The sequence below is a fragment of the Burkholderia sp. FW306-1C-G01B genome (assembly GCF_058781685.1).
Genome location: NZ_JBYSWZ010000008.1, coordinates 121,515 through 167,841, shown reverse-complemented (window position 1 = coordinate 167,841; position 46,327 = coordinate 121,515). Strand labels below are relative to the sequence as shown.

Sequence of the window (46,327 nt, the reverse complement as noted above, 5' to 3'; positions counted from 1 at the left end):
TGGCTCCCCGACCTGGGCTCGAACCAGGGACCTACGGATTAACAGTCCGGCGCTCTACCGACTGAGCTATCGGGGAATAAATCGATACATCTGCGTGTTCGGTTACCAGCAAAAAGCCCGTCCACTTTCAACGGGCCTATGCATTTTTGGCTCCCCGACCTGGGCTCGAACCAGGGACCTACGGATTAACAGTCCGGCGCTCTACCGACTGAGCTATCGGGGAACAAACAGCAGAGAAACGAGATTGTATGGAGTGTTGGCTAACCTGTCAATACTTTTGGGCCGCAGCGCACAAAAAATTTCTGCGGCCGCCGCGCGATCAGCGCTCGAGCAGGTGCAGCTTGTCCTGCACGTCCTTCCACTCGTCCGCGTCGGCCGGTGCCGGCTTGGTCTTTGTGATCGACGGCCAGCCCTTTGCCAGCTCGGCATTCAGTTCGGTGAACTGCTGCTGGTCGCCCGGAACGTCTTCTTCGGCATAGATCGCATTGGTCGGGCACTCGGCAACGCACACGGCGCAGTCGATGCACTCGTCCGGATCGATGGCGAGAAAGTTGGGACCTTCACGGAAGCAATCCACCGGGCACACATCCACGCAATCCGTGTATTTGCACTTGATGCAGCCTTCGGTCACAACGTGAGTCATTAAAACGCTCCTGCTTGGCGGTATATATGGGGTGGCGTTGGCGCCAAAAGCGGCATTGTAACTGAAGCGCAAAACCCGCATGGCGTGGTCGCCTTTCTAGCTTATATCGTTTCGTGATTAGTTTATGGGGGGCGCTCAGGGGGGGCCGCCGCGGGGCGCGCAACGGGGAAGCCGTATACGGCGCGACGGGGCAGCGCGGCAGGCGGTTTCGCGATGGTCGGGCCCGCATTCGAGTAACATGGCCGACAGACCGGGCGGCGCGCGGTGCGCCGGGACCCTGTCACGATATTGGCGGTGCCGCAATCATGATCATCACTTCGCTGCTCGACACGGATCTCTACAAGTTCACGATGATGCAGGTCGTCCTGCATCACTTCCCGGCCGCAAACGTCGAATACCGTTTCAAGTGCCGCACGCAAGGCGTCGATCTCGTGCCGTACATCGACGAGATCCGCGACGAGGTGCGCGGCCTGTGCTCGCTGCGTTTTTCCGATGTCGAACTCGACTACCTGCGACGGATGCGCTTCATCAAGAGCGATTTCGTCGACTTCCTCGCGCTGTTCCACCTGAACGAAAAGTACATCTCGATCACGCCTTCGCCGAAGGGCAACGGCGAGATCGACATCGTGATCGAGGGGCCGTGGCTGCATACGATCCTGTTCGAGATCCCGGTGCTCGCGATCGTCAACGAAGTCTATTTCCGCAACACGCAGCGCGAGCCCGACTATCGCGAAGGCCGCGAGCGGCTGCGCGAGAAGATCAAGCTGCTCGGCGCGAAGCCCGAGTTCGCCGACTGCAAGATCGCCGACTACGGCACGCGCCGGCGCTTCTCGAAGGTCTGGCACGAGGAAGTCGCGCTCACGCTGCGCGACGGCCTCGGCCCGCAGTTCGCGGGCACGAGCAACGTGCTGTACGCGATGAAGCACGACATCACGCCGCTCGGCACGATGGCTCACGAGTACCTGCAGGCGTGCCAGGCGCTCGGCCCGAGGCTGCGCGACTCGCAGATCTACGGCTTCGAGATGTGGGCGAAGGAATACCGCGGCGACCTCGGGATCGCGCTGTCGGACGTCTACGGGATGGATGCGTTCCTGAACGACTTCGATATGTACTTCTGCAAGCTGTTCGACGGCGCGCGCCACGATTCGGGCGATCCGTTCGACTGGGGCGAGCGGATGCTGCGCCATTACGAGGCGAACCGGTGCGACCCGCGCACGAAGGTGCTCGTGTTCTCGGACGCGCTCGACATCCCGAAGGTCATGCAGTTGTACGAACGGTTCCGCGGCCGCTGCAAGCTCGCGTTCGGCGTCGGCACGAACCTCACCAACGACCTCGGCTACGTGCCGCTGCAGATCGTGATCAAGATGGTGCGCTGCAATGGCCAGCCGGTCGCGAAGCTGTCGGATTCGCCGGGCAAGAGCATGTGCGACGACAAAGCCTATCTCGCCTACCTGCGCCAGGTGTTCGGCATCGCGCAGCCGGTCGAGGAAGACGCGTCGAAGTGAGCGTCGGCCGTTCGGTCGAAGGTGCGTGGCGGCAGAGGCGGCCGGTATAATCCGACGTATTGCACGCCAACGTCACGAGGACCGTTCATGGACACTTCTGCTGCCCGTCGCCAGATCCTCGCGCGCATTCGCGCGGCGCAGGGGCGCGCGGCCGAGCCGGATGCAGCGGAGCGCGACGGCGTCGCCGATTATCTCGCCCGCCATCCGCAGGGCCCGCGCCCGCCGATGCCGGCCGATCTCGTTGCCGCATTCGTCGACGAAGCGGCACGCCTGTCGACGACGGTCGACGAAGTCGCGGCGCTCGCCGACGCACCGGCCGCCGCTGCCCGCTATCTTTCCGCTCACGGCCTGCCGACGCAGGCCGTCGCATGGCGCACGCTGGCCGATCTCGACTGGGCCGGCGCAGGCCTGTCGGTCGAGTGCCGCAAGCCGCGCGACGGCGATCTCGTCGGCCTCACGGGCTGCTTTTGCGCGACCGCCGAAACGGGTTCGCTGGTGCTGCTGTCCGGTCCCGATACCTATGCATCGGCCGGCCTGCTGCCGGAGACGCACATTGCGATCGTGCCCGCGTCGCGGATCGTCGCTGGTCATGAAGACGCGTTCGCGCTGATCCGTGCGGAGCGCGGCGAGTTGCCGCGCGCGGTCAATTTCGTGTCGGGCCCGTCGCGCACGGGCGACATCGAGCAGACCATCGTACTGGGCGCGCACGGCCCGTACCGCGTGCATGCGATCGTCGTCCGGGGCGCATGACGCGCCCGCCGCATCCACTGCCACTCGAACAAGGAAGTTCTGAATGAAACGACATGCCGCCTGGGCGGGCATGGCGTCGGGAGTCGCGCTTGGCGCCGTTCCCGCGCTTGCATCGGCCGCAACGCTCGACGGTGCCACACTGTCCGCGCTCTGGGGCATCCCGTTTGCCGGGATCCTGCTGTCCATCGCACTGTTCCCGCTCGTTGCCCCGGTATTCTGGCATCACCACTTCGGCAAGATTGCGGCGGGGTGGGCGGTCGTGTTCCTGATCCCGTTCGCGTTCGCGTTCGGCGCGGGCACCGCGTTCGGCACGCTCGTGCATGCGCTGCTCGAGGAATACATTCCGTTCATCGTGCTGCTCACCGCGCTCTATACGGTGGCAGGCGGCATCTGCGTGAACGGCAACCTGCACGGATCGCCGAAGCTGAACACCGCGATCCTCGCGCTCGGGACGCTGCTCGCGAGCGTGATGGGTACGACCGGCGCCGCGATGCTGCTGATCCGGCCGCTGCTGCGCGCGAACGACAACCGCAAGCATGTCGTGCACGTCGTGATTTTCTTCATCTTCCTCGTCGCGAACGCGGGCGGCTCGCTGTCGCCGCTCGGCGATCCGCCGTTGTTCCTCGGTTTCCTGAACGGCGTGAGCTTCTTCTGGACGACGACCCATCTCGCGCTGCCGATGCTGTTCATCTGCGTCGTGCTGCTGGCGCTGTTCTTCGTGCTCGACACGTATTTCTACCGGAAGGGCGGCGAGGAGCGGCCGGCCGCGCTCGACCCGACGCCCGACGGCGCGGCGCTGTCGATCGACGGCAAGATCAACTTCGTGCTGCTCGCGGCCGTGGTCGCGCTCGTGCTGATGAGCGGCATCTGGAAGCCGGACATCGCGTTCGACGTGTGGGGCACGCACGTCGCGTTGCAGAACCTCGCGCGCGACGTCGCGCTCGTGGTCGTGACGCTCGCGTCGCTCGCGCTGACGCCGCGTTCCGCACGTGAAGGCAACGCGTTCAACTGGGCGCCGATCGAGGAGGTCGCGAAGCTGTTCGCGGGAATCTTCGTGACGATCGCGCCGGTGATCGTGATCCTGCGCGCGGGCGCGGACGGCGCGTTCGCACAGATCGTCCATCTCGTCACGGGGCCGGACGGCAAGCCGATCGACGCGATGTATTTCTGGGCGACGGGCCTGCTTTCGTCGTTCCTCGACAATGCGCCGACCTATCTGGTGTTCTTCAACCTCGCGGGCGGCGATGCGCAGACGCTGATGACGACGGGCGCGTCGACGCTCGCCGCGATCTCCGCGGGCGCGGTGTTCATGGGCGCGAACAGCTATATCGGCAACGCGCCGAATTTCATGGTGAAGGCGATCGCGGAGTCGCGCGGCGTGAAGATGCCGAGCTTCTTCGCGTACCTCGGCTGGGCGCTCGTTATCCTGGTGCCCGTGTTCCTGCTGACGTCGCTGATTTTCTTCCCGGCGTAACCTGACGACTTTCAACCAAGCGCGGGCAGTCCCGGCGGCGCGATGCGCGCCGCGATCGGCCCGCGGCATACGGAGATGGCGATGCAGAAGATTCTGGTCGCGCGTCCGATCTTTCCGGACGTGATCGAACGCCTCAAGCAGTATTTCGAAGTCGACTGGAACGACGGCGACGTGCTCGCACCCGATGCGCTCACCGCGCGTCTGGCCGACAAGGACGGCGCGCTGACGGCCGGCGATCCAGTCGGCGCGGCGGCGCTCGCGGCGGCGCCGCGCCTGCGCGTCGTGTCGAACATGGCGGTCGGCTACAACAACTTCGACATGGCCGCGTTCAACGCGGCGAACGTGCTCGGCACCAACACGCCGGACGTGCTGAACGAGTCGACCGCCGATTTCGGCTGGGCGCTGATGATGGCCGCCGCGCGCCGGATCGCCGAATCCGAACACTGGCTGCGCGCCGGTCACTGGCAGAAGTGGGCGTACGACGGTTTTCTCGGCACCGACATTTACGGCTCGACGCTCGGCGTCATCGGGATGGGCCGAATCGGCCAGGCGCTCGCGCGCCGCGCGCGCGGTTTCGGGATGCAGGTGATCTATCACAACCGGTCGCGGGTCGCCCCCGAGATCGAGGCCGAGCTGAACGCCGAATACGTGTCGAAGGATGCGCTGCTCGCGCGCGCCGATCACGTCGTGCTCGTGCTGCCGTACACGAAGGAAAACCATCATACGATCGGCGCGGCCGAACTCGCGAAGATGAAGCCCACCGCGACGCTGACCAACATCGCGCGCGGCGGGATCGTCGACGACGCGGCGCTGGCCGCCGCGCTGCGCGACGGGACGATCGCCGCGGCCGGCCTCGACGTGTACGAAGGCGAACCGGCCGTGCATCCGGCGCTGCTCGAGGTGCCGAACGTCGTGCTGACGCCGCATATCGCGAGCGCGACCGAAAAGACGCGCCGTGCGATGGCGAACCTTGCCGCCGACAACCTGATCGCCGCACTGGGCGAGGGGCCGCGCGCGGGGCAGCCGCCGAATCCGATCAACCCTGACGTGATCGGGAAGCCGCGCGCATGACGATGACGTTGTTGCTTGCGGCGGTCGTCGTGCTGGCCGTCGCGCTCGCGGTGGCGATCGTCGCGATCGTGCGCGGCGGCGGCCGCCACGACGATGCGGCGGTGCTCGGCGACCAGATCGAGGATGCCGCGCATGCGCAGGCGCGCGCGGTCGAGCGGCTCGAACGCGAATTGCGCGGCGAGATCGTCGAGAACGCGCGCGGTTCGCGCACCGAGCTGGCCGGCAGTTTCTCGCAGCTTCAGCAGACGCTCGCCGCGCAATTGACGAGCGTGGCGACCGTGCAGAACAACCAGATCGAGGGTTTCGCTCAGCAGCTCGGCAAGCTCGTCGCCGGCAATGCGCAGCAGTTCGACGCGATGCGCGAGAGCGTGCAGCGTCAGGCGCAGCAGGCGCGCGAGGAGCAGACGGCCGCGCTCAGGCTGTTCGGCGATACGTTGAACCGGCAGCTCACGCAACTGACCGAAGCGAACGATCGCCGGATCGGCGAAGTGCGCGCGACGCTCGAACAGCGGCTGAAGGAAATCGAGACGAACAACGCGGCGAAGCTCGAGGAGATGCGCCGCACCGTTGACGAGAAACTGCACGCGACGCTCGAACAGCGGCTCGGCGAATCGTTCAAGCTCGTGTCGGACCGGCTCGAGCAGGTCCATCGCGGGCTCGGCGAGATGCAGACGCTCGCGGCGGGCGTCGGCGATCTGAAAAAGGTGCTGACCAACGTGAAGACGCGCGGCACCTGGGGCGAGGTGCAGCTCGAGGCGCTGCTCGAACAGATGCTGACGCCCGATCAGTACGCGAAGAACGTCGCGACGGTGCCGAAAAGTACCGAGCGCGTCGAATTCGCGATCCGGCTGCCGGGCCGCGATGCGGGCACGCGCGATGCACCGCCGGTATGGCTGCCGATCGACGCGAAATTTCCGCGCGAAGACTACGAGCGGCTGATCGACGCGCAGGAGCGCGCCGATGCGACTGCGGTCGAGGAAGCCGCACGTGCGCTCGAAGCGCGCGTGCGGCTGGAGGCGCGCACGATCGCCGAGAAGTACGTCGCGCCGCCGCACACGACCGATTTCGCGCTGCTGTTCCTGCCGACCGAAGGGCTTTATGCGGAGATCCTGCGCCGCCCGGGGCTGACCGACCTGCTGCAGCGCGACTACCGCGTGACGGTCGCGGGGCCGACGACGCTCACCGCGTTGCTGAACAGCCTGCAGATGGGGTTCCGTACGCTCGCGATCGAGCAGCGCTCGAGCGAGGTCTGGCAGGTGCTCGGCGCGGTGAAGACGGAGTTCGGCAAGTTCGGCGACGTGCTCGCGCGCACGAAGGCGCAGCTCGAAACGGTCACGCGCTCGATCGAGTCCGCCGAGCAGCGTACGCGCGTGATGAGCCGCAAGCTGAAGCAGGTCGAGGCATTGCCGGGCGATACGGCGGCTGGCTTGCTCGGTTCGGACGGCGCGGACGGCGGCGCCGATGCCGACGACGCTTGACGGGTTCAGCCGCTCGAGTGCGGGTGGATCGCGATGAAAACGGGCGCCGTCGGCGCCCGTTTCCTTTTGTAGCAGGGTAGTTCGGCCGCGGCTCGCGCGGGCCGACGCTCAGCGGCCTGCGAGCGTATCCAGCGCGTCGCCCGTTACGCGAACGATGCGCCATTCGGGCAGCACGGTCGCGCCCATCTTTTCGTAGAAATCGATCGCGGGCTGGTTCCAGTCGAGGACCGACCATTCGAAACGCCCGCAACGACGCTCGACGGCCAGTGCCGCGAGGTGGCGCAGCATCGCGGTGCCGAGGCCGGTGCCGCGCTGCGACGGCTGCACGTACAGATCCTCGAGATAGAGGCCGCGACGACCGAGGAACGTCGAATAGTTGTGAAAGAACAGCGCATACGCGACGATCGCGCCGTTGCGCTCGGCCACGAGCGCTTCGGCGGCAGGCCGCTCGCCGAACAGCGCTTCGGCGAGATCCGCTTCGGTCGCGACGAACAGGTGCGTGAGCTTCTCGAATTCGGCCAGCTCGCGCATCAGCGCGAGGATCGCGCCGGCGTCGCGCGCTTCGGCCGCGCGGATCAGCGGCGCGTCGCTCACGCTTCCTCCGGCGGATCGGACAACACGATCTCGATGCCGCCGAAGCGCGATGCGACCCAGTTGTATGCGTGGCATGCGATCCACAGCAGCACGAAGCCGAGGATGGCGTTCAGCAGCAGCGCGCTCAGGATCGTGCTCAACTCGACCATCCCGTAACGGATGTACGCGACGAGAATGCCGAGCAGCACGATCGGCACGCTGAACGTCAGGTAGACGAGGATCAGCGCCTTCGCGGTCTGCCCCGCGGCGATCGACGAAATTTGTTTCTTCATGTGCGGATTGCCCCCGTAGAGATATATCGATAGTGGAATTCAGATCAGGCCGTCGAGCGGCAGGATGTCGACCGGAGTGCCCGCGTCGACTGCCGCGGTATCGTGGCCCAGGACGATGAAACAGTTGGCGGCCGCGAGGCCGCTCAGCGACGCGGAACTCTGCGAACCGGCCGGCGCGACGTGCCAGCGGCCGTCGGCGGCGCGCGTCGCGATGCCGCGCAGGTATTCGGTTCGGCCTGGACGCGTCTTCAGCGCATGCATGCTGAGCGCCGTATACATCGCCGGCGGCGGCGTCTGCGCGCCGGCCAGCGTCAGCAGCGCGGGGCGCACGATCGCGTAGAACGTCACGGCGGACGCGACCGGATTGCCGGGCAGCCCGAAGAACAGCGCGTGACCGGCGCCACCGGGCGCACGTGCGAGCGTGCCGCACGCGAGCGGCCGGCCGGGCCGCAGCGCGAGGCTCGCGAACGTGACGTCGCCGAGCCGTGCCATCACGTCGCGCGTGAAGTCGGCTTCACCGACCGATACGCCGCCCGACGTGATCACCGCATCGGCCTGCGCGGCGACGGCGTCGCGCAACGCGGCTTCGAGCGCGGCCGGGTCGTCGCGGACAATCCCGAGATCGATCGCGTCGACGTGCAGCCTTTCGAGCATCGCGATCAGCATCCCGCGATTGCTGTCATACAGCGCGCCGCGACCGAGCGGTTCGCCGGGCTCGCGCAGTTCGTCGCCGGTCGAGAACACGGCGACGCGCACGCGCCGGCGCACCGTGACGTCGGTGAAGCCGAATGACGCGAGCAGGCCGAGATCGGACGGCCGCAGGATGCGGCCCGCGGCGAGCGCGCAGGCGCCGCGCGCGAGATCCTCGCCGGCCTTGCGGCAGTTCGCGCTGCGCGCGACGTCGTGCGCGGCGAAGCGGATCGTGTCGCCGTCGACACGCACGCGTTCCTGCGGAATCACCGTATCGCATCCGGCCGGCATCGGCGCGCCCGTCATGATGCGCACGCATGAACCGGCCGCCACGGCGCCGTCGAACGGATGGCCCGCGAACGCGGTGCCGGCGACCGTCAGCGCGACGTCCCCCTGCGGCGCCGCGTGCGCGCCGGCGCTGCCGTCGAACGCATAACCGTCCATCGCCGAGTTGTCGTACGCGGGAATGTCGAACGGTGCGTTCACGTCGGCCGCAAGCACGCGGTCGAGCGCGTCGCGCAGCGTCACCGTGTCGCACGCGTCGACAGGCACCGCGAAGCGGCACGCGAGCGCCTGCGCGTCGGCAAGCGACAGCGGGGCATCGGAATCGGGTGCGGTTCGGGAGGCGGGCGAGGAGTGCGTGATCATCAGTCGGACTGCGCCGCGAGGCGTATCGGGTTCGTGGCCGGTGGCGCGAGGAGGGTGCCTGGGCGCGGGTTTCGCGTGCGGTGGACGCCGGGCGGGAACGGCGCGGGCGCCGTCAGCGACGAGCCAGCGCGGCGAGTTCCTGCCAGGAGTTGGCATTGTAAAACGCACGCTCGTCGCGAAACTCGACTTCGACCGTCTTGTGGCGTGCGTACCACGCACGCACCTTGCGGTCGCCGGCTGCAAGCCGCGCGGCGAGATCGTCGGCCAGCGCCGTGCGCAGCAGCGCGAACGTCGGCTGTGGCGAGCGCGCCTGCTGCGCATCGACAGTGACCGCCATCGCGATGTCGGCCTGCTGCGCGTCGAGCGCCGCATGCAGCCGCGCGACCAGGTCGGCGGGCAGAAACGGCGTATCGCACGGCGAACACGCGACGAGCGGCGCGCGCGCGGCCCGCATGCCGGCGAGCAGGCCCGCGAGCGGGCCGGGGAAATCGGGTGTTTCGTCCGCGACGACGCGCGCGTCGAACGGCGTACCGAGCTCCGCATAACGATCGGCGTGGCGATTCGCGCTGATCAGCGTCTCGTCGACCTGCGGCGAGAGCCGGCGCAGCACGTGCAGCGCGAGCGGCGTACCGTCGAGCAGTTGCAGGCCCTTGTCGACGCCGTCCATGCGCGTGGCGCGCCCGCCTGCGAGCAGCAGGCCGGCGATCGAGGGAGAGGCGGAAACGGGCATCGTGCGAAGGCGGAAAGGGCGGCGTGCGTCAGCCGCCGATATACGACATTTCGACGCGCTTGCCGGCGCCGTCGGGCGCGGGTTCGGCCGACGCGCTGCCGCGCAGTTGCGAATAGCGGTCGGTGCGCGCCTGCCAGATGCGGGCGATCGCGGTCGCGATCTCGGCATCGCTTGCGCCGCCGCGCACGAGCGCGCGCAGGTCGTGGCCCGTCGACGCGAACAGGCACAGGTACAGCTTGCCTTCAGTCGACAGCCGCGCGCGCGTACAGTCGCCACAGAAGGCCTGCGTGACGCTCGAGATCACGCCGATCTCGCCGCTGCCGTCCGCATAACCCCAGCGTTGCGCGGTTTCGGCCGCCGTGTGCGCGTCGAGCGGCACGAGCGGGAAATGTTCGGCGATCCGCGCAACGACGTCCGCCGACGGCAGTACCTCGGTCATGTTCCAGCCGTTCGACGTGCCGACGTCCATGTATTCGATGAAGCGCAGGATCACGCCGGTGCCGCGGAAACGCTCGGCCATCGGCAGGATCTCGCCGTCGTTGGTACCGCGCTTCACGACCATGTTGACCTTGACCGGCGCGAGGCCGACGGCCTGGGCCGCGAAAATGCCGTCGAGCACGTCGGCGCTCGCGAACTCGGCGTCGTTCATGCGCTTGAACAGCGTATCGTCGAGCGCGTCGAGGCTGACCGTCACGCGTGTGAGCCCGGCGTCCTTCAGCGCGCGCGCCTTGCGCGCGAGCAGCGAGCCGTTGGTCGTCAGCGTCAGGTCGAGCGGGCGGCCGTCATGCGTTGTCAGGCGCGCGAGGCGCTCGATCAGGAATTCGAGATTCTTGCGCAGCAGCGGCTCGCCGCCCGTGATGCGGATTTTCTCGACGCCGTGTGCGACAAAGAGTCGCGCCACGCGTTCGATTTCCTCGTGCGTGAGCAGCGCGCTGTGCGGCAGGAACGGGTAGTCCTTGTCGAAGACCGCGCGCGGCATGCAGTACACGCAGCGGAAATTGCAGCGGTCCGTCACCGAAATGCGCAGGTCGCGCAGCGGCCTGGCGAACGTGTCGGCCAGCGTGCCGTCGGGGGCATGCGCGACGCCGGAGACGTCCGGCACCCCGCTGACGTCGGCGAGAGGAATGATGCGTCGGGACATGTTGAAAGAAGTGCGAGCCAGACTTGTATTTTAGCCGCAAGCGGCCGCCCGGTCCGGTGGGCGGAAACCCGCAGCATGGACGTGAAAAAGCCCGCCGGAGGCGGGCTTTTCCTGGTCGGGCGATGCGCCGGTCAGTGGTGCGTCGTTTCGACCTGCTGCATCGGGGCCGTATCGACCGGCGGCAGCGCCTTGCGTTCGCGCGGCACGCGCGCCGGACGCGGGAGGCGCGATGCGGCTTCCTGGGCAGCGGCGAACTTGTCGGCGTCCGTGTTCACCCAGACGAGACCGGCCTGCTCCAGCACGACATCCAGGCTCGCCGAAGCGGGCGCGGCTGCCGGTTGCGCGGGGGCAGGAGTCGGTGCAGGTGCTGCAACGGCCTCGACCGGTGCCGCTTCGACATGCGCCGGCTCGACAGCCACCGGAGCGGCTTCGGTCGTCACGACCGGTGCGGCCGGCTCGACGGGCGCGGACTGCGGCGCCTCGACAGCGGCCGGCGCCGCTGCCGGTACCGCAGGCACTTCGAACGCGTCGGTCGGCGAAACCGCGACCGGAGCCGGACCGGCTTCCATGTCGAGCGCCGGTGCGACCGGTGCCGGTTCTGCTGCTGCCTCGACGGCGACCGCGGGCTCGACCGGAGCGGCCGGAGCCGCTTCGACGTGTGCCGGTGCCGGCTGAGCTTCGACAGCGGCCGGCGCAGCATGCTGCTCGACCGCTGCTTCGACGACGACGGCGCCTGCCACGGCCGCGACGACTGCCGGTGCGGCCGTGTGGGCCGGTTCGGCAGCGGCCGGTGCTTCCGGCGTCACGGTTTGCGCTGAGGCTTCGCCATTCGGGCCTTGCTCGGCCTGGTCGACGACTGCGCCGTCTTCGTCGCGCTCGCGACGACCGCCGCGACGGCCGCGACGGCGGCGGCGACGTTCCTCGCCGTCACGCGCGCCGGCTTCCGCATCGGCTGCCAGCTCGGCGCCGGGCAGGGCTTCTGCAACGGCCTTGTCGGTTTCCGGTTCCGGATGGTTTTCGCCACGGGTGACGGTCTCGAGCGTGGCCGCATGCTGGGTCGGCTTGCGGCGTTCGCCGCGCTCGCGACGCTCGCCGCGTTCCTGGCGCTCGCCACGACCTGCTGCGTCGACGCCTTCCGGCTGCTCGGCACGCTCGCGCGGTTCGCGGTTCTCGCGCGGTTCACGCGGCTCACGGCTTTCACGCGGCTCGCGCGGTTCGCGACCTTCGCGCTGGCCACGGCCCTCGCGACCTTCGCGGCCCTCACGACCTTCACGGATTTCGCGACCTTCACGCGGCTCGCGACCCTCGCGCGGCTCACGGCCTTCACGCGGTTCGCGCGCTTCCTTGCCTTCGCGCTCCAGGCGTTGCGGCTGACCACGGCCTGCTGCTGCCTGGTCGCGCCCGCCTTGCGCCTGCTGGGCGCCGCCGCGACGGTTGCGGTTGCGATCGCCGCCGCGCTGCTCGGTCTTCTCGGTACGCTCGCGAGCCGGGCGGGCCGCCGGTTCCTTCGCCGGTGCCGGAGCAACCGGTGCGGGCGCCGGAGTCGGCGACATGCCGAACAGGCCCTTCAGCCAGCCGATGAAACCGCCGCTTGCCGCGGCGACAGGTGCTGGGGCCGGAACGGGCTCGACCGGGCGCTGCGGCGCCGGGCTCGGGGCCGGGCGCTCGGGCGTGATGCCTTTGACCGCGGCTTCCTGCTTCGGCTTCACTTCTGCCGTGCGCTTGCTGTAGCCGGTTTCCGACTCGAGTTCGCGGGCAGCTTCCTCGGCCATCTTCCAGGACGCGCGCGGATCGTCGAGGCGCGCGTCGTCGTGGCGCAGGCGCTCGAGCTTGTAGTGCGGCGTATCGAGGTGCTTGTTCGGGATCAGCACGATGCCGACCTTGAAGCGCGACTCGATCTTGTTGATTTCCTGACGCTTTTCATTGAGCAGGAAGGCGGTCACCTCGACCGGCACCTGGCAGTGGATCGCCGCGGTGTTCTCCTTCATCGCTTCTTCCTGAATGATCCGCAGGACCTGCAGCGCGGACGATTCGGTATCGCGGATGTGGCCGGTGCCGTTACAGCGCGGGCAGGTCACGTGGCTGCCTTCCGACAGGGCCGGACGCAGGCGCTGGCGCGACAGCTCCATCAGGCCGAAGCGGGAGATCTTGCCCATCTGCACGCGTGCACGGTCATGCTTGAGCGCGTCTTTCAGGCGCTGCTCGACTTCGCGCTGGCTCTTCGCCGATTCCATGTCGATGAAATCGATCACGATCAGGCCGCCGAGGTCGCGCAGGCGGAGCTGGCGGGCGACTTCGTCGGCCGCTTCGAGGTTCGTGCGGGTCGCCGTTTCCTCGATGTCCGCGCCCTTGGTCGCGCGCGCCGAGTTCACGTCGATCGCGACGAGCGCTTCGGTATGGTCGATCACGATCGCGCCGCCGGACGGCAGCGGCACCGTGCGCGAGTAGGCCGTTTCGATCTGGTGCTCGATCTGGAAGCGGGAGAACAGCGGCACGTCGTCGTGGTAGCGCTTCACCTTCGACACGTTGTCCGGCATCACGATATCCATGAACGCACGGGCCTGATCGTGGATCTCGGTCGTGTCGATCAGGATTTCGCCGATATCGGGCTGGAAGTAGTCCCGGATCGCGCGGATCACGAGGCTCGATTCCAGGTAGATCAGCATCGGCTGGCCGGAGTTGCCGCTTTGCGACGCCGCTTCGATCGCGCGCCACAGTTGCAGCAGGTAGTTCAGGTCCCACTGCAGTTCCTCGGCGCTGCGGCCGATGCCCGCGGTGCGGGCGATCATGCTCATGCCGTCCGGAATCTGCAGTTGCGACATCGTTTCGCGCAGTTCCTGGCGCTCGTCGCCCTCGATCCGGCGCGATACACCGCCGCCGCGCGGATTGTTCGGCATCAGCACCAGGTAGCGGCCGGCGAGCGAGATGAAGGTCGTGAGGGCGGCGCCCTTGTTGCCACGCTCTTCCTTCTCGACCTGGACGATCAGCTCCTGGCCTTCGCGCAGGGCATCCTGGATGCGCGCGGAGCGCATGTCGATGCCTTCCTTGAAGTACTGGCGGGCGACTTCCTTGAACGGCAGGAAGCCGTGGCGATCTTCGCCGTAGTTGACGAAGCACGCTTCGAGCGACGGCTCGATGCGGGTGACGACACCTTTGTAGATATTGCCTTTGCGCTGTTCGCGCCCGGCTGTCTCGATGTCGATGTCGATGAGCTTTTGCCCATCGACGATGGCGACGCGCAGCTCCTCCTGCTGCGTCGCATTGAACAGCATGCGTTTCATGAACGACTCCAGGCGGCTCCGCAGCCGACGCCTCGCGGTTGTCAGTCGCGAGGGCGGGAACGACGGCAGGCCGCACCTTGTTGTGTTGTCACAAGCACGCTGGAGCGGGAACGATGGCGGGGAGAATTGCCTGAAGAGGCGCTTGGGCCCGAAAGACGGGGCCGGCGGCCGTAGGGCACCTGCGAATACGGCTTCAAAGCACGGCGTTCACACACCGCACGCTGCACAAAAGCGCGCTAAGCCTGAGTCCGGGCATTGCCACGGGCGCGCGCAATGCGTCGCGCGCGCCGACGGGCGGCAGATGCTGCGGCTTGGGCCGCAGCGGGGAGTATCGAATCCAGCCCGACTTTCCCGCTTGGGGTGTACTTCCCTGGTTTGACGTCGCCAAGCCCCGCACGCTTCGCGGGGCCAAATCGGGCGCAACGCCGTAATTTTCGCAACCGGCAGCCTGCGGACGCACTTCGCGCCGTCGGGCTGCCGATCAAATTCTTTTCAACCAACTTTCCGTTACCGCGGCGCCTTGCCGACCGAATCCGCCTGTGGGCGCGATCCTTGCCGACGGGCGGCGCCGTGCGTGCAACTTGCTGCATCTCTTTGATTAGGGGCGAGCAGCGGACCCCCGGCGCAAGTAAAATAATGGTTTCCGCTTGCACCTTGCCCGACTCGGTCGGGGCCGGCCGGTCAGGCCACCCTCAACGTCAGGCTGGGCAAAATTATATTCAGTATGAATGAGTTAGGCAAAATATCCCAGAATTCGGTCGCAAGCGGCCAGGTATCGATGATCGAGATCGATGAAAACTCGGCCGGTCAGCGGATCGACAACTTCCTGTTGCGCGTCTGTAAAGGCGTGCCGAAAAGCCATATTTACCGGATCCTCCGCAGCGGCGAAGTGCGCGTGAACAAGGGCCGGATCGATGCGCAGTACCGTCTCGCTCTCGGCGACGTCGTCCGCGTGCCGCCCGTGCGCGTGGCGGCGGCGGACCTCGCGCGCGCCGACACGCCCATCGTGCCGCCCGCGAATTTCGACGTGCTGTACGAGGATGACGCGATGCTCGTCATCGACAAGCCGGCCGGGGTCGCCGTGCACGGCGGCAGCGGCGTCGCGTTCGGCGTGATCGAGCAGATGCGCCAGGCGCACCCGCGCGCGAAATTCCTCGAACTCGTGCACCGGCTCGACCGCGAGACGTCCGGGATCCTGATGCTCGCGAAGAAACGCACGGCGCTCGTGGGCCTGCACGAACAGATCCGCGAGAACCGGATGGACAAACGTTACTTCGCATGCGTCCACGGCGAATGGCAGCCCGACTGGGGGCGCCGCCGCGCGGTAAAGGTGCCGCTGTTCAAGTATTCGACCCCGGAAGGGGAGCGCCGCGTGCGCGTGCAGGACGACGGGCTGCCGTCGCATACGGTGTTCAACCTCGTCGACCGCTGGCCCGACTACGCGCTCGTCGAAGCGGAACTCAAAACGGGTCGGACCCATCAGATCCGTGTGCACCTCGCGCATCTCGGCCTGCCGATCGCCGGCGACGCCAAGTATGGCGATTTCACACTGAACAAGGCGCTGGCGCGCGCGAATGCGCAGCCGTCGTTGAAACGGATGTTCCTGCACGCGCACCGGCTGCGGCTCAACCATCCGCTGACCGGCGAGGCGCTGCAGTTCGATGCGCCGCTGCCGGACGAATGCCGGCGCTTCCTCGACCAACTCAGCGCACTGCGCGATACCGCCTGAACCGCATGGCTCGACAGCAATTTGACCTGATCGTCTTCGACTGGGACGGCACGCTGATGGATTCGACTGCGCACATCGCGCACAGCATCCAGGCCGCATGCCGCGACCTCGGCCTGCCCACGCCATCCGACGAGGCGTCGCGCTACGTGATCGGCCTCGGCCTGCGCGATGCGCTGCAGGTTACCGCTCCAACCCTCGATCCGTCCGACTATCCGCGGCTGGCCGAGCGCTACCGTTATCACTATCTGCTCGACGACCAGCGCATCGAGCTGTTCGCCGGCGTGCGCGAGCTGCTCGCCGAGTTGCGCGATACGGGCTACCTGCTCGCCGTGGCGACCGGCAAGGGGCGGGTCGGGCTGAACCGCGTGCTTGATCAGTCGAAGCTGACGAGCCTGTTCGACGCGACGCGCTGCGCGGACGAGACGTTCTCGAAACCGCATCCGGCGATGCTGCACGAACTCTGCCGGGAATTGGGGCAGGATCTTGCGCGCACCGTGATGATCGGCGACACGACGCACGACCTGCAGATGGCCGCGAGCGCCGGAGCGGCCGGCGTCGGTGTCGCATACGGCGCGCACACGGCCGACGCGCTGGCTGCGCTCGCGCCGCGCTTCGTCGCGCCGGACGTCGACGCGCTGGCTGCGTGGCTGCGGGAGCACGCATGAGCGCGGCGCCGGACGCCGTGCGCGTGTGCGCATCGGACACGCTGGCCGACGGCGGCGCCGGCGTGCGCGTCGACGCGACGCTGCGCGGCGAGCAGGCCGTCGTGTTCTTCGTGCGCTACGACGGTCGCGCATACGGTTACCTGAATCGCTGCGCACACGTGCCGATGGAGCTCGACTGGTCCGAAGGGCAGTTCTTCGAGTCGTCGGGCCTGTACCTGATGTGCGCGACGCACGGCGCGATCTACGCGCCGGATACCGGCAAGTGCGTCGGCGGCCCGTGCCGCGGCGCCCGCCTGCGGCCGGTCGAGGTCGACGAACGCGACACGCCCGACGGGCGTGCGGTATTCTGGGTGCCCGACGCCGACCTGCGTCCCGCCGCTCCCGCCGCTCCCGCCACGACCGACTGACGACAACACCGCATGGCCGACCAACCGAATTCCCCCGATTCCTCCTCCCGTCCCGACAGCCGTGAACCGAACTGGGAGCGCGCGGCGCTCGAGCGGATCGCGCTCGCAGCCGTGAGGGAACAGCGCGCGGCGCGGCGCTGGAAGATTTTCTTCCGCTTCGCGTTCCTGGGCGTGTTCGTGCTGCTCGCGTTCGCGCTGATCGATTTCTCGAGCGATTCGAAATTATCGTCGAGCGGGCGGCATACGGCGCTCGTGACGATCGACGGCGAGATCGCGGCCGGCGTCAATGCGAATGCCGAAGACATCAATACGGCGCTCGGCTCCGCGTTCGACGACGACGGCACGGTCGGCGTCGTGCTGCGGATCAACAGCCCGGGCGGCAGCCCCGTGCAGGCCGGCATGGTCTACGACGAGATCCGGAGGCTGCGCGCGAAGCATCCGGGCAAGCCGCTGTACGTCGTCGTGACCGACATGTGCGCATCGGGCGGCTATTACATCGCGGCCGCGGCCGACAAGATCTTCGTCGACAAGGCGAGCATCGTCGGGTCGATCGGCGTGCTGATGGACGGTTTCGGCTTCACCGGGCTGATGGGCAAGCTCGGTGTCGATCGGCGCCTGCACACGTCGGGCGAAAACAAGGGCTTCTACGATCCGTTCTCGCCGGAGACGCCGAAGATGGACGCGCATGCGCAGGCGCTGCTCGACCAGGTGCACGCGCAGTTCATCAAGGCCGTGAAGGAGGGCCGAGGCAAGCGTCTGCATGAGACGCCCGACATGTTCTCCGGCCTGTTCTGGACCGGCGAGAAGAGCGTCGAACTCGGGCTTGCCGACGGCTACGGCACGACCGACACGGTCGCGCGCGACGTGCTGAAGGCGCCCGATCTCGTCGACTATACGGTGAAGGAAAGTCTGACGAACCGCGTCGCACGCAAGTTCGGCGCCGCCGTCGGCGGCGCCGCGATGAAGGCTCTGACGGCCGGCGGCGCGTCGTTCAGCCTGCGCTGACCGGCGTCCGGCGGGCCATGATGGCCCGCTGGCCGGCCGCGGCTTCAGTTCGCGAGCAGCAGGAAGATCGCAGGACGCTTGTGCAGATTCGGCGCAGGCGCCTTTTTCCAGTCCGCCACGGTGCGGCTCGCGATCGTCTCGGTCGCGAGGGTCAGGTCGGCCGCGACGCAGATCTGCGTCGACGGCGCGCAGGTCGCAATCAGCGTGTCGAGCATCGCGTGATTCCGGTACGGCGTCTCGATGAAGATCTGCGTCTGGCGCGCCTTGCGCGACAGCTGCTCGAGTTCGCGCAGGCGTTTCGCGCGCGCGGCCGCGTCGACCGGCAGGTAGCCGTTGAACGCGAAGCTCTGGCCGTTCAGGCCCGACGCCATCAGCGCGAGCAGGATCGAACTCGGTCCGACGAGCGGCACGACCTTCACGCCGCGCTCGTGCGCGCGGCGTACCAGCAATGCGCCGGGATCGGCGACGGCCGGGCAGCCGGCCTCGGACACGAGGCCGGCGTCCGCGCCAGCCAGCACGGGCGCGAGCAGCCGGTCGATTTCGCCGGCCGGCGTATTGACGTTCAGCTCGCGGATCTCGATTTCCTGGATCGGGCGCGTCGTGCCGATCTTCTTCAGAAAGACGCGCGTCGTTTTCGCGTTCTCGCCGATGTAATAGCCGAGCGTGCCGGCGCGTGCCTGCACGGCCGCGGGCAGCACGGCGGCGAGCATCGATTCGTCGCCCTCGCCAAGCGTGTTCGGGACGAGATAAAGCGTGCCGGCCGTCATGCGCGGTCTCCACGGGTGGTTGCAAACAGCGGATATTCGACGGCGCGCAGCATCCGCGTGAGCGCGATCAGCGGCAGGCCGACGAGCGCGGTCGGGTCGTCCGAGTCGATCGCGTCGAGCAGCGCGATGCCGAGCCCTTCGGATTTCGCGCTGCCGGCGACGTCGTACGGCGTTTCCGCGCGCAGGTACGCGTCGAGTTCGGCCTCGGGCAGCGAGCGGAAGCGCACGCGCGTGATGATGTCCTCGACCTGCGCCTCGCCCGTGCGGCTGTCGTACAGGCAGAGTGCGCTGTGGAATTCGACTTCGCGGCCCTGCATCGACACGAGCTGCGCGAGCGCGCGCTCGTGCGTGCCGGGCTTGCCGATCTGGAGCCCGTCGAAGGTCGCGACCTGGTCCGACCCGATCACGAGCACGCCGTCCGGCGCGTCGATCGTCGCGGCGACGGCACGCGCTTTCGCGCCGGCGAGGCGCAAGGCGGTCGCGGCCGGAGTTTCGTCGTCGAGCGGGGTTTCGTCGAGGTCGGGCGACACGACGTCGAACGGCACGCCGAGGCGCTCGAGGAGCGTGCGGCGGTAGCGGGAACTGGAGGCAAGAATCAGCCGCGGCGGGCGGCAAACGGTATCCGGCATGGTCGGTTGGATCGGTGAGTCGTCGGGTGTTGTGCGGACGCAAGCTTAAGTGATTGACCGCAAAAGGTAAAACAGGTATGCTTTCCCGCTTTTCGTCGGCAGGCTTTCCGTGGTGGCGCCTGCCGGGTCTTCGGAAGTAAAGTACGTACCCGTACGTGAGTGAGCGGCGCCAAGCCGGATCCCGCAAGTCAGCCTGTAGGCAGGAGCGCACATGAACACTTCTTCTGGCAAACCTGCGGCGCCGCTTGATCCGCACGCGGTCGACCTGTTCGAGTTCGCCCGCAGCGGGCGACAGGCAGCAGGGGCGGTGCGCCTCTCGCAACTGCCGCGCATGTTAAACGAAGTGCCGGCGGACGCGCCAGATCGCGACACGGTCTTCACGTGGCAGGCGGAAGGGTTCACGCAGAAGGAATTGCAGGACGACGGCGCCGATGGGCAGCAGCCGTATCTGCGCCTCGCGGTGCATGGCCAGGCATGGCTCACGTGCCAGCGCTGCATGACCCCGTACGACCAGACGTTCGGCGTCGACATGGTGTACCGCGTTGTCGCGACCGAAGAAGAGGCTGAAGAATTTCCGCTCGACGACGATGAAGCCGATGTGATCGTGGGCTCACGCCAGTTCGATCTCGTCGACTTGATCGAAGAGGAGTTGCTGCTTTCGTTGCCGCTCGTGCCCAGGCACGAGGTTTGCCCGGCAGTTCACGAAAGCCTCGTGTCGGGTGCGAGCGGTCCTGAGGAAGAGGCGGGCGAAGAGTCCGACGAAGCCGCGGACGAAGGCAAACGGCCGAATCCGTTCGCAGCGCTGCAAGCGCTGAAGAAGGACGGTGACGGCACCAAGAAACACTAAGCAGTTGTGGCGCGGGAAGGCGTAAGGGCTTTGGGCCAGGGTAGTTAAGCGCCGGATCGGGCTGTGTTAGAATCCGGAAAATTATTTAGGAGTTAGTCATGGCAGTCCAGCAAAACAAGAAGTCGCCGTCGAAGCGCGGCATGCATCGTTCGCACGATTTCCTGACGGCAACGCCGCTGGCAGTCGAGCCGAGCACGGGTGAAGTGCACCTGCGTCACCACGTCAGCCCGAACGGCTACTATCGCGGCAAGAAAGTCGTCAAGACGAAGAACGACTAAGCGTCAAGTCACGCGTTGCGCGCTACGTTCGCCGTTCGCGTGACAACTGGTTCGCTTGACACTTTCCTGGCGCAACAAAAAGGCGGCATTCAACTGCCGCTTTTTTGTGCCTGAAATTCGTCGCATTCCATGACCGTAAAGCTCACAATCGATTGCATGGGAGGCGACCACGGCCCGTCCGTGACCGTTCCCGCGGCAGTCAAGTTCGTCCGCGCGCATCCCGATGCGCACCTGATGCTCGTCGGCATCGAAAGCGCGATCCGCGCTCAGCTCAAGAAGCTGAAAGCCCTCGACGATCCCGCGCTGACCATCGTGCCCGCCACCGAAGTCGTGGCGATGGACGACCCTGTCGAAGTGGCGCTGCGCAAGAAGAAGGATTCTTCGATGCGCGTCGCGCTCAACCACGTCAAGGAAGGCGCGGCGCAGGCCTGCATCTCCGCCGGCAATACCGGCGCGCTGATGGCCGTTTCCCGTTACGTACTCAAGACGCTGCCCGGCATCGAGCGGCCCGCGATCGCGTCCGCGCTGCCGAACCCGACCGGCTACACGATGATGCTGGACCTCGGCGCGAACGTCGACTGCGAGCCGCAGCACCTGCTGCAGTTCGCGGAGATGGGGCACGCACTGGTGGCCGCGCTCGAAGGCAAGGAGCGGCCGACGATCGGCCTGCTGAACATCGGCGAAGAGGTCATCAAGGGCAACGACACGATCAAGCGCGCAGGCGAGCTGCTGCGCGCCAGCACGCTGAATTTCCGCGGCAACGTGGAAGGCAACGACATCTACAAGGGCACCGTCGACGTGATCGTGTGCGACGGCTTCGTCGGCAACGTCGCGCTGAAGACGTCCGAGGGGCTCGCGCAGATGCTGTCCAACATCATCCGCGAGGAGTTCGGCCGTTCGCTGATGTCGAGGGTGATGGCGCTGCTCGCGCTGCCTGTCCTGATGCGTTTCAAGAAGCGCGTCGACCACCGCCAGTACAACGGCGCGGCGCTGCTGGGGCTGAAGAGCCTCGTGATCAAGAGCCACGGTTCGGCCGATGCCTACGCGTTTGAGTGGGCGATCAAACGCGGGTATGATGCGGTCAAAAACGGCGTGCTGGAGCGCCTCGCGCGCGCGATGGCGGACAATTCGGCGTCGCTCGGCGACGGCGAGCACGACGCGGGCGGCGCGGGCCATGCAAGCCCGGCCGCAGGCCCTCACGCCGAACCTTCCGCTGCGCAATCCTCTAAAGCATAAATGGCCCAATCGACTCTCTATTCCCGCGTGCTTGGCACGGGCAGCTATCTGCCGCCCGACCGCGTCACGAACCAGCAGTTGGCCGATCGTCTCGCGAAGGAAGGCATCGAGACGAGCGATGAATGGATCGTTGCGCGCACGGGTATCCATGCGCGCCATTTCGCCGCACCGGACGTCACGACGAGCGATCTCGCGCTCGAGGCGTCGCGTCGTGCGATCGAAATGGCCGGTATCGATCCGCAGTCGATCGACCTGATCATCGTCGCGACTTCGACCCCCGATTTCGTGTTCCCGAGCACCGCGTGCCTGCTGCAGAACAAGCTCGGCATCAAGAACGGCGGCGCGGCATTCGACGTGCAGGCCGTGTGTTCGGGCTTTGCGTACGCGATGGCGACGGCCGACAGCTTCATCCGCAGCGGCCAGCATCGCACGGCGCTCGTGGTCGGCGCCGAGACGTTCTCGCGCATCCTCGACTTCAAGGACCGCACGACCTGCGTGCTGTTCGGCGACGGCGCGGGCGCGGTGATCCTGTCCGCGTCGGAAGAGCCGGGCGTGCTCGGCAGCGCGCTGCACGCTGACGGCAGCTATTCGCATATCCTCTGCACGCCGGGCAACGTGAATCGTGGCGTGATCGAGGGCAGCGCGTTCCTGTACATGGACGGGCAGGCCGTATTCAAGCTCGCGGTCAACGTACTCGAGAAGGTTGCGATCGAGGCGCTTGCAAAGGCGAATCTCGCGCCTGAACAAATCGACTGGCTGATTCCGCACCAGGCCAACATCCGCATCATGACCAGCACCTGCCGCAAGCTCGGCCTGCCGCAGGAACGCATGGTCGTGACGGTCGACCAGCACGGCAACACGTCGGCCGCGTCGATCCCGCTGGCGTTCGACACCGCGGTGCGCGACGGCCGCATCCAGCGTGGCCAGCACGTGCTGATCGAAGGTGTCGGCGGCGGCTTTACCTGGGGCGCGTCGGTCTTCCGCTTCTGATCCGCGGCGCGCGACTGCTGCGCGCGGATCTCATCGGCGCGCCGTTCGTGCGCGCCGTCCGAATCGATTCAATTGGGGACGATATGAAATTTGCATTCGTTTTTCCGGGGCAGGGCTCGCAGGCAGTCGGCATGCTCAACGCATTCGCCGATCTGGCCGTCGTGCGCGAGACGCTCCAGGAGGCGTCTGACGCACTCAATCAGGACCTCGGCAAGCTGATCGCCGAAGGCCCGGCCGAAGAGCTGAATCTGACCGCCAACACGCAGCCCGTGATGCTGACCGCCGCTTACGCGTGCTACCGCGCGTGGCAGCAGGCAGGCGGCCACGCGCCGTCGATCGTCGCCGGTCACAGCCTCGGTGAATACACGGCGCTCGTCGCGGCGGGCGCGCTCGCGTTCAAGGACGCGGTGCCGCTCGTGCGCTTCCGCGCGCAGGCGATGCAGGCGGCCGTGCCGGTCGGTCAGGGCGGCATGGCCGCGATCCTGGGCCTCGACGACGACACGGTGCGCGCGGTGTGCGCCGAAGCCGCGGAAGCGGGCGTCGTCGAAGCGGTGAACTTCAATGCGCCCGCGCAGGTCGTGATCGCAGGCAACAAGGCCGCCGTCGAGAAGGCGTGCGAGATCGCGAAGGCGAAGGGCGCGAAGCGCGCGCTACCGCTGCCCGTGTCGGCACCGTTCCATTCGTCGCTGCTCAAGCCGGCATCGGACCAGTTGCGCGACTATCTCGCGAACGTCGACGTGAAGGCGCCGCAGATTCCGGTCGTCAACAATATCGACGTCGCCGTGGTCAGCGATCCGGCCGCGATCAAGGCCGCGCTGGTGCGTCAGGCGGCAGGCCCGGTGCGCTGGGTCGAGTGCGTGCGGCACATCGCCGGCACGGGCGTCACGCACGTGATCGAATGCGGTCCGGGCAAGGTGCTCGCCGGCCTGACGAAGCGCATCGACGGCAACCTGACGGGTGCGTCGGTGTTCGATCCGGCGTCGCTCGACGAAGCGCTCAAGCTGGTGACCGCCTGACGCGGCGCCTTTTCTCAAGAGACGGATATTCGATTCATGGAAAAGACTCTCGATAAACAGGTTGCGATCGTGACCGGCGCGTCGCGCGGCATCGGCCGGTCGATCGCGCTCGAACTCGCGCGCCTGGGCGCGACGGTGATCGGCACCGCAACGAGCGAATCGGGCGCTGCCGCGATCACCGCGGCGTTCGCGGAAGCGGGCGTCACGGGCCGCGGCGCGGTGCTGAACGTCAACGACGCGGCGGCCGCCGAGACGCTGATCGACGCGACCGTGAAGGAATTCGGCGCGCTGAACGTGCTCGTCAACAACGCGGGCATCACGCAGGACCAGCTCGCGATGCGGATGAAGGACGAGGACTGGGACGCGGTGATCGACACCAACCTGAAGTCGGTGTTCCGCCTGTCGCGCGCGGTGCTGCGCCCGATGATGAAGGCGCGCGGCGGCCGTATCATCAACATCACGTCGGTGGTCGGTTCGGCCGGCAACCCGGGGCAGGTCAACTATGCTGCCGCGAAGGCCGGCGTCGCGGGCATGACGCGTGCGCTCGCGCGCGAAATCGGCAGCCGCGGCATCACCGTGAACTGCGTCGCGCCGGGCTTCATCGACACCGACATGACGAAGACGCTGCCGGAAGAACAGCAGGCCGCGCTCAAGACCCAGATTCCGCTCGGCCGCCTCGGCAGCCCGGAGGACATCGCCCATGCCGTCGCGTTCCTCGCATCGCCGCAGGCCGGTTACATCACCGGCACGACGCTGCACGTGAACGGCGGCATGTACATGTCGTAACGATTTTCGTTTACTATCCGCGCCGTATCCCGTTTTTCAGGCGGATCGGCGCTTGATCGGCCATCAAGCCAACGCGCGTTTTGGCGTCAGCAAACCTGATAAAATGCGCGCACTTGTAAATCTGAACTTTCCCTCGGAGGGGTAATGGACAACATCGAACAACGTGTCAAGAAGATCGTCGCTGAACAACTGGGCGTCGCGGAAGCCGAGATCAAGAACGAAGCTTCGTTCGTGAACGATCTGGGCGCCGACTCGCTCGACACGGTCGAACTGGTGATGGCTCTCGAAGACGAGTTCGGCATGGAAATCCCGGACGAAGAAGCAGAGAAGATCACGACCGTTCAGCAAGCGATCGACTACGCTCGCGCAAACGTCAAGGCGTAAGCGCCTTTCGCGCTTGTTCGCAACGTCGCCGCGATCTTCGCGATTGACGCGCCATCCTGCCGGCTTCGCGCCGGACGGACTAACAGCCACAGGGCTCGCAGGGCTGGTTCCTGTGGCCACTGTGGCTTTTGTTTTTGTCATCCAATAATGGAAAAGAGGTTACCGTGAGCCGCCGTCGTGTTGTTGTTACAGGCCTGGGGCTGATTTCGCCTGTTGGCAATAATGTTGCCGACGGTTGGGCCAATCTCGTCGCCGGCAAGTCCGGTATCGCCACCGTCACGAAGTTCGATCCGTCGAACCTCGCCGTGCATTTCGCGGGCGAGGTGAAGGGTTTCAGCGCCGATGAGTACATCCCGGCGAAGGAAGCCCGCAGCATGGATACCTTCATCCATTACGGCATCGCCGCCGGCGTGCAGGCGCTCAAGGACAGTGGTCTGGAAGTGACCGACGCCAATGCGGAACGTATCGGCGTGCTGGTCGGTTCCGGCATCGGCGGCCTGCCGATGATCGAAGATACGCACCAGACCTACGTCGATCGCGGCCCGCGCCGGATTTCGCCGTTCTTCGTGCCGGGTTCGATCATCAACATGATCTCGGGCCACCTGAGCATCATGTTCGGCCTGAAGGGCCCGAACCTCGCGACCGTGACGGCCTGCACGACCGGCCTGCACAGCATCGGTCTCGCCGCGCGCCTGATCCAGGCCGGCGACGCGGACGTGATGGTCGCGGGCGGCGCCGAATCGACGGTGTCGCCGCTCGGCATCGGCGGCTTCGCGGCCGCGCGCGCGCTGTCGACCCGCAACGATGATCCGGCGACCGCGTCCCGTCCGTGGGACAAGGATCGCGACGGCTTCGTGCTGGGCGAGGGCGCAGGCGTGATGGTGCTGGAAGAGTACGAGTCGGCGAAGGCGCGTGGCGCGAAGATCTACGCGGAAGTCGCGGGCTTCGGCATGACGGGCGACGCGTACCACATGACCGCGCCGAACATGGACGGTCCGCGCCGCTGCATGGTCGCGGCGCTGCGCGACGCCGGCGTGAACCCGGACGAGGCCCAGTACCTGAACGCGCACGGCACGTCGACCCAGCTGGGCGACAAGAACGAGTCCGACGCGGTAAAGGCGGCCTTCGGCGAGCATGCGTACAAGCTCGTCGTGAACTCGACGAAGTCGATGACAGGCCACCTGCTGGGCGGCGCGGGCGGCCTCGAGTCGGTGTTCACGGTGCTGGCGCTGCACAACAACGTGTCGCCGCCGACCATCAACATCTTCAACCAGGACCCCGAATGCGATCTCGATTACTGCGCGAACACCGCGCGTGACATGAAGATCGACGTGGCCGTGAAGAACAATTTCGGCTTCGGCGGTACCAACGGCACGCTGGTGTTCAAGCGCGTCTGACGCTGAAATCGCTTGACGAGTCCATTCGATGCTCCGGCCGGGCGTCCGCAGCGCTTTGCGTTGCGGGCCTCGGCCGTGTCGTATGTCGTGCTGGCCGCGTTCGTTGCGTCGGCTGCCGCGTCGGCATACCTGTTCTGGACGCCGCGCGCGGGCGCTGCCGCCGGCGCATGCGTGTCGGCCGCGACGGCCGTGCTGCTGGCCGTATGCGCCGCGCGGGCCTGCGCCCGCCGGCTGCCGGCCGAGTTGCGGATCGACGCATTCGGGGAAGTTGCGGCGTTTGGCCGCACCGGGCGGCTGCTGGCCCGCGGCCGTGTGACGGGCCATGCGCACTGGAGCAGCCTGCTGCTCGTGCTGTCGGTCGGGCAGGGCGCCCGGCGGGCCCGGCCGCTGCTGATTCCGGCCGATGCGCTCGACGCCGCGTCGTTCAGCGCGCTGTCCGTGCTGGCGAGAACCGCGGGTGCGGCGGGGCGGGCATGACGGCGGCGCGGTTACCGACCGTAACCAGCGGCCGGTGCGGGAACGCTACAATAGCGCTCCACGTTGCATCCCTAGTTAATGGATTTGTCAGGTGAGTGAAAAAGAAATTGATCAGGTTCTGGTCGAGCGCGTACAGAAGGGCGACAAGGCAGCGTTCGAACTCCTGGTCTCCAAATACCACCGCAAGATCATTCGGCTGATCTCGCGCCTCGTGCGGGATCCCGCCGAGGTCGAGGATGTAGCCCAGGACGCGTTCATCAAGGCGTACCGTGCGTTGCCGCAATTTCGCGGCGAATCTGCGTTCTACACGTGGTTGTACCGGATTGCCGTCAATACGGCGAAGAACTACCTTGCGACGCAAGGTCGCCGCGCACCGACCTCGACCGAGGCCGATGCGGAGGAAGCGGAAACTTTCTCCGACGCAGACCAACTAAGGGATATCAACACGCCTGAGTCGATGTTGATGAGCAAGCAGATTGCCGAGACGGTCAACGCTGCAATGGCCGCCTTGCCCGAAGAATTGCGCCAGGCGATTACGCTGCGCGAGATCGAGGGCCTGAGCTACGAAGAGATCGCGGAAATGATGGGCTGTCCGATCGGGACGGTCCGGTCGCGGATTTTCCGTGCTCGCGAGGCAATCGCTGCCAAATTGCGTCCGCTGCTCGATACGCCCGAAGGCAAGCGCTGGTAAGCGCGATGGGCGGAACGACGCGGGTCGGGGTCTAGTAACGGATAGAGTCGTGAAGTCACGACGGGGTGTGCAAGATGGGGAGCATCATGGGGTCGGTCAATACGCAGTCGCAGGCGTGCTCACGCGGCGAGCGCCTTTCCGCGCTGGTCGACGGCGAAATGTTCGATGGCCCGGATCACGGGCAGTTTCTGGCTGAGCTCGACCGCGCGGATCGCGCTGCGTGGGCCCATTACCACCTGATCGGCGATGCGCTGCGCTCGGACGAACTCGCGTTGTCGCCCGCGCTGAGCGTCGCGTTCACCGCGCGCATGTCGGCCGCGCTCGAGAGCGAGCCGCACCTGCTCGCGCCGGCGGCTGCGCCGGTCGCGCGCAAGCTGCTGTCGCTGCGCCGGCGCGTCGTGCCCGCGTTCGCGGTGGCCGCCGCGGCGGCCACGCTGACGTGGATCGTCGTTCCGCAACTGCAGACGGCCGGCACGTCGGGCGCCGTCCAGGTCGCGTCGGTCGGTGCGCCGCAAAGCGGCAACCTGCAGCGCGTGACGGTCGCGCAGGCGTCGGCCCAGCCGGGGCTGCAGGACGTCAACATCATTCGCGACGCCAGTCTCGACCAATACCTTGAAGCGCACCAGCAATTCGCGCAGCAGCCCGTCGTCACGGGTTCGATGCCGCTGATCCGCGCTGCCGTGACCACCACGCCAGGCCAATAAACCCGATGCGGACATTGCAGTTGAATCACGCCATCTCCGGATGGAAGCGGCTGCCGGCCCTCCTGCTTTGCGCAGCCGCCCTGTTGTCCGTTCAATCCCTTCCTGCCAGCGCCCAGCAACCGGACGATCCCGTCGCGACCCGCAAGGGTGCCGCCGACTGGCTCGACCGCGTCCAGCAGGCGGCGCAGCAGCAGAGCTACGAGGGCACGTTCGTCTACCAGCGCGGCGGGTATGTCCAGTCGTCGCGCATCGCGCACGTCGCGTCCCGCGACGGCGAGTTCGAGCGGATCGAGACGCTCGACGGCAAGCCGCGCAAGCTGCTGCGGCATAACGACGAGCTGTACACGTTCGTGCCGGAGCGCAAGCTGTGCGTGGTCGAGCGCCGTCAGACGCGCGATTCGTTCCCCGCGCTGCTCGGCGCGAGCGGCGAACACGTGATGTCCGTCTACGATGCGAAGTTGCTCGGCAAGGACCGCGTGGCCGGGATCGATGCGCAGGTCGTCGGGCTCGTACCGAAGGATGCCTACCGCTTCACGTACAAGCTTTGGGCCGATGCGCGCACGGGGCTGCTGCTGCGTTCGCAGACGCTGGATGCGAACGATCACGTGCTCGAACAGATTGCGTTCTCGCAATTGCAGACGGGCGGTGCGAGCGGCGACAAGGCCGCGATCGCGGCCGGCATGCGCAACCTGAGCGGCTGGACCGTCGTGCGCCCGCCGGTCGCGACGGTCGACATGGAAGCGCAGGGCTGGCAGCTTGCGCCGAGCGTCGCCGGTTTCAAGAAGATCCGCGAAGTGCGCCGGCCGATGGCTGCGCGCGATGCGGGCGATCCGCCGATTCCGGTCGATCAGGCCGTCTTCACCGACGGTCTGGCGACGATCTCCGTTTTCATCGAGCCGGCCGAAAAGAATACGCGCAAGGAAGGCGCGGGCAGCACCGGTGCGACGCACGTTCTCGTGAAGCGTCGCGGCGACTACTGGATCACCGTGCTCGGCGAAGTGCCGCCGGCTACGTTGCAGCAGTTCGCGTCTGCCATAGAATACAAGGCTTCCAAGTAACGCTACGGCTTCCGACATGATGAAACACACGTTGCGCAAATGGCTCGCGGCGGCGGCGTTGTCTGCCTGCCTGCCGCTCGTGCCGCATACCGCGATCGCGGTGACGGCTCCCGCTGCCAGCCTGCCCGACTTCGCCGATCTGGTCGAAAGGGTCGGGCCGGCCGTCGTGAACATCAGGACCACCGCCAACGTGCCGACGAGCAGCGGCCCGCGCGGGATGCTCCCGCCGGGCTTCGACAACGGCGACATGTCGGAATTCTTCCGACGCTTCTTCGGCATTCCGCTGCCGCAGGCGCCCGGCAACGGCAACCCGAAGAATGCGCCGGCACCGGACAATCCGCCCGACACCGAGCAGAATCGCGGCGTCGGCTCGGGCTTCATCGTGTCGGCCGACGGTTACGTGATGACCAATGCGCACGTCGTCGACGACGCGGACACCATTTACGTGACGCTGACCGACAAGCGCGAATTCAAGGCGAAGCTGATCGGCGTCGACGATCGCACGGACGTCGCGGTCGTCAAGATCCAGGCGTCGAACCTGCCTGTCGTCGCGATCGGCGACTCGAACAAGGTGCGCGTCGGCGAGTGGGTCGTCGCGATCGGTTCGCCGTTCGGTCTCGACAACACGGTGACGGCCGGCATCGTCAGCTCGAAGAGCCGCAACACGGGCGACTATCTGCCGTTCATCCAGACCGACGTCGCCGTGAACCCCGGCAACTCGGGCGGCCCGCTGATCAACATGCAGGGTGAGGTGATCGGCATCAACTCGCAGATCTACAGCCGTACCGGCGGCTTCATGGGCATCTCGTTCGCGATTCCGATCGACGAGGCGATGCGCGTGGCCGATCAGCTGAAGGCGACGGGCAAGGTCACGCGCGGCCGGATCGCGGTGGCGATCGGCGAGGTGACGAAGGACGTGGCCGACTCGATCGGGTTGCCGAAGGCCGAAGGCGCGCTCGTCAGCAGCGTCGAGCCGGGCGGCCCGGCCGACAAGGCAGGCATCCAGCCGGGCGACATTATCCTGAAGTTCAACGGCCGTCCGGTCGAGGCGGCGTCGGACCTGCCGCGCATGGTCGGCGACACGAAGCCCGGCACGAAGGCGACCGTCAGCGTGTGGCGCAAGGGTCAGGCGCGCGATTTGCCGATCACGATCGCGGAGACGCCGGTCGAGTCGACGGCCAAGGCCGAACAGCGCAAGAACGCGCCGCAGAAGCCGCGCCAGACCAATTCGCTCGGTCTGACGGTCAGCGACCTGACGGCGGATCAGTTGAAGACGCTGAAGTTGAAGAACGGCGTGCAGATCGACGGCGTCGACGGCCCGGCTGCCCGTGCGGGCCTGCAGCGCGGCGACATCGTGCTGCGCGTCGGCGATACCGACATCACGAGCGCGAAGCAGTTCGCCGAAGTGACCGCGCAGCTCGATCCGCAAAAGGCGGTCGCGGTGCTGGTGCGGCGCGGCGACAATACGCAGTTCGTGCCGGTGCGGCCGCGCCAGAAGTAACGCGCCGATGTTCACGCTCTACGGCCGCGGCTGGTGCCACCTGTGCGACGACATGCGCGACGCACTGGCGCCGGTGGCGGCCGAATTCGGCGTCGCGGTCGACTATGTCGACATCGACACCGATGCGGCGCTCGTCGCCCGCTACGACGAGGACGTGCCGGTGCTGCTGCTGGACGGCGCGGAAGTGTGCCGCCACCGGTTCGACGACGCGAGGGTGCGCGACGCGCTCATGGCCCGGCGCTGAGCCTGGCCGGTCGCCGGCCGGCGTCGCTTCGCACGGGACTTGGCCCGGCAGGCGCTTCCGGCCGGGCGCCGCGCGGCCCGGCGTCCGAAATACCGCCCGGCGAAGGCCTTTTCGGCTAAAATAAGCCGTTTTTTCACCGACTTACACAAGGCGTGCTCCGCAGTCGTCGAGCGCGCCTTTTTCGCTTGATCGGCACTGAATGGATCATATTCGCAATTTCTCGATCATCGCGCACATCGACCATGGCAAGTCGACGCTCGCGGATCGCATCATCCAGGTCTGCGGCGGCCTCGCCGACCGTGAAATGGAAGCGCAGGTGCTCGACTCGATGGATATCGAGCGCGAGCGCGGCATCACGATCAAGGCGCAGACGGCCGCGCTGTCCTATCGCGCGCGCGACGGCAAGGTCTACAACCTGAACCTGATCGACACGCCGGGACACGTCGACTTCTCGTACGAAGTCAGCCGTTCGCTGTCCGCGTGCGAAGGCGCGCTGCTGGTCGTCGACGCGAGCCAGGGCGTCGAGGCGCAGACGGTCGCGAACTGCTACACGGCGATCGAGCTCGGCGTCGAGGTCGTGCCGGTGCTGAACAAGATCGACCTGCCGGCCGCGAACCCCGAGAACGCAATCGAGGAGATCGAGGACGTGATCGGCATCGACGCGACCGACGCGACGCGCTGCAGCGCGAAGACGGGCCTCGGCGTCGAGGATGTGCTCGAAGCGCTGATCGCGAAGGTGCCGCCGCCGAAGGGCGATCCGGACGCGCCGCTGCAGGCGCTCATCATCGATTCGTGGTTCGACAACTACGTCGGCGTCGTGATGCTGGTGCGCATCGTCAACGGCACGCTGCGCCCGAAGGACAAGATCAAGATGATGGCGACCGGCGCGCAGTATCCGGTCGAGCACATCGGCGTGTTCACGCCGAAGTCGCGCAATCTCGATTCGCTGTCGGCGGGGCAGGTGGGCTTCATCATCGCCGGTATCAAGGAACTGACGGCCGCGAAGGTCGGCGATACCGTCACGCATGCGGCCAAGCAGGCGGCGCAAGCGCTGCCGGGCTTCAAGGAAGTGAAGCCGCAGGTGTTCGCCGGCCTCTATCCGGTGGAAGCGAACCAGTACGACGCGCTGCGCGAATCGCTCGAGAAGCTGAAGCTCAACGACGCGTCGCTGCAGTACGAGCCGGAAGTGTCGCAGGCGCTCGGCTTCGGGTTCCGGTGCGGCTTTCTGGGTCTCCTGCATATGGAGATCGTGCAGGAGCGGCTGGAGCGCGAATTCGACATGGACCTCATCACCACGGCGCCGACCGTGGTCTACGAGGTCCTGATGAGCGACGGCTCGATCGTGATGGTCGAGAATCCCGCGAAGATGCCGGAGCCGCCGAAGATCGAGGAGATCCGCGAGCCGATCGTCACGGTGAATCTCTACATGCCGCAGGACTACGTCGGCTCGGTGATCACGCTGTGCACGCAGAAGCGCGGCTCGCAGATCAACATGCAGTATCACGGCCGCCAGGTGCAGCTCACCTACGAAATCCCGATGGCCGAGATCGTGCTCGATTTCTTCGACCGCCTGAAGTCGGTGTCGCGCGGCTACGCGTCGATGGACTACGAGTTCAAGGAATACCGGTCGGCGGACGTCGTGAAGGTCGACATGCTGATCAACGGCGACAAGGTCGACGCGCTGTCGGTGATCGTCCACCGGTCGCAATCGCAGTATCGCGGCCGCGAAGTGGCGGCGAAGATGCGCGAGATCATTCCGCGCCAGATGTACGACGTGGCGATCCAGGCCACGATCGGTGCGCACATCATCGCCCGCGAGAACATCAAGGCGCTGCGCAAGAACGTGCTGGCGAAGTGTTATGGCGGCGACATCACGCGCAAGAAGAAGCTGCTCGAAAAGCAGAAAGCAGGCAAGAAACGCATGAAGCAGGTGGGTTCGGTCGAGATCCCGCAGGAAGCGTTCCTTGCGATCTTGCGCGTCGAAGACAAATAACAGGACTGTTCCTTTTATGAATTTTGCGCTGATTCTTTTTGTGCTCGTCGCCGTGACGGGCGTAGCGTGGGTGCTGGACAAACTGGTGTTCCTGCCGCGGCGCCGCATGGCGGCCGACTCGGCGATCGAGGAGTTCGATCGCCAGCAGTCGCGCATCGACAAGCGTTTCGCGGACGAAAACGCCGTGCAGACGCGTTCGAAGCTGCGCGACGAGAAGCTGCGCCAGCCGTGGTGGCTCGAGTACACCGCGAGCTTCTTCCCGGTGATCCTGGCGGTGTTCGTCGTGCGTTCGTTCATCGTCGAGCCGTTCAAGATTCCGTCGGGCTCGATGGTGCCGACGCTGCTCGTCGGCGACTTCATCCTCGTCAACAAGTTCGAGTACGGGCTGCGCCTGCCGGTCACGAACACGAAGATCACGCAGGGCAGCCCGCTGTCGCGCGGCGACGTCGTCGTGTTCCGTTATCCGAAGGACGAGTCGGTCGACTACATCAAGCGCGTGATCGGCCTTCCTGGCGACACGGTCGCGTACCAGGACAAGCAGCTCACGATCAACGGCCAGCCGGTGCCCGAAACGCCGCTGCCCGATTTCTTCGACGACGAGCGCCAGAATTACGCGAAGCAGTTCGAGGAGACGATCGGCAACAAGAAGAACGCGATCCTCAACAACCCCGCGGTGCCGCCGTTCGTGATGGGCGCATACGACTATCCGTATCGCGACAACTGCACGTACAACAGCCGCGGCGTGATCTGCAAGGTGCCGCCCGGTCACTACTTCATGATGGGCGACAACCGCGACAACAGCGCGGACAGCCGCTACTGGGGTTTCGTGCCGGACCGGAACATCGTCGGCCGCGCGTTCTTCATCTGGATGAACTTCAGCGACCTGAAGCGCATCGGTTCCTTCAACTGATCGCATTCGATTCACACGGAATACGCGACGCACGGGCCGCGTCGCGTATTGCCGAACTACTTTAAGAACCGGCGGTAACACCGCCTCGTCACGCCTTTTCGTGTCCGGCCGTGCCGTTTCGGCCCGACCGGCGCCCGCGTTATACTCCTGCACATGCCCCTATCCCAGTTGGAAAGCCGGCTGCGCTACGAATTTCGCAATGCGGAATTGTTGCGCCAGGCTTTGACCCATCGCAGTCACAGTGCCACGCACAACGAACGGCTCGAGTTTCTCGGCGACTCCGTTCTGAATTGCGCGGTGGCCGCCCTTTTGTTCCAGCGTTTCAGCAAGCTGGACGAAGGTGACCTGTCGCGCGTACGCGCCAACCTCGTCAAACAGCAGTCGCTGTACGAAATTGCTCAGGCCCTGAATATTTCGGACGGGTTGCGGCTGGGCGAGGGCGAACTGCGCAGCGGCGGTTTCCGCCGCCCGTCGATCCTCGCGGACGCGTTCGAAGCCATCATCGGGGCCGTGTTCCTCGATGGCGGCTTCGAAGCCGCCCAAGGGGTCATCAAGCGCCTCTACATCCCGATTCTCGACCACATCGATCCGCGCACGCTCGGCAAGGACGCGAAGACGCTGCTGCAGGAATACCTGCAGGGGCACAAGATCGCGCTGCCGACCTACACGGTCGTCGCGACGCATGGTGCGGCGCACAATCAGCAATTCGAAGTCGAATGCACGGTGCCGAAGCTGGACGTGAAGGTGTCGGGCTCCGGTGCGAGCCGGCGCGCGGCCGAGCAGGCCGCAGCGAAGAAGGCGCTCGACGAGGTGATGGCGGCCGCGCCGATGCTGGCCACGAAGCCGAAGCGCTCGAAAAACGCGCGCGGGTCGAAGCATGTCGAACCCGAAATCGTGCCGGGCGTGAAGGGCGTGCAGGAAGCGCTCGACCTGCGCTCGCCGGAGCGGAAGGAACGTGCGGCGGCGCGCGAGGCCAAGGCGGCCGGTGCGGTGCCTGCGGCAACCGCTGCGACCGGCGCCGGCGTAGAGCCGGCTGCGGCGCCGATGGCCGCGATTCGAGCGGTGCATGTCGAGTCGGCTGCCGACAAGGGCGAACGGGCGACGAAGCCGGCGACCGACAAGGTTGCGGAAAAACCCGCGGAAGCCGCGCCGCGCGCAGCCGACAAACCGGCCGGCCACGCAGCCGATCCGGCATCGTCGTCCGCCGACAAGCCTTCCGCCGGCTCCGACCCCGCTTCGCGCGCGACCGTGCGTGCTCGCGATGCCGCGGCGCCCGATTCCGATACGCCGCCGGGCGGTGCGAGCCTCGCTGCCACGCAGGCGCGCGTGGCCGATGCCGACCACTGAATTGCCCATCGATCGCGCCGCGCGCCGCGCGGCCGTTTCCGAACCTGTCTCCCAAACGATATGAACACTCCCGCTCCTACCGGTTTCCGTTGCGGCATGATCGCGATCGTGGGCCGCCCGAACGTCGGCAAGTCGACGTTGATGAACGCACTCGTCGGCCAGAAGATCAGCATCACGTCGCGCAAGGCGCAGACGACCCGCCATCGCATCACCGGCATCAACACGTTCGACGACGCGCAGTTCGTGTTCGTCGACACGCCGGGTTTCCAGACCCGTCACAGCACCGCGCTGAACCGTTCGCTGAACCGCGCGGTCACGTCGACACTGACGTCGGTCGACGTGATCCTGTTCGTGATCGAAGCGGGCCGCTTCGGGCCCGACGACCAGAAGGTGCTCGACCTGATTCCGCCCGGCATGCCGACGCTGCTGATCGCGAACAAGATCGACCGCGTGGCCGACAAGGCGACGCTGTTCCCGTTCATGCAGCAGATGAGCGCGCTGCGCGAATTCACCGAACTCGTGCCGCTGTCGGCGCAGCGGCCGGAAGACATCAAGCGCCTGCTGGAGACGATCAAGCCGTACCTGCCGGAAGGCGAGCCGATCTACGGCGAAGACGAGCTGACCGATCGCAGCTCGCGCTTCCTCGCGGCCGAGATCCTGCGCGAGAAGGTGTTCCGCTGGACCGGCGACGAACTGCCGTACACGAGCACCGTCATCATCGACAAGTTCGAGGAGGAGGGGCGCCTGAAGCGCATCTTCGCGACGATCCTCGTCGAGCGCGATTCGCACAAGGCGATGGTGATCGGCAAGAAGGGCGAGAAGCTCAAGCAGATCAGCACCGAGGCGCGGATGGACATGGAGAAGCTGTTCGACGGCCCCGTGTACCTCGAGACCTTCGTGAAGGTGAAGAGCGGCTGGGCCGACAACGAGGCGGGGCTGCGCGCCTATGGGTACGAATGACGCGCTGACGTCGACTGAAGACGCGGTGACGGCCGGCGCGAACGACGCGCCGCTGCCGGCACCGCCTGAACCGCCGCGCAAGGCGCGGCGCGCGACGTCTCGCACGTCCGATTTCCGCGTCGCCGAGCAGCCGGCGTTCGTGCTGCACAGCTATCCGTACCGGGAAACGAGCCTGATCGTCGACGTGCTGACGCGCGATCATGGCCGGCTCGCGCTCGTCGCGAAGGGCGCGAAGCGCCCGCACTCCGCACTGCGCGGCGTGCTGCAGACATTCCAGCCGCTGCTGCTGTCCTGGTCGGGCAAATCCGAGGTGCGCACGCTGACGGGCGCCGAGTGGGTCGGCGGGATGCTGCCGCTCGTCGGCGACGGGCTGCTGTGCGGCTTCTACGCGAACGAGCTGCTCGTGAAGTTCTGCGCGCGCGAAGATCCCCAGCCGCCGCTGTTCAATCATTACGTGCTGACCCTCACGCGCCTCGCGCACGGCGAACCCGCGGTGCAGGTGCTGCGCTCGTTCGAGCGCGTGCTGCTGCGCGAGACCGGCTACGCGATGGCGCTGAACCGCACGGTCGCGCGCCGTGCGGTCGAACCCGAGCGCCGGTACGTGTTCGATCCCGAGCGCGGCGTGCGCAATGCGGACGACGATGTGCCGTCGCACTGGCCGGTCATCACCGGACAGACGTTGCTCGACATGGAGCAGGACGATTACCATCGAGCCCAGACGGTTGCGCAAAGCAAGACGCTGATGCGCTTCCTGCTGAACACCTATCTCGGCGGTACGCCGCTTGCCACGCGCCAGATCCTGATCGACCTGCAAAACCTATGAGCTTCTTCCTGACAACGCCCACCGCCATCGACCTCGGCGTGAATATCGACCACGTCGCGACGCTGCGCAATGCGCGCGGCACGGCCTATCCCGACCCGATCCGCGCGGCGCTCGCCGCCGAAGAGGCTGGTGCGGACGCGATCACGCTGCACCTGCGCGAGGATCGCCGCCACATCGTCGACGCGGACGTGCGCAAGCTGCGCCCGCTGCTGAAGACGCGCATGAATCTCGAATGCGCGGTGACGGCCGAGATGCTCGACATCGCGTGCGAAGTGCGTCCGCACGACGCGTGCCTCGTGCCCGAGAAGCGCGAGGAACTGACGACCGAAGGCGGCCTCGACGTCGCCGGCCACTTCGAGGCCGTGCGTGCGGCGTGCAAGCAGCTTGCCGACGTGGGCGCGCGCGTGTCGCTGTTCATCGACCCGGACGAAACGCAGATCCGCGCCGCGCACGAAGCGGGCGCGCCGGTGATCGAGCTGCATACGGGCCGCTACGCCGAGGCGCACGACGAAGCCGCGCAGCAGCGCGAATACGAGCGCATCGTCGCGGGCGTGCAGGCCGGCGCGAAGCTCGGCCTGAAGGTCAACGCGGGTCACGGCCTGCATTACACGAACGTGCAGCAGATCGCCGCGATCGATGGCATCGTCGAGCTGAACATCGGCCACGCAATCGTCGCGCACGCGATCTTCGCTGGCTGGGACAACGCGGTGCGCGAGATGAAGGCGATCATGGTTGCCGCACGCGTCGCCGCGCTGCATGGCGGCGCGCGTTGAAGATGAAGTTCCATCGCGCCGCCGGCGTCGTTTGCAACCCGGCTCCGCTGGGACGCTCCGGCGCGTACTGACATGGCGATCTACGGTATCGGTACCGACATTGCCCAGGTGAGCCGCGTCGCGGCCGTGCTCGAACGCACGGGCGGCCGGTTTGCCGAGAAGGTGCTGGGCCCCGACGAGCTGCGCGTGTTCCATGCGCGTCGCGCACGTTCCGAGGCGCGCGGCATCGCGTTTCTCGCGACGCGCTTTTCCGCGAAGGAAGCGTTCTCGAAGGCGATCGGGCTCGGCATGCACTGGCCGATGACGTGGCGTGCATTGCAGACCCTCAACCACCCGAGCGGCGAGCCGTACGTGGTCGCGTCGGGCGAACTGGCCGATTGGCTTGCCGCACGCGGCATCACGGCGCGCGTGACGGTCAGCGACGAACGCGACTATGCGGTGTCGTTCGTGATCGCCGAGACGGACGCCGCGCCTGCACCTGTTTCCCGAACCTCCTCCTGACGGAACTCCCGATTCGATGAAAACGACTCCCGGCCCGGTCATGCTCGACGTCGTCGGCACGGCCCTGTCGCGCGACGATGCGCGGCGCCTCGCGCATCCGAACACCGGCGGCGTGATCCTGTTCGCGCGGCACTTCCAGAATCGTGCGCAACTGACCGCGCTGACCGACTCGATCCGCGCGGTGCGCGAAGACGTCCTGATCGCCGTCGATCACGAAGGCGGGCGCGTGCAGCGTTTCCGCACCGACGGCTTCACGGTGCTGCCCGCGATGCGCCGCCTCGGCGAGCTGTGGGATCGCGACGTGCTGCTCGCGACGAAGGTCGCGACCGCCGTCGGCTACATCCTGGCCGCCGAGCTGCGCGCGTGCGGGATCGACATGAGCTTCACGCCCGTGCTCGATCTCGACTACGGGCACTCGAAAGTGATCGGCGATCGCGCGTTCCATCGCGACCCGCGCGTCGTCACGCTGCTCGCGAAGAGCCTGAATCACGGGCTGTCGCTTGCCGGCATGGCGAACTGCGGCAAGCATTTTCCGGGGCACGGCTTCGCGGAGGCCGATTCGCACGTCGCGCTGCCGACCGACGATCGCACGCTCGACGCGATCCTCAAGCAGGACGTCGCGCCGTACGATTGGCTCGGCTTGTCGCTGTCCGCGGTGATTCCCGCACACGTGATCTACACGCAGGTCGACCAGCGGCCGGCCGGTTTCTCGCGCGTGTGGCTGCAGGACATCCTGCGCGGCCGGCTCGGCTTCACGGGGGCGATCTTCAGCGACGACCTGTCGATGGAGGCCGCCCGCGAAGGCGGCACGCTCACGCAGGCGGCCGAAGCCGCGCTCGCCGCCGGTTGCGACATGGTGCTCGTCTGCAACCAGCCGGACGCAGCCGAGGTCGTGCTGAACGGGCTGAAGGTGCACGCATCGGCCGAGTCGGTGCGACGTCTCAAGCGGATGCGCGCGCGCGGCAAGGCGCTCAAGTGGGACAAGCTGATCGTGCAGCCCGAGTATCTGCAGGCGCAGGCGCTGTTGAGCAGCGCACTGGCGTAAGCGGGGAAGGGGCTGGCGCGGTACCGCGCCATTCCGGTCGCTGAAACAAAAAGCCGCGCTGTTGCGCGGCTTTTTACATGGGGTGCGGCAGGCGTGAACGGGACTGCGGCGGAAATCGGGCATGCCGGCGCAGCGACCTCGTGGCGCAACTAACGATCAAATCCTGCCAGCGCCCGCATGTATCGCCGGCCGCTCAGTTCACCTTCATCCGCTGCAGTTTGTTGTACAGCGTCTTGGGGCTGATGCCGAGCAGCGTCGCCGCGCGGTGGCGTGTGCCGCCGACCGCGTCGAGCGTCGCGCGGATCAGCAGATCCTCGACGTCGGCCAGCGGCGTGCCGACCTTGATCTGCACGCTGCTGCCGTTCAGCGCGGCGCCGGCGGCGAAGCTGGTCTCGCCGGCGCGCAGCGTCTCGATGAAGTCGCCCGATGCGTCGTACGCGAAGCGCACGCGCTCCTGCAGCTCACGCACGTTGCCGGGCCATTCGTAGGACACGCATTCGCGCACGAAGCCCGGCGCCGCGCGCTTGTCGGTCGTGTTGCGGCCGGTCGCGCGCGCTTCGCGGTTCAGTTCGTCGATCAGCGCGTCCGCGATCGCGAGTGCGTCGCCGTCGCGCTCGCGCAGCGGCGGCATCGTGACCGATGCCGCATCGAGGCGCAGCCACAGATCCTCGCGCAGCGTGCCGTTCGCGACCGCTTCGCGCGCCGGGCGGCGCGTGGTCGCGATCAGCCGGAAATCGCTCGTGATCGCGCTCGTGCCGCCGATCCGCATGAAGTTCTGCGAATCGAGCGCTTGCAGCAGCGCTTCCTGCAGCACGAGCGGCAGCGCGGTGATCTCGTCGAGGAACAGCGTGCCGCCACCGGCCTGCTCGAACAGGCCCGATTCGCGGCGCTCGGCGCCGTCGAACGCGCCGCGCTCATGGCCGAACAGCACGCTGTCGAGCGATGCGCCGTGCCGGCCGGCCTGCGTGATCGTCCGGCAGTCGAACGACACGAACGGCCCTTTGCGGCGGCGGCTCAGTTCATGCAGCGTGCGTGCGGCCAGCTTCTTGCCGGTGCCGGCTTCGCCCGCGAACAGCACGGCCGTTTCGGTACGCGCGTTGTGCTCGATCATGTCGTACACGTGCTGCATCGCGTCGCTGCGGCCGACCAGTGCGCCGAAGCGGCCGAGATGGCGCAGCGATGCGCGCAGCGACTGCACTTCGTCGATCAGTTCGTACGGGCGGGGGATTCGCGCGAGCAGGCTGCGCAGGCGCGGAATGTTGATCGGCTTCAGCAGGTAGTCCCAAATACCGTGACGCAGGCCCTCGATTGCGCTTTCGACCGTCGCGTTGCCCGTCAGCACGATGACGGGCAGCGAGCCGTTCGGCTGTTGCTGCGGCAGGTGCTGGAGCAGGTCGAACCCGCTGCCGTCCGGCAGGTTCAGGTCGACGAGGACGACATCGGGAATCGAGCGGCCGAGCGCCGTGCGCGCTTCGGCGAGCGACGTGGCCGTGTCGACCGAGAAGCCGTCTGCGGCGAGCAGCGCGGTGAGGCCGGAGAGACTGTTGGGATCGTCTTCGACAATCAGGGCGTGTGGCATGGTGGACGCGGGTCGAGTCAAGAGAGGCGGGCTGTCGGCCATCGGGAGCCGCAGCCGCATGTCAGATTAAAAACTGATTTTATGCCCCGCCGAACGCGTCACGCGCATTATTTCTCCGGCGCTATAAAACAGTTACCGATGATACAAATTGAATATCTTTACCGGTGGATTTTGTGCTTGATATGGCACTGGTTTGCGGTCGCTGTTGGCGACAGGCAAACAAAAAGCGCCCCGAAGGGCGCTTTGTTCGACGCGGGAATCGCTGGCGATTACGCGCGGCTGCGGTATTCGTTCGTGCGCGTATCGATTTCGATCTTGTCGCCGGTGTTGCAGAAGAGCGGAACCTGCAGTTCGAAGCCCGTTGCGAGCTTTGCGTTCTTCAGCACCTTGCCCGACGACGTGTCGCCCTTGACGGCCGGCTCGGTGTAGGTGATCTCGCGAACGAGGATCGTCGGCAGTTCGACCGAGATCGCCTTCTCGTTGTAGAACACGACTTCGCATGCCATGCCGTCTTCGAGGTAGTTCAGCGCTTCGCCCATCATTTCGGCTTCGACTTCGAACTGGTTGTAGTCGGCGTCCATGAACACGTACATAGGGTCGGCGAAGTACGAGTACGTCACTTCCTTGCGGTCGAGCACGACGACGTCGAACTTGTCGTCGGCCTTGTAGACCGATTCCTGGCCTGCGTTGGTCAGCAGGTTCTTCATCTTCATCTTGACGACGGCGGCGTTACGGCCCGACTTGTTGTATTCCGTCTTCGAGATGACCCATGCGTCGCTGCCGATCTGCACGACGTTGCCTACGCGGAGTTCCTGTGCGGTCTTCATAAAAAAACTGTCCTGATCAAATCAAATAAATAGGTGCCTGAGCGTTGCGCAACAGCCGAGGTGCCAAGCGGTGCGTTCCGGTGGACGCCAAAAGCGAGCGCTTGCATGGTCAGCCGTCGGATAACCGCTTATTTTAACTGAGATTTTGCGTATTCGGCCAGCTTTCCGGCGAGATCGCCGACGGCCGCGAGCGTATCGGCCCAGCGGGCCGCGTTGGCGGCCAATGCGGCCCGGTGTTGCAGGAAATCGGCCCAGTCGGGCGTGCCGGCACCGTTCCACGCATGCCAGAAGCGCTCGAGCGCTGCGCGCGGCGCGTCGGCGAGGCCGGCAGATAGGTGCGCGAGCGCGGCGTCGAGCTTCGGCAGGTGCACATCGTCGGCCTGCGGGTAGATGTGCCACACGAACGGCTTGCGTGCCCACTGCGCACGGACGAACGAATCCTCGCCGCGTACGAAATTGATGTCGGCCACCCACAGCAGCGGGTCGTAGTCGGCCTGCGGAACGAACGCGAGCCCGTGAGCGACCAGGTTGCCGCTGCTCGCATGCGCGCCCGCGCCGAACGACTCGACCCCGAAAAAGCGCGCGACGGCGGGCGACACGCGGCCGGCCGGCACGAGCACGACGATCGGCGACGGGCCGTCGCGCCACTGCGCGAGCAGCGCGTCGACGGCCGGATTCTCGTACGCGAACAGGCTGACGACCGTCGTGCCGGGCGCAGGCGGCGCGCCGCCGGTCGCGCGCTGCCACCAAGCGGCGCGCGCGGCCGCGTCGGTTTCGAACGCGGTGCGGCGCGCATCGAGGTCGTGTTCCTTCAGGACGCCGCCCGTGCCGGCCGACAGGCCCGGGAAGAAGAATGTCTTCAGCAGCGGGTAGCGCGGATGCGGCGACGGCCGCAAATGGAAATCGGCGACCCAGTCCTCGGCGCTCAGGTATTCGAGATTGATCCACACCGGGCGACGCGCACGGCGTGCCATCGCCGCCAGATACGCACCGGGCAGCTCGCATGCGAATGCCTCGATCACGACGTCGGCGATCTCGAGCGCGTCGCCGGCTTCCGCATGCCAGTGCTCGATCGCGATGCCGTCGACCGACTGCCGTCCCGCGTCGGGATCGACCCCCGGCAGCAGGCGCGCGAACGTGCGCAGGTCGTCGACGAACAGGCGAACCTGCCAGCCGTGCTCGTGTGCGAGCTGGCGCGCGACGCGCCAGCACACGCCGATGTCGCCGAAATTGTCGATTACCGTGCAGAAGAGGTCGCAGGCGATCGGTTCGCCCGGCGCGAGCGGCGCAGCGGATTGGGGGGCAGCGGTGGTGCGTGGCATCGAAGCGGGCCGGTGAATGCTCTAAACTGGCGATTCTAATAGACCCGTCCCGCGTTACAAGGCGCCCGGATCACGCATGACAGCCCCAGAAGCCTCCGATACTCCGTTCGAACCGAAGAAGATCCTTGCGCAGTTGCCGCACATGCCGGGTGTCTATCGCTATTACGACACGGCGGGCGCCGTCCTCTACGTCGGCAAGGCGCGCGACCTGAAGAAGCGCGTGTCGAGCTATTTCACGAAGACACAACTGTCGCCGCGCATCGCGATGATGGTCACGCGCATCGCGCGCATCGAGACGACCGTCACGCGCTCGGAAGCCGAGGCGCTGCTGCTCGAGAACAATCTGATCAAGGCGCTCGCGCCGCGCTACAACATCCTGTTTCGCGACGACAAGTCGTATCCGTACCTGAAGCTCACCGCGCACCGTTTTCCGCGGATGGCCTACTACCGCGGCTCGGTCGACAAGCAGAACCAGTATTTCGGGCCGTTCCCGAGTGCGTGGGCCGTGCGCGAGAGCATCCAGATCCTGCAGCGCGTGTTCCAGTTGCGGACCTGCGAGGATTCGGTCTTCAACAACCGCACGCGGCCGTGCCTGCTGCACCAGATCGGACGCTGCACGGCGCCGTGCGTCGGTGCGATTTCCGACGAGGATTACGCGGTCGACGTGTCGAACGCCGCGCGTTTCCTGCTCGGCCGGCAGTCCGAAGTGATGAACGAGCTCGAGCAGAAGATGCACGCGTTCGCCGCCGAGCTCAAATTCGAGCAGGCGGCTGCGGTGCGCAACCAGATGAGCTCGCTTGCAACGGTGCTGCACCAGCAGGCGATCGAGGTCGGCGGCGACAGCGACGTCGACATCCTGGCGGTCGTCGCGCTGGGCGGGCGCGTGTGCGTGAACCTTGCGATGGTGCGCGGCGGCCGCCATCTCGGCGACAAGGCGTATTTCCCGACGCACGTCGAAAGCGCGCTGACGCTCGCCGAGGGCGGTCTCGGCGACGAGGCCGAGGTGGCGGAGGTTGCCGACGCGGCCGACGCGGCCGACGCGACCAACGGCGTACTGCCCGACCAGCCCGCGGAAGACGGCGGCAGCGCGCGCGGCGACGCGGTGGCGTCGGTCGAGGCCGAAGTGCTCGATGCGTTCATCTCTCAGCACTATCTCGGCAACCGCGTGCCGCCGGTGCTCGTCGTGAGTCATGCGCCCGCGAGCCGCGACCTGCTCGAGCTGCTGTCCGAGCAGGCCGGCCACAAGGTGTCGCTGGTGCGGCAGCCGCAGGGGCAGCGGCGTGCGTGGCTGTCGATGGCCGAGCAGAACGCGCGGCTCGCGCTCGCGCGGCTGCTGTCCGAGCAGGGCTCGCAGCAGGCGCGTACGCGCGCGCTCGCGGAGACGCTCGGCTACGAAAGCGACGATCTCGCGACGCTGCGGATCGAATGCTTCGACATCAGCCATACGATGGGCGAGGCGACGCAGGCGTCGTGCGTCGTCTATCACCATCACAAGATGCAGTCGGGCGAGTATCGTCGCTACAACATAACGGGCATCACGCCGGGCGACGATTACGCGGCGATGCGGCAGGTGCTCACGCGCCGCTACGAGAAGATGGTCGAGCAGGCCGCGCAGGCGGCCGCCGCGGACGATGCGGCCGGCATCGACGGCGAGTCGACGCGCCAGGCCGAGGCGTCGAGCCTGCTGCCGAACATCGTGCTGATCGACGGCGGCAAGGGTCAGGTCGAAATCGCGCGCCAGGTGTTCACCGAGCTTGGGCTCGACACGTCGATGCTGGTCGGCGTCGCGAAAGGCGAGGGGCGCAAGGTGGGCCTCGAGACGCTCGTGTTCGCGGACGGCCGCACGCCGCTCGAACTCGGCAAGGAGAGCGCCGCGCTGATGCTCGTCGCGCAGATTCGCGACGAGGCGCACCGCTTCGCGATCACGGGCATGCGCGCGAAGCGGGCGAAGGCGCGCCAGACGTCGCGGCTCGAGGAACTCGAGGGCGTCGGCGCGAAGCGCCGGCAGCGGCTGCTCGCGCGCTTCGGCGGGTTGCGCGGCGTCGTTGCCGCGAGCGTCGAGGAACTCGCGAGCGTCGAGGGCATCTCGCACGCGCTCGCCGAGCAGATCTACAAGCAGCTTCACTGACGCGCCCGTGCGGCCGGCTGCCTTGCCCGCGTTTTCGCGTTCTTGTGGCAGGCCGGTCGACACGGCACAATTGCGAATCCTTTACTGTCCCGGATGCCATGCCGTTCAATTTCCCGATTTTCCTGACGTGGGTACGGATCGTGCTGATTCCGCTCGTCGTCGGCGTGTTCTATCTGCCGGACACGGTGATGGGCGGCGCGCACCGCAATCTCGCGGCGGCGGCGATCTTCATCCTCGCCGCGCTGACCGACTGGTTCGACGGGTTTCTCGCGCGCAAGTGGAACCAAACGTCGTCGTTCGGCGCGTTTCTCGATCCGGTGGCGGACAAGCTGATGGTGACGGCCGCGCTGCTGATCCTCGTGCAGATTTCGCGGGTCGACGCGGCGATCGCGCTCGTGATCGTCGGCCGCGAGATCGCGATCTCGGCGCTGCGCGAGTGGATGGCGCAGATCGGCGCGTCGAAGAGCGTCGCGGTGAACCAGCTCGGCAAGTTCAAGACCGCGTGCCAGATGGTCGCGATCCCGATGCTGCTGTTCTACGGGCCGCTGCCGCTCGGCGTCGCGACGATCGACACGCGCGTATGGGGCGAGTGGCTGATGTATCTCGCGGCGGTGCTGACGATCTGGTCGATGCTGTACTACATGAAGCTTGCGTGGCCGCAGATTCGCGAGCGCGGCGGCGCGTGACCCGCGCCACGCGTTCGGCGGCGCGGGTTTTTGGAAAAAGGGCTGGAAAAGCCCTTGACATACGAATGTGCCTTCGACATAATCTCGCTTCTCCGCTGCACGGCGAAGTAAGTGCGACGGGGAAGCAGTAGTGCAGCAATACGCGGGAGTAGCTCAGTTGGTAGAGCGCAACCTTGCCAAGGTTGAGGTCGCGAGTTCGAGACTCGTCTCCCGCTCCAGATTTTTCTGGCAGCGTGTTGGTCGGCAAAGCGCTGCACATGCAGGACAAATGCGGGAGTAGCTCAGTTGGTAGAGCGCAACCTTGCCAAGGTTGAGGTCGCGAGTTCGAGACTCGTCTCCCGCTCC

General features: G+C 66.7%; 45 protein-coding genes and 4 tRNA genes. 35 read left to right on the top strand and 14 right to left on the bottom strand.

Translation table 11 applies throughout. The annotated features are described in order from the left end of the window. The 3 genes from AC3WLY_RS17710 to fdxA all read right to left on the bottom strand — a co-directional run bounded on the left by AC3WLY_RS17710 (position 1) and on the right by fdxA (position 643). Positions 1-76 (bottom strand) — tRNA-Asn (locus AC3WLY_RS17710). A gap of 71 nt (positions 77-147) precedes the next feature. Beyond that, a tRNA-Asn gene (locus AC3WLY_RS17705) sits at positions 148-223 on the bottom strand. A 96-nt stretch (positions 224-319) separates the two neighbouring features. Further along, a complete protein-coding gene (fdxA, locus tag AC3WLY_RS17700; RefSeq protein ID WP_034183076.1) occupies positions 320-643 on the bottom strand; it encodes a ferredoxin FdxA in 324 nt (107 codons plus the stop codon). Between the two features lie 305 nt (positions 644-948). Between fdxA and pncB the strand changes: the two genes are divergently transcribed. The 5 genes from pncB to AC3WLY_RS17675 all read left to right on the top strand — a co-directional run bounded on the left by pncB (position 949) and on the right by AC3WLY_RS17675 (position 6,921). After that, complete coding sequence (gene pncB / locus AC3WLY_RS17695; RefSeq protein WP_072436020.1) at positions 949-2,148, top strand: nicotinate phosphoribosyltransferase; 1,200 nt, start codon at positions 949-951, stop codon at positions 2,146-2,148. Positions 2,149-2,235: 87 nt separating this feature from the next. Further along, positions 2,236-2,898 carry a LutC/YkgG family protein gene (locus AC3WLY_RS17690; RefSeq protein ID WP_111017539.1) on the top strand — a complete coding sequence of 221 codons (663 nt, stop codon included), beginning with the start codon at positions 2,236-2,238 and terminating at the stop codon, positions 2,896-2,898. Positions 2,899-2,941: 43 nt separating this feature from the next. After that, positions 2,942-4,372 (top strand): sodium:proton antiporter, encoded by a 1,431-nt coding sequence (locus tag AC3WLY_RS17685; protein WP_131947309.1) that lies wholly within the window; start codon positions 2,942-2,944, stop codon positions 4,370-4,372. An 81-nt stretch (positions 4,373-4,453) separates the two neighbouring features. Next, positions 4,454-5,443, top strand: coding sequence for a 2-hydroxyacid dehydrogenase (locus tag AC3WLY_RS17680; protein ID WP_175963737.1), 990 nt, complete (start codon positions 4,454-4,456; stop codon positions 5,441-5,443). Further along, positions 5,440-6,921, top strand: a complete 1,482-nt coding sequence (locus tag AC3WLY_RS17675; RefSeq protein WP_492309153.1) for a DNA recombination protein RmuC — start codon at positions 5,440-5,442, stop codon at positions 6,919-6,921. Before AC3WLY_RS17680 ends, AC3WLY_RS17675 begins: the two co-directional genes overlap by 4 nt. Before the next feature lie 108 nt (positions 6,922-7,029). Here AC3WLY_RS17675 and AC3WLY_RS17670 read toward each other — a convergent pair whose 3' ends face one another. From AC3WLY_RS17670 to AC3WLY_RS17645, 6 genes are all read right to left on the bottom strand, one after another. Then, entirely contained in the window at positions 7,030-7,515 is a 486-nt protein-coding gene (locus tag AC3WLY_RS17670) for a GNAT family N-acetyltransferase (RefSeq protein ID WP_175962291.1), read from the bottom strand. Next, positions 7,512-7,787 (bottom strand): hypothetical protein, encoded by a 276-nt coding sequence (locus AC3WLY_RS17665; RefSeq protein WP_006476519.1) that lies wholly within the window; start codon positions 7,785-7,787, stop codon positions 7,512-7,514. Before AC3WLY_RS17665 ends, AC3WLY_RS17670 begins: the two co-directional genes overlap by 4 nt. 39 nt (positions 7,788-7,826) lie before the next feature. Further along, positions 7,827-9,125, bottom strand: a complete 1,299-nt coding sequence (gene moeA / locus AC3WLY_RS17660) for a molybdopterin molybdotransferase MoeA (RefSeq protein ID WP_175962292.1) — start codon at positions 9,123-9,125, stop codon at positions 7,827-7,829. Between the two features lie 112 nt (positions 9,126-9,237). After that, positions 9,238-9,855 carry a molybdenum cofactor guanylyltransferase MobA gene (mobA, locus tag AC3WLY_RS17655; RefSeq protein ID WP_425130294.1) on the bottom strand — a complete coding sequence of 206 codons (618 nt, stop codon included), beginning with the start codon at positions 9,853-9,855 and terminating at the stop codon, positions 9,238-9,240. Between the two features lie 28 nt (positions 9,856-9,883). Then, a complete protein-coding gene (gene moaA / locus AC3WLY_RS17650; RefSeq protein WP_425130295.1) occupies positions 9,884-10,996 on the bottom strand; it encodes a GTP 3',8-cyclase MoaA in 1,113 nt (370 codons plus the stop codon). 131 nt (positions 10,997-11,127) lie between these two features. Beyond that, positions 11,128-14,277 carry an Rne/Rng family ribonuclease gene (locus tag AC3WLY_RS17645; protein ID WP_492309154.1) on the bottom strand — a complete coding sequence of 1,050 codons (3,150 nt, stop codon included), beginning with the start codon at positions 14,275-14,277 and terminating at the stop codon, positions 11,128-11,130. A gap of 724 nt (positions 14,278-15,001) precedes the next feature. Between AC3WLY_RS17645 and AC3WLY_RS17640 the strand changes: the two genes are divergently transcribed. From AC3WLY_RS17640 to AC3WLY_RS17625, 4 genes are read left to right on the top strand one after another with little or no spacing between them, the layout of a single operon-like run. Further along, the gene (locus AC3WLY_RS17640) at positions 15,002-16,006 is read left to right on the top strand and encodes an RluA family pseudouridine synthase (RefSeq protein ID WP_175962296.1); all 1,005 of its coding nucleotides are present in this window, start codon (positions 15,002-15,004) and stop codon (positions 16,004-16,006) included. A gap of 5 nt (positions 16,007-16,011) precedes the next feature. Continuing rightward, positions 16,012-16,671, top strand: coding sequence for an HAD-IA family hydrolase (locus tag AC3WLY_RS17635; protein WP_175962297.1), 660 nt, complete (start codon positions 16,012-16,014; stop codon positions 16,669-16,671). After that, positions 16,668-17,078: a Rieske (2Fe-2S) protein gene (locus AC3WLY_RS17630; protein ID WP_492309155.1), complete on the top strand. Its 411-nt coding sequence runs from the start codon at positions 16,668-16,670 to the stop codon at positions 17,076-17,078. Before AC3WLY_RS17635 ends, AC3WLY_RS17630 begins: the two co-directional genes overlap by 4 nt. 12 nt (positions 17,079-17,090) lie before the next feature. Then, positions 17,091-18,083, top strand: a complete 993-nt coding sequence (locus AC3WLY_RS17625) for a S49 family peptidase (protein ID WP_175962299.1) — start codon at positions 17,091-17,093, stop codon at positions 18,081-18,083. Between the two features lie 44 nt (positions 18,084-18,127). Here the strand turns inward: AC3WLY_RS17625 and AC3WLY_RS17620 are convergent, their stop codons facing one another. Further along, complete coding sequence (locus tag AC3WLY_RS17620; RefSeq protein ID WP_034183089.1) at positions 18,128-18,850, bottom strand: SAM-dependent methyltransferase; 723 nt, start codon at positions 18,848-18,850, stop codon at positions 18,128-18,130. Further along, on the bottom strand, positions 18,847-19,479 hold the full coding sequence (locus tag AC3WLY_RS17615) for a Maf-like protein (RefSeq protein WP_175962300.1): 633 nt from the start codon (positions 19,477-19,479) through the stop codon (positions 18,847-18,849). The genes AC3WLY_RS17620 and AC3WLY_RS17615 overlap by 4 nt, the downstream gene beginning before the upstream one ends. Before the next feature lie 211 nt (positions 19,480-19,690). Between AC3WLY_RS17615 and AC3WLY_RS17610 the strand changes: the two genes are divergently transcribed. The 22 genes from AC3WLY_RS17610 (at position 19,691) to nagZ (ending at position 39,440) form a co-directional block, all read left to right on the top strand. Continuing rightward, the gene (locus tag AC3WLY_RS17610) at positions 19,691-20,326 is read left to right on the top strand and encodes a DUF177 domain-containing protein (protein ID WP_347063743.1); all 636 of its coding nucleotides are present in this window, start codon (positions 19,691-19,693) and stop codon (positions 20,324-20,326) included. 98 nt (positions 20,327-20,424) lie between these two features. Further along, positions 20,425-20,604, top strand: a complete 180-nt coding sequence (gene rpmF / locus AC3WLY_RS17605; RefSeq protein ID WP_006759765.1) for a 50S ribosomal protein L32 — start codon at positions 20,425-20,427, stop codon at positions 20,602-20,604. Between the two features lie 129 nt (positions 20,605-20,733). Continuing rightward, a complete protein-coding gene (gene plsX, locus AC3WLY_RS17600) occupies positions 20,734-21,840 on the top strand; it encodes a phosphate acyltransferase PlsX (protein ID WP_425130298.1) in 1,107 nt (368 codons plus the stop codon). After that, positions 21,841-22,830: a beta-ketoacyl-ACP synthase III gene (locus tag AC3WLY_RS17595; protein ID WP_175962302.1), complete on the top strand. Its 990-nt coding sequence runs from the start codon at positions 21,841-21,843 to the stop codon at positions 22,828-22,830. It abuts the gene before it with no gap. Positions 22,831-22,913: 83 nt separating this feature from the next. After that, positions 22,914-23,846: an ACP S-malonyltransferase gene (gene fabD / locus AC3WLY_RS17590; RefSeq protein WP_492309156.1), complete on the top strand. Its 933-nt coding sequence runs from the start codon at positions 22,914-22,916 to the stop codon at positions 23,844-23,846. Positions 23,847-23,882: 36 nt separating this feature from the next. Next, entirely contained in the window at positions 23,883-24,632 is a 750-nt protein-coding gene (gene fabG / locus AC3WLY_RS17585; RefSeq protein ID WP_072436003.1) for a 3-oxoacyl-ACP reductase FabG, read from the top strand. Between the two features lie 144 nt (positions 24,633-24,776). Beyond that, the gene (acpP, locus tag AC3WLY_RS17580) at positions 24,777-25,016 is read left to right on the top strand and encodes an acyl carrier protein (RefSeq protein WP_004197638.1); all 240 of its coding nucleotides are present in this window, start codon (positions 24,777-24,779) and stop codon (positions 25,014-25,016) included. 164 nt (positions 25,017-25,180) lie between these two features. Further along, positions 25,181-26,413, top strand: a complete 1,233-nt coding sequence (fabF, locus tag AC3WLY_RS17575) for a beta-ketoacyl-ACP synthase II (protein ID WP_175962304.1) — start codon at positions 25,181-25,183, stop codon at positions 26,411-26,413. A 12-nt stretch (positions 26,414-26,425) separates the two neighbouring features. Further along, positions 26,426-26,890 carry a hypothetical protein gene (locus tag AC3WLY_RS17570; protein WP_175962305.1) on the top strand — a complete coding sequence of 155 codons (465 nt, stop codon included), beginning with the start codon at positions 26,426-26,428 and terminating at the stop codon, positions 26,888-26,890. Between the two features lie 91 nt (positions 26,891-26,981). Next, positions 26,982-27,581: an RNA polymerase sigma factor RpoE gene (gene rpoE / locus AC3WLY_RS17565; RefSeq protein WP_034183098.1), complete on the top strand. Its 600-nt coding sequence runs from the start codon at positions 26,982-26,984 to the stop codon at positions 27,579-27,581. 86 nt (positions 27,582-27,667) lie between these two features. Next, on the top strand, positions 27,668-28,285 hold the full coding sequence (locus AC3WLY_RS17560) for a sigma-E factor negative regulatory protein (protein WP_175962306.1): 618 nt from the start codon (positions 27,668-27,670) through the stop codon (positions 28,283-28,285). Positions 28,286-28,290: 5 nt separating this feature from the next. Further along, positions 28,291-29,343, top strand: a complete 1,053-nt coding sequence (locus tag AC3WLY_RS17555; RefSeq protein WP_492309157.1) for a MucB/RseB C-terminal domain-containing protein — start codon at positions 28,291-28,293, stop codon at positions 29,341-29,343. A 16-nt stretch (positions 29,344-29,359) separates the two neighbouring features. Beyond that, positions 29,360-30,844 carry a DegQ family serine endoprotease gene (locus tag AC3WLY_RS17550; protein ID WP_175962307.1) on the top strand — a complete coding sequence of 495 codons (1,485 nt, stop codon included), beginning with the start codon at positions 29,360-29,362 and terminating at the stop codon, positions 30,842-30,844. Positions 30,845-30,851: 7 nt separating this feature from the next. Further along, complete coding sequence (locus AC3WLY_RS17545) at positions 30,852-31,088, top strand: glutaredoxin family protein (RefSeq protein WP_034183102.1); 237 nt, start codon at positions 30,852-30,854, stop codon at positions 31,086-31,088. Positions 31,089-31,287: 199 nt separating this feature from the next. After that, the gene (gene lepA, locus AC3WLY_RS17540) at positions 31,288-33,081 is read left to right on the top strand and encodes a translation elongation factor 4 (protein ID WP_072435996.1); all 1,794 of its coding nucleotides are present in this window, start codon (positions 31,288-31,290) and stop codon (positions 33,079-33,081) included. 16 nt (positions 33,082-33,097) lie between these two features. Beyond that, positions 33,098-33,991 (top strand): signal peptidase I, encoded by an 894-nt coding sequence (gene lepB / locus AC3WLY_RS17535; RefSeq protein ID WP_034183104.1) that lies wholly within the window; start codon positions 33,098-33,100, stop codon positions 33,989-33,991. Positions 33,992-34,144: 153 nt separating this feature from the next. After that, complete coding sequence (rnc, locus tag AC3WLY_RS17530; RefSeq protein ID WP_492309158.1) at positions 34,145-35,338, top strand: ribonuclease III; 1,194 nt, start codon at positions 34,145-34,147, stop codon at positions 35,336-35,338. A gap of 60 nt (positions 35,339-35,398) precedes the next feature. After that, complete coding sequence (gene era / locus AC3WLY_RS17525) at positions 35,399-36,298, top strand: GTPase Era (protein WP_072435993.1); 900 nt, start codon at positions 35,399-35,401, stop codon at positions 36,296-36,298. Next, positions 36,285-37,121, top strand: coding sequence for a DNA repair protein RecO (recO, locus tag AC3WLY_RS17520; RefSeq protein ID WP_175929620.1), 837 nt, complete (start codon positions 36,285-36,287; stop codon positions 37,119-37,121). Before era ends, recO begins: the two co-directional genes overlap by 14 nt. Beyond that, positions 37,118-37,894 (top strand): pyridoxine 5'-phosphate synthase, encoded by a 777-nt coding sequence (pdxJ, locus tag AC3WLY_RS17515; protein WP_175962309.1) that lies wholly within the window; start codon positions 37,118-37,120, stop codon positions 37,892-37,894. Before recO ends, pdxJ begins: the two co-directional genes overlap by 4 nt. A gap of 72 nt (positions 37,895-37,966) precedes the next feature. Then, on the top strand, positions 37,967-38,395 hold the full coding sequence (gene acpS, locus AC3WLY_RS17510; RefSeq protein ID WP_021159685.1) for a holo-ACP synthase: 429 nt from the start codon (positions 37,967-37,969) through the stop codon (positions 38,393-38,395). 16 nt (positions 38,396-38,411) lie between these two features. After that, positions 38,412-39,440, top strand: coding sequence for a beta-N-acetylhexosaminidase (gene nagZ, locus AC3WLY_RS17505; protein WP_310137002.1), 1,029 nt, complete (start codon positions 38,412-38,414; stop codon positions 39,438-39,440). Positions 39,441-39,633: 193 nt separating this feature from the next. Here nagZ and AC3WLY_RS17500 read toward each other — a convergent pair whose 3' ends face one another. The 3 genes from AC3WLY_RS17500 to earP all read right to left on the bottom strand — a co-directional run bounded on the left by AC3WLY_RS17500 (position 39,634) and on the right by earP (position 43,168). After that, positions 39,634-41,019: a sigma-54-dependent transcriptional regulator gene (locus tag AC3WLY_RS17500; protein WP_175962311.1), complete on the bottom strand. Its 1,386-nt coding sequence runs from the start codon at positions 41,017-41,019 to the stop codon at positions 39,634-39,636. 269 nt (positions 41,020-41,288) lie between these two features. Beyond that, on the bottom strand, positions 41,289-41,846 hold the full coding sequence (gene efp / locus AC3WLY_RS17495; RefSeq protein WP_034186515.1) for an elongation factor P: 558 nt from the start codon (positions 41,844-41,846) through the stop codon (positions 41,289-41,291). Between the two features lie 128 nt (positions 41,847-41,974). Beyond that, positions 41,975-43,168: an elongation factor P maturation arginine rhamnosyltransferase EarP gene (gene earP, locus AC3WLY_RS17490; RefSeq protein ID WP_310137001.1), complete on the bottom strand. Its 1,194-nt coding sequence runs from the start codon at positions 43,166-43,168 to the stop codon at positions 41,975-41,977. 76 nt (positions 43,169-43,244) lie between these two features. Here earP and uvrC point away from each other — a divergent pair, with 76 nt between their 5' ends. The 4 genes from uvrC to AC3WLY_RS17470 all read left to right on the top strand — a co-directional run bounded on the left by uvrC (position 43,245) and on the right by AC3WLY_RS17470 (position 46,325). Beyond that, the gene (gene uvrC / locus AC3WLY_RS17485) at positions 43,245-45,296 is read left to right on the top strand and encodes an excinuclease ABC subunit UvrC (protein WP_492309159.1); all 2,052 of its coding nucleotides are present in this window, start codon (positions 43,245-43,247) and stop codon (positions 45,294-45,296) included. 98 nt (positions 45,297-45,394) lie between these two features. Further along, positions 45,395-45,982, top strand: a complete 588-nt coding sequence (gene pgsA / locus AC3WLY_RS17480; protein ID WP_034183114.1) for a CDP-diacylglycerol--glycerol-3-phosphate 3-phosphatidyltransferase — start codon at positions 45,395-45,397, stop codon at positions 45,980-45,982. A gap of 142 nt (positions 45,983-46,124) precedes the next feature. Beyond that, positions 46,125-46,200, top strand: a tRNA-Gly gene (locus tag AC3WLY_RS17475). Between the two features lie 52 nt (positions 46,201-46,252). Continuing rightward, positions 46,253-46,325: transfer RNA gene (locus AC3WLY_RS17470), tRNA-Gly, on the top strand. The last annotated feature ends 2 nt before the right edge of the window (positions 46,326-46,327 follow it).

Coding starts and splice junctions, on each gene's coding strand:
- fdxA (WP_034183076.1), bottom strand. CDS start 643: ATGACTCACGTTGTGACCGAAGGCTGCATCAAGTGCAAATACACGGAT.
- pncB (WP_072436020.1), top strand. CDS start 949: ATGATCATCACTTCGCTGCTCGACACGGATCTCTACAAGTTCACGATG.
- AC3WLY_RS17690 (WP_111017539.1), top strand. CDS start 2,236: ATGGACACTTCTGCTGCCCGTCGCCAGATCCTCGCGCGCATTCGCGCG.
- AC3WLY_RS17685 (WP_131947309.1), top strand. CDS start 2,942: ATGAAACGACATGCCGCCTGGGCGGGCATGGCGTCGGGAGTCGCGCTT.
- AC3WLY_RS17680 (WP_175963737.1), top strand. CDS start 4,454: ATGCAGAAGATTCTGGTCGCGCGTCCGATCTTTCCGGACGTGATCGAA.
- AC3WLY_RS17675 (WP_492309153.1), top strand. CDS start 5,440: ATGACGATGACGTTGTTGCTTGCGGCGGTCGTCGTGCTGGCCGTCGCG.
- AC3WLY_RS17665 (WP_006476519.1), bottom strand. CDS start 7,787: ATGAAGAAACAAATTTCGTCGATCGCCGCGGGGCAGACCGCGAAGGCG.
- moeA (WP_175962292.1), bottom strand. CDS start 9,125: ATGATCACGCACTCCTCGCCCGCCTCCCGAACCGCACCCGATTCCGAT.
- mobA (WP_425130294.1), bottom strand. CDS start 9,855: ATGCCCGTTTCCGCCTCTCCCTCGATCGCCGGCCTGCTGCTCGCAGGC.
- moaA (WP_425130295.1), bottom strand. CDS start 10,996: ATGTCCCGACGCATCATTCCTCTCGCCGACGTCAGCGGGGTGCCGGAC.
- AC3WLY_RS17645 (WP_492309154.1), bottom strand. CDS start 14,277: ATGAAACGCATGCTGTTCAATGCGACGCAGCAGGAGGAGCTGCGCGTC.
- AC3WLY_RS17640 (WP_175962296.1), top strand. CDS start 15,002: ATGAATGAGTTAGGCAAAATATCCCAGAATTCGGTCGCAAGCGGCCAG.
- AC3WLY_RS17635 (WP_175962297.1), top strand. CDS start 16,012: ATGGCTCGACAGCAATTTGACCTGATCGTCTTCGACTGGGACGGCACG.
- AC3WLY_RS17630 (WP_492309155.1), top strand. CDS start 16,668: ATGAGCGCGGCGCCGGACGCCGTGCGCGTGTGCGCATCGGACACGCTG.
- AC3WLY_RS17625 (WP_175962299.1), top strand. CDS start 17,091: ATGGCCGACCAACCGAATTCCCCCGATTCCTCCTCCCGTCCCGACAGC.
- AC3WLY_RS17620 (WP_034183089.1), bottom strand. CDS start 18,850: ATGACGGCCGGCACGCTTTATCTCGTCCCGAACACGCTTGGCGAGGGC.
- AC3WLY_RS17615 (WP_175962300.1), bottom strand. CDS start 19,479: ATGCCGGATACCGTTTGCCGCCCGCCGCGGCTGATTCTTGCCTCCAGT.
- AC3WLY_RS17610 (WP_347063743.1), top strand. CDS start 19,691: ATGAACACTTCTTCTGGCAAACCTGCGGCGCCGCTTGATCCGCACGCG.
- rpmF (WP_006759765.1), top strand. CDS start 20,425: ATGGCAGTCCAGCAAAACAAGAAGTCGCCGTCGAAGCGCGGCATGCAT.
- plsX (WP_425130298.1), top strand. CDS start 20,734: ATGACCGTAAAGCTCACAATCGATTGCATGGGAGGCGACCACGGCCCG.
- AC3WLY_RS17595 (WP_175962302.1), top strand. CDS start 21,841: ATGGCCCAATCGACTCTCTATTCCCGCGTGCTTGGCACGGGCAGCTAT.
- fabD (WP_492309156.1), top strand. CDS start 22,914: ATGAAATTTGCATTCGTTTTTCCGGGGCAGGGCTCGCAGGCAGTCGGC.
- fabG (WP_072436003.1), top strand. CDS start 23,883: ATGGAAAAGACTCTCGATAAACAGGTTGCGATCGTGACCGGCGCGTCG.
- acpP (WP_004197638.1), top strand. CDS start 24,777: ATGGACAACATCGAACAACGTGTCAAGAAGATCGTCGCTGAACAACTG.
- AC3WLY_RS17560 (WP_175962306.1), top strand. CDS start 27,668: ATGGGGTCGGTCAATACGCAGTCGCAGGCGTGCTCACGCGGCGAGCGC.
- AC3WLY_RS17555 (WP_492309157.1), top strand. CDS start 28,291: ATGCGGACATTGCAGTTGAATCACGCCATCTCCGGATGGAAGCGGCTG.
- AC3WLY_RS17550 (WP_175962307.1), top strand. CDS start 29,360: ATGATGAAACACACGTTGCGCAAATGGCTCGCGGCGGCGGCGTTGTCT.
- AC3WLY_RS17545 (WP_034183102.1), top strand. CDS start 30,852: ATGTTCACGCTCTACGGCCGCGGCTGGTGCCACCTGTGCGACGACATG.
- lepA (WP_072435996.1), top strand. CDS start 31,288: ATGGATCATATTCGCAATTTCTCGATCATCGCGCACATCGACCATGGC.
- lepB (WP_034183104.1), top strand. CDS start 33,098: ATGAATTTTGCGCTGATTCTTTTTGTGCTCGTCGCCGTGACGGGCGTA.
- rnc (WP_492309158.1), top strand. CDS start 34,145: ATGCCCCTATCCCAGTTGGAAAGCCGGCTGCGCTACGAATTTCGCAAT.
- era (WP_072435993.1), top strand. CDS start 35,399: ATGAACACTCCCGCTCCTACCGGTTTCCGTTGCGGCATGATCGCGATC.
- recO (WP_175929620.1), top strand. CDS start 36,285: ATGGGTACGAATGACGCGCTGACGTCGACTGAAGACGCGGTGACGGCC.
- pdxJ (WP_175962309.1), top strand. CDS start 37,118: ATGAGCTTCTTCCTGACAACGCCCACCGCCATCGACCTCGGCGTGAAT.
- acpS (WP_021159685.1), top strand. CDS start 37,967: ATGGCGATCTACGGTATCGGTACCGACATTGCCCAGGTGAGCCGCGTC.
- nagZ (WP_310137002.1), top strand. CDS start 38,412: ATGAAAACGACTCCCGGCCCGGTCATGCTCGACGTCGTCGGCACGGCC.
- AC3WLY_RS17500 (WP_175962311.1), bottom strand. CDS start 41,019: ATGCCACACGCCCTGATTGTCGAAGACGATCCCAACAGTCTCTCCGGC.
- efp (WP_034186515.1), bottom strand. CDS start 41,846: ATGAAGACCGCACAGGAACTCCGCGTAGGCAACGTCGTGCAGATCGGC.
- earP (WP_310137001.1), bottom strand. CDS start 43,168: ATGCCACGCACCACCGCTGCCCCCCAATCCGCTGCGCCGCTCGCGCCG.
- uvrC (WP_492309159.1), top strand. CDS start 43,245: ATGACAGCCCCAGAAGCCTCCGATACTCCGTTCGAACCGAAGAAGATC.
- pgsA (WP_034183114.1), top strand. CDS start 45,395: ATGCCGTTCAATTTCCCGATTTTCCTGACGTGGGTACGGATCGTGCTG.